52 protein-coding genes, 1 other RNA gene and 2 pseudogenes (1 of these 55 cut by a window edge) are annotated in these 57671 nt (G+C 50.6%); 19 read left to right on the forward strand and 36 right to left on the reverse strand.

The genetic code is table 11. The annotated features are described in order from the left end of the window. Window positions 1-853: the 5' portion of an ion transporter gene (locus tag HAV38_RS18635; protein ID WP_168056876.1), read on the reverse strand. It extends 23 nt beyond the left edge of the window; only the first 853 of its 876 coding nucleotides appear in the window; its start codon is at window positions 851-853; its stop codon lies off the left edge, out of view. A gap of 368 nt (window positions 854-1221) precedes the next feature. On the opposite strand from HAV38_RS18635, the gene HAV38_RS18640 reads away from it, so the two are divergent. Then, entirely contained in the window at window positions 1222-1905 is a 684-nt protein-coding gene (locus HAV38_RS18640) for an MFS transporter (RefSeq protein ID WP_168056877.1), read from the forward strand. A gap of 121 nt (window positions 1906-2026) precedes the next feature. On the opposite strand, the gene ilvC is transcribed toward HAV38_RS18640, so the two are convergent. The 3 genes from ilvC to HAV38_RS18655 all read right to left on the reverse strand — a co-directional run bounded on the left by ilvC (window position 2027) and on the right by HAV38_RS18655 (window position 5421). Further along, window positions 2027-3043 (reverse strand): ketol-acid reductoisomerase, encoded by a 1017-nt coding sequence (gene ilvC, locus HAV38_RS18645; RefSeq protein WP_168056878.1) that lies wholly within the window; start codon window positions 3041-3043, stop codon window positions 2027-2029. A gap of 159 nt (window positions 3044-3202) precedes the next feature. Continuing rightward, window positions 3203-3694, reverse strand: coding sequence for an acetolactate synthase small subunit (ilvN, locus tag HAV38_RS18650; RefSeq protein ID WP_168056879.1), 492 nt, complete (start codon window positions 3692-3694; stop codon window positions 3203-3205). After that, window positions 3694-5421 carry an acetolactate synthase 3 catalytic subunit gene (locus HAV38_RS18655; RefSeq protein ID WP_168056880.1) on the reverse strand — a complete coding sequence of 576 codons (1728 nt, stop codon included), beginning with the start codon at window positions 5419-5421 and terminating at the stop codon, window positions 3694-3696. The genes ilvN and HAV38_RS18655 overlap by 1 nt, the downstream gene beginning before the upstream one ends. A gap of 792 nt (window positions 5422-6213) precedes the next feature. On the opposite strand from HAV38_RS18655, the gene HAV38_RS18660 reads away from it, so the two are divergent. The 4 genes from HAV38_RS18660 (at window position 6214) to HAV38_RS18675 (ending at window position 8699) form a co-directional block, all read left to right on the forward strand. Continuing rightward, complete coding sequence (locus HAV38_RS18660) at window positions 6214-6783, forward strand: RNA polymerase sigma factor (RefSeq protein WP_168056881.1); 570 nt, start codon at window positions 6214-6216, stop codon at window positions 6781-6783. Beyond that, entirely contained in the window at window positions 6780-7184 is a 405-nt protein-coding gene (locus HAV38_RS18665) for a DUF3619 family protein (RefSeq protein WP_168056882.1), read from the forward strand. The genes HAV38_RS18660 and HAV38_RS18665 overlap by 4 nt, the downstream gene beginning before the upstream one ends. A 2-nt stretch (window positions 7185-7186) precedes the next feature. Further along, the gene (locus HAV38_RS18670; RefSeq protein WP_168056883.1) at window positions 7187-8044 is read left to right on the forward strand and encodes a DUF3106 domain-containing protein; all 858 of its coding nucleotides are present in this window, start codon (window positions 7187-7189) and stop codon (window positions 8042-8044) included. 100 nt (window positions 8045-8144) lie between these two features. Continuing rightward, window positions 8145-8699, forward strand: a complete 555-nt coding sequence (locus HAV38_RS18675; RefSeq protein WP_260326502.1) for an RDD family protein — start codon at window positions 8145-8147, stop codon at window positions 8697-8699. A gap of 113 nt (window positions 8700-8812) precedes the next feature. Here HAV38_RS18675 and HAV38_RS18680 read toward each other — a convergent pair. Further along, a pseudogene (locus HAV38_RS18680) lies at window positions 8813-9628 on the reverse strand (ferritin-like domain-containing protein). Window positions 9629-9983: 355 nt separating this feature from the next. Here HAV38_RS18680 and HAV38_RS18685 point away from each other — a divergent pair. The 3 genes from HAV38_RS18685 to HAV38_RS18695 all read left to right on the forward strand — a co-directional run bounded on the left by HAV38_RS18685 (window position 9984) and on the right by HAV38_RS18695 (window position 11745). Next, window positions 9984-10508, forward strand: a complete 525-nt coding sequence (locus HAV38_RS18685; protein ID WP_168056884.1) for a gamma carbonic anhydrase family protein — start codon at window positions 9984-9986, stop codon at window positions 10506-10508. 6 nt (window positions 10509-10514) lie between these two features. Next, window positions 10515-11477: an Hsp33 family molecular chaperone HslO gene (hslO, locus tag HAV38_RS18690; RefSeq protein WP_168056885.1), complete on the forward strand. Its 963-nt coding sequence runs from the start codon at window positions 10515-10517 to the stop codon at window positions 11475-11477. A gap of 70 nt (window positions 11478-11547) precedes the next feature. Further along, window positions 11548-11745, forward strand: coding sequence for a hypothetical protein (locus HAV38_RS18695; RefSeq protein ID WP_168056886.1), 198 nt, complete (start codon window positions 11548-11550; stop codon window positions 11743-11745). A 266-nt stretch (window positions 11746-12011) separates the two neighbouring features. Here the strand turns inward: HAV38_RS18695 and ftsB are convergent. From ftsB to HAV38_RS18715, 4 genes and pseudogenes are all read right to left on the reverse strand, one after another. Then, window positions 12012-12285 (reverse strand): annotated as a pseudogene (gene ftsB, locus HAV38_RS21980) (cell division protein FtsB); the annotation flags it as partial. 231 nt (window positions 12286-12516) lie between these two features. Then, the gene (gene eno, locus HAV38_RS18705) at window positions 12517-13800 is read right to left on the reverse strand and encodes a phosphopyruvate hydratase (protein WP_168056888.1); all 1284 of its coding nucleotides are present in this window, start codon (window positions 13798-13800) and stop codon (window positions 12517-12519) included. A 235-nt stretch (window positions 13801-14035) separates the two neighbouring features. Further along, the gene (gene kdsA / locus HAV38_RS18710; protein WP_168056889.1) at window positions 14036-14890 is read right to left on the reverse strand and encodes a 3-deoxy-8-phosphooctulonate synthase; all 855 of its coding nucleotides are present in this window, start codon (window positions 14888-14890) and stop codon (window positions 14036-14038) included. Window positions 14891-14899: 9 nt separating this feature from the next. Continuing rightward, on the reverse strand, window positions 14900-16558 hold the full coding sequence (locus HAV38_RS18715) for a CTP synthase (protein WP_168056890.1): 1659 nt from the start codon (window positions 16556-16558) through the stop codon (window positions 14900-14902). Between the two features lie 353 nt (window positions 16559-16911). Between HAV38_RS18715 and HAV38_RS18720 the strand changes: the two genes are divergently transcribed. From HAV38_RS18720 to HAV38_RS18745, 6 genes are all read left to right on the forward strand, one after another. Further along, window positions 16912-18327, forward strand: a complete 1416-nt coding sequence (locus HAV38_RS18720; protein ID WP_168056891.1) for an MFS transporter — start codon at window positions 16912-16914, stop codon at window positions 18325-18327. 479 nt (window positions 18328-18806) lie between these two features. Then, the gene (locus tag HAV38_RS18725) at window positions 18807-20210 is read left to right on the forward strand and encodes an efflux transporter outer membrane subunit (RefSeq protein ID WP_168056964.1); all 1404 of its coding nucleotides are present in this window, start codon (window positions 18807-18809) and stop codon (window positions 20208-20210) included. Window positions 20211-20353: 143 nt separating this feature from the next. Then, entirely contained in the window at window positions 20354-21610 is a 1257-nt protein-coding gene (locus HAV38_RS18730; RefSeq protein WP_168056892.1) for an efflux RND transporter periplasmic adaptor subunit, read from the forward strand. Next, complete coding sequence (locus tag HAV38_RS18735; protein ID WP_168056893.1) at window positions 21607-24768, forward strand: efflux RND transporter permease subunit; 3162 nt, start codon at window positions 21607-21609, stop codon at window positions 24766-24768. Before HAV38_RS18730 ends, HAV38_RS18735 begins: the two co-directional genes overlap by 4 nt. Before the next feature lie 170 nt (window positions 24769-24938). Continuing rightward, on the forward strand, window positions 24939-25631 hold the full coding sequence (locus HAV38_RS18740; protein WP_168056894.1) for a heavy metal response regulator transcription factor: 693 nt from the start codon (window positions 24939-24941) through the stop codon (window positions 25629-25631). Beyond that, the gene (locus HAV38_RS18745; RefSeq protein WP_168056895.1) at window positions 25628-27022 is read left to right on the forward strand and encodes a heavy metal sensor histidine kinase; all 1395 of its coding nucleotides are present in this window, start codon (window positions 25628-25630) and stop codon (window positions 27020-27022) included. Before HAV38_RS18740 ends, HAV38_RS18745 begins: the two co-directional genes overlap by 4 nt. 273 nt (window positions 27023-27295) lie before the next feature. Here HAV38_RS18745 and ffs read toward each other — a convergent pair. Then, an RNA gene (gene ffs / locus HAV38_RS18750) (signal recognition particle sRNA small type) lies at window positions 27296-27394 on the reverse strand. 103 nt (window positions 27395-27497) lie between these two features. Next, window positions 27498-28982, reverse strand: a complete 1485-nt coding sequence (ubiD, locus tag HAV38_RS18755; protein WP_168056896.1) for a 4-hydroxy-3-polyprenylbenzoate decarboxylase — start codon at window positions 28980-28982, stop codon at window positions 27498-27500. Between the two features lie 537 nt (window positions 28983-29519). Here ubiD and HAV38_RS18760 point away from each other — a divergent pair. After that, window positions 29520-30608, forward strand: a complete 1089-nt coding sequence (locus HAV38_RS18760) for a lytic transglycosylase domain-containing protein (RefSeq protein ID WP_245182444.1) — start codon at window positions 29520-29522, stop codon at window positions 30606-30608. 369 nt (window positions 30609-30977) lie between these two features. Here the strand turns inward: HAV38_RS18760 and HAV38_RS18765 are convergent, their stop codons facing one another. The 6 genes from HAV38_RS18765 to HAV38_RS18790 all read right to left on the reverse strand — a co-directional run bounded on the left by HAV38_RS18765 (window position 30978) and on the right by HAV38_RS18790 (window position 35417). Beyond that, entirely contained in the window at window positions 30978-31307 is a 330-nt protein-coding gene (locus tag HAV38_RS18765) for a type II toxin-antitoxin system RelE/ParE family toxin (RefSeq protein WP_168056898.1), read from the reverse strand. Then, on the reverse strand, window positions 31307-31543 hold the full coding sequence (locus tag HAV38_RS18770) for a type II toxin-antitoxin system ParD family antitoxin (RefSeq protein WP_168056899.1): 237 nt from the start codon (window positions 31541-31543) through the stop codon (window positions 31307-31309). The genes HAV38_RS18765 and HAV38_RS18770 overlap by 1 nt, the downstream gene beginning before the upstream one ends. A gap of 191 nt (window positions 31544-31734) precedes the next feature. Next, window positions 31735-32475 (reverse strand): ABC transporter ATP-binding protein, encoded by a 741-nt coding sequence (locus HAV38_RS18775; RefSeq protein WP_168056900.1) that lies wholly within the window; start codon window positions 32473-32475, stop codon window positions 31735-31737. Next, window positions 32475-33245: an ABC transporter ATP-binding protein gene (locus HAV38_RS18780; protein WP_168056901.1), complete on the reverse strand. Its 771-nt coding sequence runs from the start codon at window positions 33243-33245 to the stop codon at window positions 32475-32477. Before HAV38_RS18780 ends, HAV38_RS18775 begins: the two co-directional genes overlap by 1 nt. A gap of 9 nt (window positions 33246-33254) precedes the next feature. Continuing rightward, complete coding sequence (locus HAV38_RS18785) at window positions 33255-34469, reverse strand: ABC transporter permease subunit (RefSeq protein ID WP_168056902.1); 1215 nt, start codon at window positions 34467-34469, stop codon at window positions 33255-33257. 18 nt (window positions 34470-34487) lie between these two features. Next, window positions 34488-35417 carry a branched-chain amino acid ABC transporter permease gene (locus tag HAV38_RS18790; RefSeq protein WP_168056903.1) on the reverse strand — a complete coding sequence of 310 codons (930 nt, stop codon included), beginning with the start codon at window positions 35415-35417 and terminating at the stop codon, window positions 34488-34490. 782 nt (window positions 35418-36199) lie between these two features. Between HAV38_RS18790 and HAV38_RS18795 the strand changes: the two genes are divergently transcribed. Then, window positions 36200-36358 (forward strand): hypothetical protein, encoded by a 159-nt coding sequence (locus HAV38_RS18795; RefSeq protein WP_168056904.1) that lies wholly within the window; start codon window positions 36200-36202, stop codon window positions 36356-36358. Here HAV38_RS18795 and ispH read toward each other — a convergent pair. Both ispH and HAV38_RS18805 read right to left on the reverse strand, forming a co-directional pair. After that, window positions 36355-37287, reverse strand: a complete 933-nt coding sequence (gene ispH / locus HAV38_RS18800) for a 4-hydroxy-3-methylbut-2-enyl diphosphate reductase (RefSeq protein WP_168056905.1) — start codon at window positions 37285-37287, stop codon at window positions 36355-36357. The two genes, HAV38_RS18795 and ispH, sit on opposite strands and share 4 nt — an antisense overlap. 64 nt (window positions 37288-37351) lie before the next feature. Beyond that, a complete protein-coding gene (locus HAV38_RS18805) occupies window positions 37352-37807 on the reverse strand; it encodes an FKBP-type peptidyl-prolyl cis-trans isomerase (protein WP_168056906.1) in 456 nt (151 codons plus the stop codon). A gap of 175 nt (window positions 37808-37982) precedes the next feature. Between HAV38_RS18805 and radC the strand changes: the two genes are divergently transcribed. Continuing rightward, entirely contained in the window at window positions 37983-38657 is a 675-nt protein-coding gene (gene radC, locus HAV38_RS18810; protein ID WP_168056907.1) for a RadC family protein, read from the forward strand. On the opposite strand, the gene HAV38_RS22145 is transcribed toward radC, so the two are convergent. After that, on the reverse strand, window positions 38635-38769 hold the full coding sequence (locus HAV38_RS22145) for a hypothetical protein (protein ID WP_260326503.1): 135 nt from the start codon (window positions 38767-38769) through the stop codon (window positions 38635-38637). The two genes, radC and HAV38_RS22145, sit on opposite strands and share 23 nt — an antisense overlap. 157 nt (window positions 38770-38926) lie before the next feature. On the opposite strand from HAV38_RS22145, the gene rpmB reads away from it, so the two are divergent. Beyond that, window positions 38927-39163, forward strand: coding sequence for a 50S ribosomal protein L28 (gene rpmB, locus HAV38_RS18815; protein ID WP_168056908.1), 237 nt, complete (start codon window positions 38927-38929; stop codon window positions 39161-39163). Between the two features lie 22 nt (window positions 39164-39185). Further along, window positions 39186-39353, forward strand: coding sequence for a 50S ribosomal protein L33 (gene rpmG, locus HAV38_RS18820; RefSeq protein WP_009667251.1), 168 nt, complete (start codon window positions 39186-39188; stop codon window positions 39351-39353). Window positions 39354-39545: 192 nt separating this feature from the next. On the opposite strand, the gene HAV38_RS18825 is transcribed toward rpmG, so the two are convergent. The 16 genes from HAV38_RS18825 to HAV38_RS18900 form a co-directional block, all read right to left on the reverse strand. Further along, complete coding sequence (locus HAV38_RS18825) at window positions 39546-41201, reverse strand: trypsin-like serine peptidase (protein ID WP_168056909.1); 1656 nt, start codon at window positions 41199-41201, stop codon at window positions 39546-39548. A 1046-nt stretch (window positions 41202-42247) separates the two neighbouring features. After that, window positions 42248-42730 carry a DUF4019 domain-containing protein gene (locus tag HAV38_RS18830; RefSeq protein WP_168056910.1) on the reverse strand — a complete coding sequence of 161 codons (483 nt, stop codon included), beginning with the start codon at window positions 42728-42730 and terminating at the stop codon, window positions 42248-42250. A 365-nt stretch (window positions 42731-43095) separates the two neighbouring features. Continuing rightward, window positions 43096-44289 carry a DesA family fatty acid desaturase gene (locus tag HAV38_RS18835; protein ID WP_184013485.1) on the reverse strand — a complete coding sequence of 398 codons (1194 nt, stop codon included), beginning with the start codon at window positions 44287-44289 and terminating at the stop codon, window positions 43096-43098. Window positions 44290-44424: 135 nt separating this feature from the next. Next, entirely contained in the window at window positions 44425-45786 is a 1362-nt protein-coding gene (locus HAV38_RS18840; protein ID WP_184013486.1) for a mechanosensitive ion channel family protein, read from the reverse strand. Between the two features lie 12 nt (window positions 45787-45798). Beyond that, complete coding sequence (locus HAV38_RS18845) at window positions 45799-46473, reverse strand: phospholipase D family nuclease (RefSeq protein ID WP_245182445.1); 675 nt, start codon at window positions 46471-46473, stop codon at window positions 45799-45801. A gap of 2 nt (window positions 46474-46475) precedes the next feature. Next, the gene (locus HAV38_RS18850) at window positions 46476-47741 is read right to left on the reverse strand and encodes an RsmB/NOP family class I SAM-dependent RNA methyltransferase (protein WP_168056911.1); all 1266 of its coding nucleotides are present in this window, start codon (window positions 47739-47741) and stop codon (window positions 46476-46478) included. A gap of 200 nt (window positions 47742-47941) precedes the next feature. Continuing rightward, complete coding sequence (purN, locus tag HAV38_RS18855) at window positions 47942-48556, reverse strand: phosphoribosylglycinamide formyltransferase (RefSeq protein WP_168056912.1); 615 nt, start codon at window positions 48554-48556, stop codon at window positions 47942-47944. Window positions 48557-48723: 167 nt separating this feature from the next. After that, window positions 48724-49122: a barstar family protein gene (locus tag HAV38_RS18860; protein ID WP_168056913.1), complete on the reverse strand. Its 399-nt coding sequence runs from the start codon at window positions 49120-49122 to the stop codon at window positions 48724-48726. Between the two features lie 153 nt (window positions 49123-49275). Then, a complete protein-coding gene (locus tag HAV38_RS18865; RefSeq protein WP_245182446.1) occupies window positions 49276-49704 on the reverse strand; it encodes a ribonuclease in 429 nt (142 codons plus the stop codon). Window positions 49705-49986: 282 nt separating this feature from the next. Continuing rightward, window positions 49987-51174, reverse strand: coding sequence for a patatin-like phospholipase family protein (locus tag HAV38_RS18870; RefSeq protein ID WP_168056914.1), 1188 nt, complete (start codon window positions 51172-51174; stop codon window positions 49987-49989). A 239-nt stretch (window positions 51175-51413) separates the two neighbouring features. Then, window positions 51414-53567, reverse strand: a complete 2154-nt coding sequence (locus HAV38_RS18875; protein WP_245182447.1) for a sodium-translocating pyrophosphatase — start codon at window positions 53565-53567, stop codon at window positions 51414-51416. A gap of 279 nt (window positions 53568-53846) precedes the next feature. After that, the gene (gene adk / locus HAV38_RS18880; RefSeq protein ID WP_168056915.1) at window positions 53847-54503 is read right to left on the reverse strand and encodes an adenylate kinase; all 657 of its coding nucleotides are present in this window, start codon (window positions 54501-54503) and stop codon (window positions 53847-53849) included. A 309-nt stretch (window positions 54504-54812) separates the two neighbouring features. After that, window positions 54813-55565 (reverse strand): 3-deoxy-manno-octulosonate cytidylyltransferase, encoded by a 753-nt coding sequence (gene kdsB, locus HAV38_RS18885; RefSeq protein WP_168056916.1) that lies wholly within the window; start codon window positions 55563-55565, stop codon window positions 54813-54815. Window positions 55566-55771: 206 nt separating this feature from the next. Then, the gene (locus HAV38_RS18890) at window positions 55772-55987 is read right to left on the reverse strand and encodes a Trm112 family protein (RefSeq protein ID WP_168056917.1); all 216 of its coding nucleotides are present in this window, start codon (window positions 55985-55987) and stop codon (window positions 55772-55774) included. Beyond that, window positions 55968-57017 (reverse strand): tetraacyldisaccharide 4'-kinase, encoded by a 1050-nt coding sequence (gene lpxK / locus HAV38_RS18895; protein WP_168056918.1) that lies wholly within the window; start codon window positions 57015-57017, stop codon window positions 55968-55970. Before lpxK ends, HAV38_RS18890 begins: the two co-directional genes overlap by 20 nt. A 195-nt stretch (window positions 57018-57212) precedes the next feature. Continuing rightward, window positions 57213-57650: an ExbD/TolR family protein gene (locus HAV38_RS18900; RefSeq protein ID WP_168056919.1), complete on the reverse strand. Its 438-nt coding sequence runs from the start codon at window positions 57648-57650 to the stop codon at window positions 57213-57215. Window positions 57651-57671: the final 21 nt, after the last annotated feature.

Below are 57671 nucleotides of genomic sequence, written 5' to 3' on the forward strand. Positions count from 1 at the left end.
GGTAGGGAGGCAATGCCTCACCACAATGCTTACAGAAAAGCGACTCAGCTTCATGCCCCTCGGTCAGACAATTTATGCAAGTTCGAGTAGTCGGCTTGTGCCGCATCATACTCATCGCCAGCTCCACCCCGACAATCCCGGTGGGTAAAGCGATAATGCCGTAACCGAGCAGCATCGCCATCGACGTGACCAGTTGTCCCATAGGGGTCTTGGGATGTATATCTCCGTAACCGGTAGTCGTCAGCGTCACGATGGCCCAGTACATGCCGACCGGAATGCTGGTGAATCCATGCTCCGGTCCTTCGATAACATACATGATCGTACCCAAAATCACACTCATGATCAGGACAGCGCCGAGAAATACAAATATCTTGTGCCGACTGTTACGCAACGCCTGCAACAAAATCTGTGACTCATCGAAATACCGCGGTAATTTTAAAACGCGAAACACGCGCAGCATGCGGAGTAATCGGACGTCAATCAAAAAGTGGAATTCGGGTAACAAGATGGCGATATAGGTCGGCAATATCGACAGCAGATCAATCACGCCAAACAAACTGGTGGCATACCGGAGCGGTCGCTTCACACAAAGTAACCGGACGATGTATTCGATTGTGAACAGAATGGTAAATAACCATTCCAGGCCATTCAATATCAAGTAATCACGGGCGCGAATCGCGCCAATACTATCCACAATGACAGTCGCAACACTGAGAACGATGACCAGCAACAAGGCAGTATCAAAGCGCCTTCCGGCGACAGTATCGGCTTCAAAAATAATCGTGTAGAGGCGCGCTCTCCAGCATTGATCTGGCTTGCCAAAATATGTTTTTTGTAACGCTGTGTTTTTCATGCTATCTAAAAGAGTAATTTCTTGATAAGAGATGAATCGATATTTGTAATGTGATACCGGACTCTATAGCAAAATGCCCGGCTAAAGCGCCATTCCTAGTTTGGGGTCGCCTCAGAAAATGGAATTTTAAGCACGTTAAGGCTTTGGTTGCATCCCCGCACGCTCTTGGAAAGTAACCTTGCCATCGTTGAGGCGAACGTTGAATAGGCTGGCGGCATCGGCGGCATTTTCTTCGCTAGCATTGACCGCTGCACGATTTCTTGCTGCTGCGGAGGTGTGGGCTTGGGGTGGTCGATTCGGCCTTCACCGCGAGCGGCTAACAAGCTTCTACTGGTGGTCTCGCTTCCTTTTACGAGGCAAGACCATAATTGGTCCGGCTTCCAGTTGTATGTGCTGGGGTATGGATCGAATTTTCCCGATCGAAAAGGTTAAGCCCCTGCTCGGATACTGCGGCGCATAGCGCGTGGATCGATATCCTCCGCACACGTCGCTTTCTCTTGCCTATGCTTGTGAGCGCTTCCTTCCAAATCGTTTTCAGCCCGATCAGCGCACGTCTGCCGTTCCTGCTATCTAACGAATTAAAACTGTCACCTACTTTTACCGGTCTCTATCTTTCTATTGCCAGTGCGGCTATGGCAAGCGGGCTATTTCTCAGCAGTCGCTTGATTTCCAGTGGGTCTAGCCAGAAAACCTTATGGCTTGGATGGACAACGATGTGCACCGGCTTGGTTTGTATGTTGCTCCAACAACTTTTCGGCGTTGCCTGTATTGTTGCTGGTGTCATATTCGTACAATCTGCGCTTGGCTTCATTATCGTACCCTGTACTGGAGATACGTTAAGTTCTTTCCCTTTTCCCAATCGGGGGAAAGCATCTGGCCTGTTCGGCTTTGTTAATGCGATCGTAAGCGGCCTCTCAGTTGCATTTGCTGGCGCCTTCAACATTACCAATGCAGCAGCGGCGATTGCACTTACTGCGACTTCGCTAATTCTGATCGCAGCCCTGTTGATGGCACATCCGAACAAGAAAGGCTGGACATCTCCGCCGCCATAAAATTCCATTCAAGCAATGTAAAAAAAGCTGCGCATAGTGCGCAGCTTTTCGGTTTCACGCTGTGATCGCTTGCAAGCGATTACAGCAATGATGCCTGACTTTCCAATAACTAAATACGGTCTTAGTTCTTAGATTGGTCGACCATTGCGTTCTGCTTGATCCATGGCATCATGCCACGCAGTTTTTCACCCACAACTTCAATTTGGTGTTCTGCGTTCAAACGACGACGGGAGATCAGGGTTGGTGCGCCAGCCTTGTTTTCCAGGATGAAGCTTTTTGCGTATTCGCCGGTTTGGATGTCTTTCAGAATCGCGCGCATTGCATTTTTGGTTTCTGCGTTGACGATCCGCGGGCCCGACACATATTCGCCGTATTCCGCGTTGTTCGAGATCGAGTAGTTCATGTTGGCGATACCGCCTTCATAGATCAGGTCGACGATCAGTTTCAACTCGTGCAGACATTCGAAATACGCCATTTCCGGTGCATAACCGGCTTCCACCAACGTTTCAAAACCGGCCTTGATCAGTTCAACGGCACCACCGCACAACACCGCTTGTTCGCCGAACAAGTCGGTTTCAGTTTCTTCGCGGAAGTTGGTTTCGATGATACCGGCACGGCCGCCACCGTTGGCAGTCGCGTACGACAATGCGACGTCACGGGCATTGCCGGATTTGTCTTGATAGATCGCGATCAGGTGAGGCACGCCGCCGCCTTGCGTGTAGGTTGCGCGCACAGTGTGGCCGGGTGCTTTTGGGGCGATCATGATGACATCCAGATCGGCACGCGGCGTGACTTGACCGTAATGGACATTGAAGCCGTGGGCAAATGCCAGCGTCGCGCCTTGCTTGGCAAATGGTGCAACATTTTCTGCGTAGACCTGGGCGATGTTTTCATCGGGCAGCAAAATCATGATGATGTCGGCAGCTTTAACAGCGTCGTTGACTTCTGCGACTTTCAGGCCAGCGTTGACTGCTTTGTCCCACGATGCGCCACCCTTGCGCAGACCGACCGTGACCTTAACGCCAGAGTCGTTCAGATTTTGCGCGTGCGCATGGCCTTGGGAGCCGTAACCGATGATCGTGACATTTTTACCTTTGATGAGCGAAAGGTCAGCGTCTTTGTCGTAAAAAACTTTCATTTTTATTCCTATTTATAATTTAATTAACAGAGAACCGTTCGGAGAGCCAAATCAGTTCGAATAATAATTCCGTTAGCCTTCAGTTAGCCTACTTGCAGCGGAAGCGTGGTCTTTTACCTTGCTTATCACAACTGCGTTTCAGCCGACCCAAGCTGGTAGTTACACTTTCAGGATACGTTCACCGCGCCCGATGCCAGAAGCACCGGTGCGTACAGTTTCCAGAATCGAAGCCCGGTCGATCGAGTCTATAAAAGCATCCAGTTTGGTTTTGGCGCCTGTCAGTTCGATAGTGTAAGTCTTGTCGGTGACATCGATAATCCGCCCACGGAAGATATCCGCAGTGCGCTTCATCTCTTCGCGCTCCTTACCGACTGCACGTACCTTGATGAGCATTAGTTCACGCTCAATATGGGCACCTTCAGTCAGATCGACTACCTTGACGACTTCAATCAGACGATTCAGATGTTTAGTAATTTGTTCAATTACCTCATCCGAACCTCTTGTCACGATGGTCATCCGTGACAAGGTCGCATCTTCGGTCGGTGCGACCGTCAATGTTTCGATGTTATAGCCACGTGCAGAGAACAGACCGACTACGCGTGAAAGCGCACCGGCTTCGTTTTCTAACAGTACAGAAATAATGTGTTGCATTACAGATCCTCCGAGCCGAGTAGCATTTCAGTCAAGCCCTTACCCGACTTCACCATCGGCCAGACGTTTTCGGTTTGATCAGTAATAAAGTTCATGAATACCAGGCGATCTTTCATGGCGAAGGCTTCTTTTAAAGCGCCGTCAACGTCTGCCGGGTTTTCAATTTTCATGCCCACATGACCGTATGATTCAACCAGTTTGGTGAAGTCCGGCAACGAGTCCATGTACGACTCGGAGTAACGCGAGCCGTAATCGATTTGCTGCCATTGACGCACCATGCCAAGGAAACGGTTGTTAAGTAAAATAATTTTTGGCGTTAAATGGTATTGTTTGCAGGTGGCCAGTTCCTGAATACACATCTGGATTGATCCTTCACCCGTAATACAGGCGACGGTCGAACCAGGATTAGCCATTTGCACGCCCATCGCGTATGGCAAGCCAACGCCCATCGTCCCCAGACCGCCGGAATTGATCCAGCGCCGCGGTTTGTCGAAACGATAATATTGCGCTGCCCACATTTGATGCTGTCCGACATCGGAGGTGATGAAGGCATCGCCGTCCGTAATCTGCCAGACTTTTTCTACTACCGATTGTGGCTTGATGAATTCTGAGGAAGTCTCATATTTAAGGCAATCGCGTGAGCGCCATTCTTGAATTTGCTTCCACCAGGCGGCCAGACCCAGGGCGTTCGGCTTGGTATCAGCGGCGTCGAGTTGCGAGAGCAATTCTTGGAGAACGTCTTTAACATTGCCGACGATAGGAATATCGACTTTGACACGTTTTGAGATTGACGATGGATCGATATCGATATGAATAATTTTGCGCTGATTACTCGCAAAATGCTTGGGATTACCGATCACGCGATCATCGAAACGCGCACCAATCGCAATCAGCACATCGCAATTCTGCATTGCCATGTTGGCTTCATAAGTACCGTGCATACCCGGCATACCGACATATTTGTCGCTGGATGCTTTATAGCCGCCCAATCCCATCAAGGTATTGGTACAAGGGAACCCCAGACGATCAACGAGTCGATTCAACTCCGGCGATGCATGCGCCAGAATTACCCCGCCGCCGGTATAGATCATCGGACGTTCAGCGGCGAGCAATAATTGCAACGCCTTGCGAATCTGTCCAGAGTGACCTTTATCAACCGGCTTGTATGAACGCATCTCAACTTCTTTTGGATACGAAAAGACGTGGCGGTGCATGGTTATATCTTTAGGGATATCAATCAGCACTGGGCCGGGGCGACCCGTGGTAGCGATATAAAATGCTTTTTTTACTGTTTCGGCCAGATCCTTGACATCTTTTACAAGGAAATTGTGCTTAACGCAAGGGCGCGTGATACCGACGGTATCGCACTCCTGAAACGCGTCTTCACCAATCGCATAGGATGGAACCTGACCCGAAATCACGATCATCGGAATCGAGTCCATATATGCGGTTGCCAGACCCGTGACTGCGTTGGTGACACCTGGACCGGACGTAACCAGAGCGACGCCGACTTTATTCGAGCTACGCGAATAGGCATCTGCCGCGTGAATCGCAGCCTGCTCGTGACGTACTAATATATGTTGAAATTTATCTTGCTGGTAAATGGCGTCATATATATACAACACCGAACCGCCGGGATAACCGAAAACGTGTTCGACTCCCTCTTCCGCCAGGCAACGGACTAAAATTTCTGCACCTGTGATGGGTAACTCTGTATCGTGATTCATGCTTCTATGTCCTTTCAAGGTCCATGGGAAATTGATCGGATGCTCTCTCCTGACGATAACGGCGGCTTGCACCACGGATTTTGGCATTCCTTTTTTGTGCATTCACGGCATGTCGTTGCGTACCCGTTGGTACGTTCCAAAATGACGTTTCGTGCGACTCGTTCAGCCAATTACCGGGAAGCGACACATCCATTCTCTCGCGCTTGTGGCACGGGTTAGAGCAAACAGCTTTCAAATATGAAGCGCGTCTTATCGCTCATCAGCATCTTGCGCTGCGTGCGAAAAGACCATGGGTACACTTCAGGATGATGAAGTGGAGTGCTACCATAATGCGTACTTTCAATTTGGTCAAGCCGTTTTCATCGATTTTGGTTGAAAAATGCGCCGAAACAAACAAAATTTTGTTTAAATGCCCCATGAGGGCTGTATTTTTGATAGCATTCGATCAGCTTGAAAACCCCACTTTACAATTCAACCTGAGGCGTGTCCGGTAAATAGGGTTACGCAACAGGGTTAAGCAAATACCCGACTTTCGCAAAATTGTCCCATTCAGGCGGGCTGAAGCGCGCTGTACGCTAAGCACAACGCCGCCGGTCGAATTTTGCGTAAGTTGTAGAATATTCAAAAAATTAGTCTTCGGCATTGATGCTACGCGAACTAACCTTTGCGACTTATCAGTATCCGTAAAATTGATTTGTCCGCAACTGGTTTGCACGCACTATGTAACAAAATTCTGAACAACTTTCAATGGCTGGCAGCGAATGACACTTAGTGTTACGCGCGCCACAATGCATGGCAACCGACAAAGAACTTTCAGATTTTCTCGAAAACGTAGAGCGACGCGCGTTTAAGCAGGCAGTTTACGCTGTTCGCAAGGATGAATCCGCATTGGACATCGTTCAGGACGCGATGATCAAACTTGCCGAAAAATACGGTGATAAACCCTCAGCAGAACTGCCGATGCTGTTTCAACGCATCTTGCAGAACACCATCCTCGACTATTTTCGCCGAGAAAAAGTGCGCAATACCTGGGTTAGTTTATTCTCCAGCATCGGTCACGATAAGGCCAGCGACGAAGATTATGATGTGCTTGAAACGTACGAGTCGGAAGACGGCTCACAAGCAGCAGAATCCAGTTCGTCGCAATTAGAACGCGAACAAATCCTCGAAATTATCGATCTAGAGGTGCAAAAGCTGCCTGGGCGTCAACGAGAAGCCTTCCTGATGCGTTATTGGGAGGACATGGATGTCGCCGAGACTGCCGCCGCAATGGGTTGCTCTGAAGGCAGTGTAAAAACACATTGCTCTCGTGCTACACACACCCTTGCGCAAGCGCTGAGGGTCAAAGGAATAAGTTTATGAGTAGCAGAGAAATTAATTTCGCGTACAAAGTACGCCACGCCCTTAACGAGCGCATTGACAATATGCCGACAGAAACAGTTGACCGGCTGGCTGCCGCACGTCAGATCGCATTGTCGCGCAAGAAAAAGGATGCGCCATTACGCATACTGGCACGGCAAAACGTTGTTGCAGGAACAGCCAACAACCTTTTTCAGAATCCATTTTCATGGCTGACACGGTTGAGCGTTGCGGCACCTATATTGGCTGGAATCGTATTATTTTTTGGTTTGTATCAGTATGAGCAACAACATCGTATTACCGAAATTGCGGCCCTTGACGCCGCCGTATTAGCAGATGAAGTCCCGCCATCCGCTTATCTTGACCGTGGCTTTGATACCTATCTTGCTAAGCATGAAGAATAAGAATGACCCTAATAACAACCTTAAAAAACATTGACCAGCACCCGGCTTCCGGTCACACCTCCGCACCCAGAGGAGCTTTTTTTAAGCGTATTTTTAAATCCCGTGCGGCCCTTGCTGCGCTGGTAACGGTAGCGGCGATGGTCATTGGATCAGTGTCAGTGCTAGTGCGCACTTCGCACGCTGCCGGCACCCCCGGCACCGGTATCACTGCCGCTAGCGCTCCTAACGCCACCAATGGCGCTAATGCCGCTAGTGCCGCTAGTGCCGATGCGACTGCCAAAACCGGTGAGCTGGCGATCAAGCGCACCCCTGCGGCACTTCCCAAAGTCATTAAAGAAAGCGATAGCAAAACAGAATGGGAGAATCTAACCGTAGCACAAAAGCAAACGTTGGCACCGTTAGAGGCTGGCTGGAATAATCAAAAACTGTCCACCAGAAAAAAATGGATCGAGATCAGCAAGCGCTTTGGCAGCTTGAGTCCCGCCGAGCAATCTCGCGTTCAGGATCGGATGCATGACTGGGTGACTCTGACGCCCGCGCAACGCCGTGAGGTGCGAGAGAATTATGCCAGGACCAGAAGGCTCGATACCGAGCAAAGGGCTAAGCGCTGGGCGGAATACCAACATTTGCCCGAGGCAGAAAAGCAGAAGCTGGCGGCAGAAGCAGCTGCAGCGAATAACCGCAAGCGCGTAACCTCTCAGGTGCTGTCAATCCCGACCAAACCAATTTTGGTCAAACCAATCCAACTTACACCAAAGCCAGCAGCACCTGTGCCATCAGCCACGGCGCCAGTGCCGGCCTTGCCGGCAGCACCCGCTCCGCCGTCGGCTCCCACACCTCCGCTTGATTCAGGTTATTAAAAGAACGGGGTCTCGGCACGCATATGCTGCTAAGACATAAACGCTGACGTATAGTGGATAATGCGGGTTTTGGTAACCAACCCTGTAAAGAAAATGCATCTTGAATTCGTCTAAATCAGCTGTCACGCCTGTTCCCACTTCCGCTCTCACGCCATCGCTAAAGCGGCGCTTCGGCAGCATGCTGTATGAGGCGATGCTGCTATTTGGCATTCTATTCATCGCGGGCCTGATCTTCTCCACGTTACTGCAGCAACGTAACGCCATGTACCTGCGACATGCGCAGCAAGTATGGCTGTTCGTCGTGATGACAGCCTATTTTGTCTGGTGCTGGAGCCACGGAGGTCAGACGCTCGCGATGAAAACCTGGCGACTTCGGTTGATCAATAAAGATGGCAGCGCAATAAGAACGAAAAATGCAGTGGTACGCTATTTACTTGCGTGGTTTTGGTTTCTGCCGGGTCTGGCTCTGGCTTGGGCTCTAGGCGCACAAGCCTGGATGCTGGCGATCATTCCGGCGCTAAACGTCATTTTGTGGGCGCTCACCGCCTATCTTGATCCTGAGCGTCAGTTTTTACACGACCGACTGGCAGGCACAAAACTGGTAGACATGGCAGAGATTGAGAAACCGGAAGGAAAAAGGCGCTGGTACCATTGATTTTGCAGCGCTTTTGAGTGGCTGCCTTTGCGTCTGTGCGTTGCCTGTTTTCTCTGGGTTGCTCTACGTTAGGACGTTACTAGTTCGATATTAAAGCGCTGCTTATGTGTTATTTATGTGTTATTTATGCCTTGCAGCACCAGCAATTCCTCTTCTGAAAATCCCGCGGCACGACGCGCCGGCAGATTAAATGGACCACGTAGCACCGGCGCGCTGTATTTCACCACAAGCATGGCAAAAGTAGCGATCGGCACCAATCCACGGTCGTCGCAAATCCAGTTATACCAATGGTTTCCAATCGCTACATGACCGACCTCCTCCCGCAAAATAATATCGAGAATGCCGGCAGCGGCCATATCTCCGGCTTGCGCAATTTTTGCGCGCACGGCAGGCGTGGCATCTAATCCCCGCGCTTCAAGAGTGCGCGGTACCAATGCCATCCGCGCTAACACGTCGTCCTTGGTTTTATCCGCCATTTCCCACATGCTGTCGTGGGCAGCAAAGTCGCCATAGGCGTATCCCAAATTTTGTAAGTGGCGCGACAACATATCAAAATGCTGGGCCTCCTAAGTGGCTACGCTCAGCCAGTCGGTGTAATACTGCTCAGGCATGTCCGCAAACCGGCAAATTGCGTCAAGTGCCAGATTGATTGCGTTAAATTCGATGTGCGCAAGTGCATGAATAAGCGCAGCGCGACCTTCTTCGGTGCGCATTGACCGGTGCTTTAATGTCTTGGGCAAGACCAACTCAGGCCGTAATGGACGTCCCGGAATAGCAGTCGCGTCCAGTGCGTTCATCAGTGGCACAGCAGGATTGACCACAAGCATGCCACCTTTAAAGGCGGAAGCGATTTTAGCAACCCTTAACACTTTGGCGGCAGGATCACGTTCCAACAGCGCGTGCAACGCCGCGGCCCGCGTCTCCCACATTTCCTCAGTCGTTACCTTATTGACCTTCTCAGGAACAAGCTCAGCTACCCCCTCATGTTTGGCGACAATAAAATCAGGATTAGGCGAACTCTTCATGCAGGCAGCAGTAAAATAGTAAACTTGGGTTAAATGGTTCTACTGTGTCACGTAGAATCTGGCTTCGGGGTGCATTCTAATACGGCGGCGTCGCATTATCATAAAAACTAGGTTTAAAATGGGCTGGATTACCGTCAGCATGCAGCGTAACGCGAACCGGGAGCAAGAACAGGTAGATAACTTAAGTAGAAAATAACTAAAAATTTGGTTATCAGTTGTACAACCAGCTATAGACTAAACCCACATATTACGGAGTATTATGAGTATCTACCAACTTGGGGAACATACTCCCCAGATCGACCCTTCAGCCTATATCACAGAAAGCGCGACGATTATCGGAAAGGTCAATATTCAAGCCGACGCTAGCGTATGGTTTGGTGCTACCCTTCGCGGCGATAACGACCTGATAACGATTGGTCGCGGCAGCAATGTTCAGGAAAACTCTGTTTTGCATACTGATAATGGTTTTCCGCTGACAATTGGCGAAAACGTCACCGTCGGTCATCAAGTCATGTTACACGGATGTACCATCGGCGATGGGTCCTTGATTGGCATTCAAGCCGTGGTATTAAATGGCGCCCGGATTGGCAAAAACAGTCTGGTTGGCGCTGGCGCCCTAGTTACTGAAGGTAAAGAATTTCCTGACAATGCATTGATCATCGGCTCCCCTGCTAAAGTTGCAAGGATATTAAGCGAGGAAGAAATTTTAAAAATCGCGCGCGGCGGGCAACATTACGCCAAACGCGGGCAAGAATACAAAACGCAACTTAAGAAAATCGGCTAAACAATAATGACCGAAAAAGATATAAAGGACGTGATGGAAATCAACAGCGACAATCTCCAGAAATTCATGATCGAAAACGCTTCGGTACGCGGCGAACTAGTCGAGCTTTCTGATACATGGAAACAGGTTTTGGCACTCCGCGAGTATCCACCCGCAGTCGTTACTTTGCTCGGTGAAATGATGGCGGCTGCCGCTCTTCTGAGTGCCAATCTGAAGTTCAATGGTGTGATTGTGATGCAAATCCACGGCGATGGTCCAATCCGGCTGCTCGTCGTTGAATGCGATGGAAAGTTGCAAATGCGCGCCACCGCTAAACTAGTGCCCGACGCAGTGGTTGAAGACACTGCCACGCTGGCTGAACTGCTCAACGTGAATGGTCACGGTCGCTTTGCGATCACGCTTGATCCCCAGGATAAAATGCCGGGACAACAACCCTATCAGGGCATCGTGCCGCTTGATGGTGACAACGTGGCAGAGGTTATCGAAAACTACATGTTGCGCTCCGAGCAACTTGATACCAAATTGTGGCTTGCTGCTGACGGCAACATATCACGTGGCCTGTTACTGCAAAAGTTACCGAACCACGGCGGCGTTGGTATCACTGAGGAAGACCCACTCGAAAGCTGGAACAGGGTCGCCATGTTAGGCGCTACATTACGCCCTGCCGAAATGTTGTCGACCGATATTCAAACACTGCTGCGCCGCTTGTTTTGGGAAGAAACGGTACGCGTTTTTGAGCCGCAACATCCGCGCTTTGTCTGTAATTGCTCGCGCGAGAAAGTCGGAAATATGCTGCAAATGCTGGGGCAAAAAGAGGTGGACGAAGCGATTGAAGAATTAGGCAAGGTGTCGGTTGACTGTGACTTCTGTGGTCAAAATTATGCGTTCGATCAAGTTGACTGTGCACACCTTTTCACGACAAGCGCACGGGCAGAAACATTGTTGGGCACCGGCGATATTAAGCATTGACTATAAGTAGGCGCTGTAGGCCTGAACTGGGCCTGACTGTAGACACAGTCGGCTAATATTAATATAGGCAATGACTAAAAGCACAGCATCGAAAATGCGGGTGAAGATCGACGCAGACCAAATGCTGTTCAGTCCGACCCCGCTAGGTAGTATAAAAATGATCAGCTTAATCGATGGTCGATGGTCGATGGTCAATGGTCAATGGTCAATGGTCAATGGTCAATGGTCAATGGTCAATGGTCAATGGTCAATGGTCAATGGTCAATGATTAATAATCCATGATCAATGATCATTGATCAACAAGGGGCCGCGCTATACGGTCCCATATCAAATGTCAATCGCGCACTTCTGGGTAAGCAGTACGGGTCGGTTTAGCCCTTGCCTCTTTGATATTAAGTTTGGCAGGCTTACCATTCTTAAGCACGACCGAAGAAGATTTCTCTTTTGGCTCGATTAGTGGATTGCTCGGAATGGCCGCACCGACCTTATCGGACAACTGCTGCGCTTCTCGTAGCGTAGACAAGTTTTCAGTATTATTGGGATTCAAAATCTGCACAAAAATTTCGTCTTGCTTAATCATGCCCAACTCAGTACGTGCGCGCTCTTCCACCGCCCCCGTACCTTCTTTAAGATCATGCACTTCAGAACCCAGCTTAGCATTACGGGCTTTAAGGTCGTCGATCTTTTCATGCGCAAGCACAACCTGCTGCCCCATGTCTGCAACCAGCAGCCAGCCACCTTTTCCAAGCCATAGAGGATACTGGATCAAAACCAGCAATATCGTCAGACAAATAGCGATAAGACGCATCAACAATCCATATTCAATTACTGCAAATTCGGTCAGCGATCGCAATAACGCGCTGACAGGTTTTGCACGAAGAACCTTCCACGATCCTACTCCGCAGACGTGATTTGGTGCTTGTGGCGCTCAAAACCTACGTGGTCACGCGACCCTTTTGGTTTCTCCCGCCATTTATGACCATCTGACGCCCGCTCGTTGCAGACCGCAAACCGATCCTAATCAGTATTTGTAATACATTTACTTCAAATTATAAAAAGCCGAGCGGCCCGGATAACTGGCGATGTCTCCCAAATCTTCTTCGATGCGCAACAGCTGGTTGTACTTGGCCATCCGATCAGAGCGCGACATAGAGCCGGTCTTGATCTGAAGCGCGTTGGTACCAACTGCGATATCCGCTATGGTTGAATCTTCTGTCTCGCCAGAGCGATGGGAAATCACGGCAGTGTAGCCCGCGCGTTTTGCCATCTCAATCGCTGCAAACGTTTCTGTCAACGTACCGATTTGGTTAATCTTGATCAGGATCGAGTTAGCGATGTTTTTCTCGATACCTTCACGCAAGATCTTGGTATTGGTCACGAACAGATCATCGCCGACAAGCTGGATCTTTTTACCAAGGGTCTCAGTCAACAATTTCCAGCCGTCCCAATCGTCTTCGGCCATGCCGTCTTCGATACTGATAATAGGATATTTGTCGCACCACGATGCCAGCAAACCCGTGAACTGAGCACTTGTCAGGCTCATATCTTCACCGGCCAACACGTATTTTCCGTCTCTGTAGAATTCACTTGCAGCGCAATCCAGCGCCAACGCGATTTGTGTGCCGGGTTCATAACCGGCTGCCTCAATTGCCTGGATAATCAGTTTAAGCGCATCTTCATGGCTGGCAACTGATGGCGCAAATCCGCCTTCATCGCCGACCGAAGTTGTCAAACCTTTTTCTTGCAGGATTTTCTTCAGGGCGTGAAATACTTCTGCACCGTAGCGAATTGCCTCGCGGAAACTTGGCGCGCCGACCGGGATAATCATGAACTCCTGAATGTCCAGATTATTGTCCGCGTGCGCACCGCCATTGATAACGTTCATCATCGGCACCGGCATCTGCATCGCTCCGCTACCGCCGAAATAACGATAAAGGGGGAGACCGGCCTCTTCCGCCGCGGCCTTGGCAACTGCCATTGAAACCGCTAACATAGCGTTGGCACCTAAACGACCCTTGTTTTCAGTGCCATCAAGATCGATCAATGTACGATCAAGGAACGCTTGCTCATTGGCGTCTAAACCCATGATCGCTTCAGAAATCTCGGTATTAATATGTTCGCAGGCTGTCAAAACACCTTTACCACCGTAACGTTTTTTGTCACCGTCACGCAATTCAATTGCCTCGCGCGAACCGGTTGAAGCACCGGATGGGACGGATGCGCGACCCATCACGCCGGATTCCAGCAGGACATCGCATTCGACAGTCGGGTTGCCGCGTGAATCAATAATTTCGCGGCCAATGATGTCAACAATTGCACTCATGTATTTCTCTCTTCGTAGGATGACGTCTTCATTAATGCTCGACCTGAGGTCTTGATTAATGTCTCGATGAATGTCTCGATAAATGGCTACAGGGCGCTCGGGTGAAGTAGCACGATCGATCAGCGCTTTCAGTCACTCATCACTTTACCGATTTCCCGAGTCGTCGCGTAGCCGATAATGTAGCCCCACGTAACATGCGCGCTATGATTACTAAATGATAGCGCGCATATCAGGTTTAAGCGAAATGGGTTTCTAAAAAACCATTCCTTTTTACAACGCGGTCTAGCTCGATCATTGTTGCCAGCAACTCTTTCATCCGCGACAATGGCACGGCGTTAGGGCCGTCCGACATCGCCATTGCTGGATTAGGGTGCGTTTCCATAAATACACCCGATATGCCAACGGCGATCGCGGCACGCGCTAATACTGGGACAAACTCGCGTTGACCACCTGAAGTACTACCTTGCCCACCCGGCAACTGTACTGAGTGGGTGGCGTCAAATACAACGGGGCATCCAGTCTCGCGCATGATCGCCAGCGAGCGCATGTCCGAGACCAGATTGTTGTAACCAAACGACGCGCCACGCTCACAGGCCATAAAATTATCTTCTGGCAAACCCGCCTCGCGCGCTGCTGCACGGGCTTTATCAATCACGTTGGTCATATCGTGCGGGGCCAAAAACTGACCTTTTTTGATATTAACCGGTTTGCCGGACTGGGCACACGCGCTAATAAAATCGGTTTGACGACATAAAAACGCTGGCGTCTGCAATACGTCTACGACAGAAGCGACCGGTTTAATTTCATCAATCTCGTGAATATCTGTAAGCACCGGCACACCGATTTGTTTCTTTACGTCGGCCAGAATTTCCAGGCCTTTTTCCATGCCGAGGCCGCGGAACGAAGTGCCGGAAGAACGGTTGGCCTTGTCGAATGACGACTTGTAAATAAAGTTGATGCCCAGCGCACTGGTGATTTCTTTTAACTGACCAGCAGTGTCGAGCGCCATCTGACGAGACTCAATCACACAAGGACCAGCGATCAAAAAAAACGGATGATCCAGACCAATATCGAAGCCGCAGAGTTTCATGTTCTTTCCTTATGCCTTAGGATTTTTTGCAAGAGCTTGTTGATGTGCTAATGCAGCCGAAATGAACGAGATAAACAATGGATGTCCATCCCGTGGCGTGGACTTGAACTCTGGATGATATTGCACGCCGACGTACCACGGGTGTGCATGCTCTCCGGTCCGTGGCAACTCCATCACTTCGCACAAATCTTCGTTAGGTGTACGCGCCGACACCACCAAACCGGCGGCTTCAATGCGATCCAGATAATGATTGTTTGCCTCATAGCGGTGGCGATGACGCTCGGTAACGGTGGAACCGTAGATTTCAGAGGCTAGCGTATCCGGTTTAATCTCGCAAGTCTGCGCGCCCAGACGCATGGTGCCGCCCAAATCGGAATTCACGTCCCGGGTTTCGACTTTGCCGTCATGATTTTGCCATTCGTTGATAAGCGCAACCACGGGTTGTTCGGTTTGTTCATCGAACTCAGTGGAATTTGCCAACGGCAAACCGGCTACATTACGCGCATATTCAAGCAACGCGACCTGCATACCCAGACAGATGCCAAGGTAAGGTATTTTATTTTCACGCGCAAAACGGGCAGCCAGAATCTTGCCTTCAACGCCACGTTTACCAAATCCGCCAGGAACCAGAATAGCATCGTACTTTATCAGCGAACCGGCACCATTGGCTTCGATTTCTTCTGAGTCCAGATATGCGATATTGACGCGGGATTCTGTATGAATACCGGCGTGACGCAATGCTTCAGTCAATGATTTATATGACTCAGTCAAGTCGACGTATTTGCCGACCATGCCGATGGTCAGTTCATGCTTAGGATTTTCAAGGGCGCTGACAAGGTTGGTCCACATTGTCAAATCGGCTGGCTTTGGCGACAAACCAAGTTTTTCGCAGATGATCGCGTCCAAACCTTGGTCGTGCAGCATCTGTGGGATCTTGTAGATGGTATCTACGTCCCACACTGAAATCACGGCAGCGCTTTCAACATTAGAAAACAGTGAAATTTTGGCGCGTTCTTCGTCAGGTATCGGACGATCCGCACGACACAATAGCGCGTCTGGCAAGATGCCTATTTCACGCAATTTTTGTACGCTGTGCTGGGTTGGCTTGGTTTTAAGTTCGCCTGCCGATGGCAGGTATGGCACCAGTGTTAAATGTACAAAAGCCGCAGCCTTACGCCCAGCACGCAAACTCAGTTGACGGGATGCTTCAAGAAACGGCAATGATTCAATATCTCCAACGGTTCCGCCGATTTCTACCAGAGCGACGTCAAATCCTTGTGCGCCACGGTAAATGTAATCCTGAATTTCGTTGGTGATATGTGGAATCACCTGCACAGTTTTGCCGAGGTATTCACCACGACGCTCTTTACGTATTACGGCTTCGTATACTTGACCGGTTGTAAAGTTATTGACTTTTTTCATGCGCGTTGTAATAAAACGCTCATAGTGGCCGAGATCGAGGTCAGTTTCCGCGCCATCGTCGGTGACAAATACTTCACCGTGCTGAAGCGGACTCATGGTACCTGGATCAACGTTGATATACGGATCAAGCTTAATGAGGGTGACTTTTAGGCCGCGCGATTCAAGGATCGCGGCGAGGGAAGCGGCGGCAATCCCTTTACCTAGGGAAGACACGACGCCGCCAGTAACAAATACAAACTTGGTCATTGCGGAAGGTGCCGAACGGCACATGCGGGAAATTCGAATTATACCTCAATCGGGGGCAACTTTTATTGAAAAAAGTGCAGGAATGTTGGCATTAGTGGCGTTTCCACCTTGACCATACCTTGACCATATATCACAAACCGGAATTCTCCTAAGTAAAAATAAACAAGAGAATCGACAACGCCGTTGCCGAAACCGATTAAAGCAGTGATCGGCAAGAAACGGTGACACATGTGATAATTCGGCACTGCCGCACAACCATTCATCGCTATCAACCTGGACATCTCCGTGTTTTTATTTTTAGTGCAGCGCCATCAGGACCAAGGCCGTTCGATCAATCGTCAGTGCTATTCAGTATGAGCAGACTTTTTACCGATCTGGAAGGCGACGACGGTATTTCAGGTGCTCAAAGACGTGTAGCTATCATCGTTATGGTAATGGGCACCGGCATGACGGTGCTCGATGGTTCGATCGTCAATGTCGCTCTCCCCATCATCGCACGTGATTTACACGTCATTCCCTCCGCAGCGGTGTGGATTGCCAATGCCTATATTTTGGCTGGTGCAATGACCATGGTCGCCTTTGCCTCGCTGGGCGACGTGATTGGATTTCGGCGCCTGTACATGGGCGGCATTATGTTATTTACGCTCAGCTCGCTGGGGTGCGCATTGTCCCAGTCATCGGAGTCGCTCAACATAATGCGCTTCATTCAGGGGATAGGTGCAGCAGCGGCCATGAGCATCGGGCCTGCGCTGTATCGGAATATCTTCCCAACGCGCTTGCTCGGATCGGCACTAGGTATCAATGCGATGGTCGTAGCATCCTCATTAGCGGCAGGCCCGGCTATCGGCGGTGCGATGCTATCGGTCTTGAACTGGCCGTGGCTATTTGCCGTCAACGTTCCAATCGGCATTGTCACCTTGGTCCTCGCGCGGCGCGTGTTACCGTCCGATCGCGGTCGCGGTGGGAAATTTGACATCGCCGGTGCGCTTTTATCGGCAGTGGCGCTGGCCACGATTGTGCTGGCAGTTGATGGATTGTCGCGGCATGACAGTGCAGGCAACGAAGTCGCTCTGCTGGCGGTAGCGATTGTCGCAGTGGTACTGTTTATCTATCGGCAAAAGCGTGCTGCCGCACCGCTATTACCGCTTGACATATTTTCTTCCATCCGTTTCTCGATGGCAGTCGCCACCTCACTTTGCTCATTTGTCGGGCAAGGTATCGCGTTCATAGCGCTGCCGTTTCTGTTTCAGGGCGCTTATGGATTTAGCCCCTTGATGTCGGCTGCGCTGTTTACCCCATGGCCTGTGGCGATTGTGATCGTCGCCCCCATCGCAGGCCGAATGGCGGATCGCTATCCTGCGGCCCTGCTGTCAACTTACGGTTTAGCCTTATATACCGTAGGCTTAGTTTTACTTGCTTGCCTTGGCACACACCCATCGATTATCGACATTTTATGGCGGGCCTTCATCTGCGGTCTGGGCTTCGGTTTTTTCCAAAGTCCAAACAACCGCGAAATGATGAGCAACGCACCAAGGTCACGCAGCGGCACCGCCTCCGGAATACTGGCAATCGCCCGCACCTTTGGGCAATCGCTGGGCGCGGCAATGGTCGCTATCGCGCTGACTGCGGCTAGCAGTCGCTTTGGTACGGGAGCGGAAAATACCGCTTTAATCGATGCCAGCGCGGTACATTTGTCGTTATGGATCGCCGCCACGGCAACCCTGCTGGCGACTACGATTAGTGCTTTGCGTATTCGGCATGGCAAATAAATAAATAAAGACTTGGTAGTCCGGACATGACCCAATCCTAAACTTTAGCGGTGGAGCATTGCATTACTAACTCTATGCAATTAGCCTGCATCCACACAAGTGCTTTGGCGTATCTGCGCAAAAGCGATTTACCCCCTCCCCTTTTAGCTGCCGCATCGATTTGATACCAAACTGACAAATTTGTCATATTCATGACAGCCTGTCGTTCCTCGCTCCCCCTTACATTAGCGGTGTAAGCATGCCGTCCGGTAGCCACGCGCATTGCCGCACGGCATTTTTTCCAATAGCTAAACCGCTCAGTGCAGCCCATGATCTCGACCAAATTTATTCCTCATCATCGCGCATGCTTTGCGTCCCCAATCAATGCTTCGATCTCCTTGATCGGACCGCGTACTGCGCCGACTACAACCATATTCCTTAATGGGTGCAAGCGCGCGCTTTCTCCTACGGGTCTCGCGACCGGATTGGCTGCGATTGCCATGCTGCTGGGCGGATGCGCCGCCGGACCGGATTATGTGCGTCCGCCATTGGATACCCCGAGCGCGTATAAAGAAAACATCGCATGGAAAACGGCGACGCCGCAGCAGATTGATCCCCACCATAGCTGGTGGGAAATTTATGGCGACAGCACACTTAATACGCTTATGACCGAGGCCAATCGGGCCAACCAGAATATTAGTCAGGCCGAGGCGCAATATCGGCAGTCACGCGCTGTCGCTGATCTTGCGCGGGCAGGTTTTTGGCCGACCGCAAGTGTCGGTGTCGGCGTTGGTCGTGCCCGCATTGTTTCTAGTGGCATACCAGCCCTCGGCAATAACTACTCGGCCTCGCTCAATGCCAGTTGGGAGCCGGACCTCTGGGGCGGCGTTCGTCGTGTGGTGGAATCGGGCGAGGCTGGTACGCAGGCTAGCGCAGCTGATCTTGCTGCGGCACGACTCAGCATCCAGACTACGCTGGCGCAAGACTATTTGCAGCTGCGCACTACCGATCAGCTGAAGGATCTGTATGCGCGTACTGATGCCACGTTTGCACGCTCGCTTGCACTGATCCAACACCAGTATGACGCAGGTGTGGCGTTACGCTCGGACGTTGCGCAAGCCGAGACCCAACTAAGAACGGCGCAGGCACAGGCGATCGATCTGGATGCACAGCGTAATCAACTCGAACACGCGATCGCCATTTTGCTCGGCAAGGCACCGGCTGAATTTACGCTGACGGCCGTGCCGTCCGCATCCATGTCGCCGCTGGTAGCACCTTTACCGCTGATCCCGCCAGGCCTGCCATCGGACTTACTGGAACGGCGTCCTGATATCGCGGCCGCAGAACGCCGCGCTGCGCTGGCGAACGCCAACATCGGTGTTGCCAGAGCGGCCTACTTCCCGGCCCTGATGCTGGGTGCAGGCGGCGCGTTCAATTCGGCCAGTCTTGCGCAATGGTTTAATACCCCGGGCCGCGTATGGTCGCTTGGCGCTTCATTGGCGCAAACTATTTTTGATGGCGGATTGCGGCGTGCGCGCAGCGCTCAGGCTATTGCAGCGTACGACATCGCGGTCGCACAATACAAACAGACGGTATTGAGTGGCTTTCAGGATGTTGAGGATAATCTTTCGACCTTGCATGTTCTTGATCAGGAAGGGTCGGTGCAGGATCAGGCCGTCGTCGCCTCAGAGCTGTCGGCGCGACTTGCATTGCTGCAATATCGCGCTGGAACGACCACCTTCCTGAGTGTCGCAACCGCACAAACACTGGCGTTATCAAATGCCCGCACCGCAGTACAAATACGCGGTCGTCAACTGGTGGCTAGCGTGGGGCTGATAAAAGCTATCGGCGGTGGCTGGGATGCCAGCGCGCTAAAAAAAGAGCCACTAAAAAAGAGCCGCTAATACAAGGTGCGCAAAATCATGATGCAAGTGGCGAGGCCGCGATCAAACCAGTCAAGTCGGCTACTCCGGCGGCAAATACGGACGCAGCGCAAGCCTTGCACGCCCAACCCAGTAATAACACCAATTAATTTATGAGTGACCCTATGTCGACACCATTTTTCAAGCGCCGCTCAACGCATATCATTGGCACCGTACTCATCCTCCTGGTTGCTGTCGGAGCCTGGAAAGGAAAGCACAAGGCAAGCACCGCCGCCGTCACCCAAACTCCGCCAATTGAGGCCTCCGTTGCATTGGTGAAACAACAGGATGTTCCGATCTATCTGACCGGCGTTGGGACAGTAACAGCCAATGCCAATGTCACCGTGAGAACCCGGATCGACGGCCAGCTCGATAAGGTAGCATTTATCGAAGGACAGGACGTTAAAGCGGGACAGTTACTTGCGCAGATTGACGCGCGCGCATTGCAAGCGCAACTAGAGCAGGCACAAGCCCAAAAATCCAAAGATCAGGCGCAATTGAGCAATGCCAGACTGGATCTGCAGCGTTACACCGTATTACGCGAACAAGATGCGGCAACCCAGCAAACGCTCGACACGCAAAAAGCGCTAGTTGGTCAACTGGGCGCTGCGTTAAAAACCGATGATGCGCAAATCAGCTACGCTAAAGTGCAACTGGGCTACACCACGATTAATGCGCCGATCAGCGGTCGGGTTGGTGCGCGCCTGATAGATGCAGGCAATATAGTGCACGCCGCAGACGCCACTGGCCTGGTCGTGATTAACCAGATTGACCCGATCACCACGGTGTTTACATTGCCGGAGGATAACTTTCAGATCATCAACAAGTCGTTACAGGGAAGTCATCCGCCGCTCAAGGTTGCGGCTTTTGACCGAAATAATAATCAGCCCCTTTCCAGTGGGCATCTGACGCTGTTGAACAATCAAATCGACACTACTTCAGGCACCGTGCAATTAAAGGCGACGTTTGAAAACCCGACCCATGTGTTATGGCCGGGGCAATACGTTAATGTACGTCTCTACCTTGCTGATCTGTCGCAGGCACTTACCGTTCCAGCGGCGGCAGTCCAGCGCGGTCAGGACGGTACTTACGTGTATGTCGTCGGTGCCGACAATAGCGTTAAACCCCAAGCCGTGCACGTGGTCCAGATTCAGGATGGTACCGCCGTCATCGACAAAGGCGTCGTCGCCGGCGAAAAAGTAGTCACCGATGGGCAATATAAGCTTAAACCTGGTGACAAGATTGTGGAAACCGATCCATCTACAGCGGCTACGGCAAAGCCTGCCGCGCCCGCAACCACCCCTGCTACTGCCGCTTCCACCGCTACTACCCCTACTACCCCTACTCCAACTACTCCAACTACTAAGGGAGCAGCGAATTGAGTATCTCCGCTGCCTTTATCAAGCGCCCCATCGGCACCACTCTGCTGGCTATCGCCATCATGCTGGTTGGCGTTGCGGTGTGGCCCTTGCTGCCGGTCGCTCCGTTGCCGCAGGTCGACTTCCCGACGATTCAAGTGTCCGCCAGTCTGCCCGGTGCCAATCCGGAGACCATGGCATCGAATGTAGCGCAACCGCTGGAACGCCAGTTTTCGTTGATCGCAGGATTGTCGCAGATGACCTCAACCAGTGCGCTTGGCTCATCCCAAATCACATTGCAATTTGATTTAAATCGCAATATTGACGCCGCCGCGCTTGACGTTCAGGCCGCGATTAATGCTTCCAGCGGCCAACTCCCGGCTAACTTGCCGAACCCGCCGACGTTCCGCAAAATCAACCCGGCGGACTCACCAATTCTGGTGATGGCGGTGCAATCTTCAACGTTACCGCTAATCGAAGTGAACGACTTCGCCGATAATATTCTCGCGCAGCAAATTTCGCAGATTACGGGCGTCGGTCTGGTTAATATTGGCGGTGCTCAAAAGCCCGCCATCCGGATTCAGGTTGACCCCACCAAACTGTCGGCACTGGGGATGAACCTGGAAGACATACGCGGTGTTATTGCCAGCACTACCGTAAATCAACCCAAGGGAACAATTGATGGTGACAGACAAAGTTTTACGGTCTACACCAATGATCAATTATTAAAAGCGAAACCATGGAACGACATGGTACTGGCATATAAAAATGGTGCGCCCATTCGCGTTAGCGATATTGGCATCGCCATTGACGCACCCGAAAACATGAAAGTGGCAGGATGGGCCTTCGCCGGTGCCGCCGCACCTGCCGATAGTACCGTCATCAATGGCCGCTCAATCGTACTGGCGATCACCAAGCAACCGGGTGCTAATGTCATTGAAACCGTCAACCGCATCAAGGCTGCGTTACCGCGTCTGCAGGCTGCCATCCCGCCGTCGGTGCGTGTGAATACGCTGATTGATCGCACGCAGACCATCCGTGCCTCGGTATTGGATGTTGAACTGACGCTGATGCTGACGATTGCTTTGGTGGTGATGGTAATTTTTATGTTCTTGCGGAATATTCCCGCAACCTTAATCCCCAGCGTCACTGTACCGCTGGCGCTGATGGGCACCGCCGCCGTGATGTATCTGGTCGGCTTCAGTCTGGATAATTTATCGCTGATGGCACTTACCATTGCAGTGGGATTTGTCGTGGATGACGCGATTGTGATGCTGGAGAACATTTACCGCTACGTCGAAGAAGGCATGACGCCGATGGAGGCTGCCTATAAAGGCGCGGCCGAAATCAGCTTTACTATTATCTCAATATCGGTATCACTGGTTGCGGTGTTTATTCCGCTGCTGCTGATGGGCGGCATTGTTGGTCGCCTGTTCCGCGAATTTGCGGTAACCGTCACGTTGACCATCGTTATATCGGTCATCATTTCGCTCACGTTGACGCCGATGTTGTGCTCACGATTTTTGCGTAATCACCACGACGAAAAGCACGGGCGACTCGCGTTGATGTTTGAACGTGGATTCGATGCCATGCTGAATAGCTACAAGCGCGGTTTGCACGTTGTTATGCGTCATCAATTCGTCACGCTGTGTGTCTTTATTTGCACCTTGATCGCTACCGTGGTGCTGTTCATGATCATACCAAAAGGTTTTTTTCCGCAGCAAGACACCGGCTTCATTTTTGGCTTTGCCGAATCCGCTCAGGATGCATCGTTTGCCTCCATGAATACCAGAATGCTAAAACTGGCCGATGTCATTCGCAAAGATCCCGACGTCACCGGTTTCGGTATGAGCGGCGGGCAGGCGACCTTTAATACTGGCAATTTCTTTATCAGCCTGAAACCAAAAGACGAGGGCCGCTCAGCCAGCGCCGACGAGATCATCACGCGCTTGCGACCGCAACTGGCGCAAGTTCAGGGCGTTAATTTGTTCCTGCAAGCAGGACAGGATATTAATGTTGGAGGACGATTATCGCGTACGCAGTATCAATACACGATCACTGATTCTTCGCTCTCGGAACTGGATGTATGGGCACCCCGACTGTTAGCACGTTTCCGTCAGTTACCGACATTGACGGACGTCGCCTCCGATCAACAAAATGCAGCGGCGACCGCGACGTTGACCATCGATCGCGCCCGCGCATCGAGCTTCGGCATTTCACCCGCGCTGATCGACGCCACCATTTATGACGCCATTGGTCAGCGTCAGGTTGCGCAATATTTTACGCAAGTCAACAGCTATCACGTTGTACTGGAAGTGACCCCATCACTTCAGACCGATCCAGCATTGTTTGACAAGCTTTATATGACCTCGCCATTGACAGGTCGGCAGGTACCGCTATCGAGCTTCATTAAGGTCGATACCACCAAGACTGGCTATCTGTCGATCAGCCATCAAAGTCAGTTCCCGGCGGTAACGATCTCGTTCAATCTGGCACCGGGCGCGTCGCTGGGTGATGCTGTCACAGCGATTCAGAAAGCGCAGGAGGAAATGGGCGTTCCGCATACCTTGACCGGTGCATTTCAGGGCGCGGCAAAAGCGTTCGGCGACTCGTTGTCATCGCAACCGTATTTGATCGCTGCGGCGCTGGTGACCGTGTATATTGTGCTCGGCTTGCTATATGAGAGTTACATCCATCCGTTAACTATTTTATCTACGCTGCCCTCCGCCGGGGTCGGCGCGCTGTTGATCCTGATGCTGGGAGGCTATGATCTGAGTGTGATTGCGCTGATCGGCATCATATTATTGATCGGAATTGTGAAGAAGAATGGCATCATGATGGTGGACTTTGCGCTCACTGCCGAGCGCGACAAAGGCATGTCACCCGAAGATGCCATTTTTCAAGCGTGCCTGCTGCGTTTCCGCCCGATCATGATGACGACAATGTGCGCATTATTAAGCGGCTTGCCCCTGATGCTGGGTCATGGCGCAGGTTCCGAACTGCGCCGCCCTTTGGGCTACGCGATGGTCGGCGGTTTGATTTTGTCGCAGATACTGACACTATTTACCACGCCGGTTATCTATCTCTACCTGGATCGGGCGCACTTTTGGTATGAGCACCGTAAAGCGGGGCGTAAAGCACGTAAGGCCGCAGCAAAAAGCGCAACGCCTGTACTTGAGTAAATTCGTTGCCAGGCGTTACTGGATAGCTGCAGCAGGTAGCGCGATTAGTAACTTTTGGAGGAAAATGAAAATGTTGTCAACCACGGTGGGCCTGTTGAAGCTGCGCATCGCCGAATATTCTGTACTGCTTTATTAATAAGATAATTGATGTACCGGAGACTGGTTCAAGTATGAAAATCCTCATAGTCGAAGATGAGTTGAAAACCGCTGATTACCTCTACAAAGGACTGACTGAACAAGGCTGCACCGTTGACCTTGCGCATAACGGTATCGACGGCCAGCATCTGGCATTACAACATGATTACGATGTCATCGTACTGGATGTAATGCTGCCCGGGATTGATGGATTCTCGGTATTGCGCGCGCTTCGTACAGTGAAGCATACACCAGTCATCATGCTGACCGCGCGCGATCACGTGGAGGATCGCATCAAGGGTTTGCATGACGGTGCGGATGACTATCTGATCAAACCATTTTCGTTTCTTGAGCTTTTGGCGCGTCTGCAAGCGTTGGCGCGCCGTGGTAGAACGCAGGAACCGATTCAGTTGCGCATCGGTGACTTGCATATTGATTTGCTTAGTCGGAAGGCTTATCGGGGCGAAGGCGGTACGCGGATTGACTTGACGGCTAAAGAGTTTTCATTGCTGGTTGTGCTGGCGCGGCGGCAAGGAGATATTCTGTCTAAGACTGCGATTGCGGAACTGGTCTGGGACATGAATTTTGACAGCAATACCAATGTCGTCGAAGTGGCCATAAAGCGCCTTCGGAGTAAACTGGATATGCCGTTCAGCCCAAAATTGCTCCACACCATCCGCGGGATGGGTTATGTGCTGGAGTTGAGGAAGGATGAAAAGACCGAATGAAGCGCTCTATTACAGTTCGTCTGGTGACGATGTTTGCCGCTGCCGCATTACTAACTTTTTCGCTCATCGGAGCCTCTCTCTACAGCGTCGTTAGCAGCGAATTACAACGACATCAGCAGGAAGAATTACACACGATATTCCAGGACATGCAGTACATGATCGACCATAACGGCACCGTTGAGCGCTGGCCGAGGGTGCAGGCAAAGCTAGACACCCTGACGCCCACCGATGGCAGTCGCCGATACTGGATTTTAAGCGACGATACCCGTTTTCAGTTTGGTAAAGGGCTTGCTGAAATCGATAGTCTGCAACGCGACCGCGATGGGCTGGGCACGATGCAACTCCGCAAGCGTGAGTACCCGCTATTGACGATGACTAAAACCATCAGCGCCTTTGAGCAACGACCGCCAGTTCGCCTGATTGTGGGCATTGATTCAGAGCCGTATTATCACACCCTGCATGCCTTTGTGATCGCACTGATTAGTTTGTCCCTCGCTGGCGTTGCGCTGGTAATGCTACTGGGATACTGGATCGCGAAAGTCAGTTTGCGACCACTAAAACAACTCTCCAATGAGGCGCAAATCCTGAGTCCTAAAGCGCTCTCTCAGCGCTTGCAAGTGGCCCGTCTGCCGGACGAACTATCTGATCTCGCAACGACTTTTAACGGCGCATTAGACCGCATTGAAAACGCTTACACCCAACTGGAAGGTTTCAATGCCGACGTCGCGCACGAGTTGCGCACCCCGTTAGCCAACTTAATTGGCGAGACGCAGGTAGCGCTATCGCGCGAGCGCAGTGCTGTGGAATTTCAAGAAGTCTTGCAATCAAATCTGGAGGACCTGGAGCGCGTCCGATCCATCATTAACGACATGCTTTTTCTGGCACGCGCCGATCAGGGAACGCACGCGACCGGCTTGATTGTCGCCTCGATTGCGCTGCAAGTCAGCAAGACGGTGGAGTTTTTTGAGTTCATTCTGGATGACTCTGATATGCGCGTTAGCATTGTTGGCGATGTCACTGTCGAAGCGCCAATCGAAACCGCATTGTTCCGACGCGCGATGAGCAATCTGTTACAAAATGCGATTCAGCACTCAAGCGCAGACGCGCAAATTATCATCAATATAACGCAAGAAACCGACCAGATTAAAGTCGCCGTTTCGAACCCCGGCGATCCGATTCATGACAGCCATTTAAACCGCTTATTTGACCGTTTCTACCGGGTCGATGCAGCCCGACATGATCGGGGCGAACAGCATGGTTTTGGACTGGGCCTGGCGATTGTAAGAGCGGTCGCTAATATGCATGGCGGAAGCGTGTTTTCTAGCTCCGTGGATGGCATGACCACGATCGGATTTAGCGTACGCACGGCGGCTGCTACTATTTTGCTCTAAACGGTGAATGTAACGCTCAGGCCATTGCAGGAGCAAAATCCATTGCGATGCTTGATGCGTGTAACACTTTTGTACCGAACATTTGTATCGGTAGGATAGTCGTTAGCGCTATTTTATTTTTGGAAAGGTCAGAGTATGCCGGCAGCGCTTATGGCTACCGCGGTAACGCAATTTTAAGAATCAGGCAAACCTGAAATTTCCATTAGATGCGTTCGAATGAATGCGCAATAACGATGTGCAAAAAAAGACGGGGAAGGTAGATATTAAAAATAAAGAGGCGAGCCTTGTCTGCGGCACTTGCGGGAAATAGCTGTGGCTGCTTCGTTCCCGACCTGACCAGATTCACCATGCCACAATGCGCAGGGGCCCGCCAAGCCGAATTGTACCGCATCATCGCGAATTGGTCTCTTTTTTTCGCGGTGGTGCGGTCAATTTCCTAAAAAATTAACGGATTGCAACCAATCGCCGAACCATCTTATAAACCCAACTCCTGCCAAATTTGATCAACACGGGCCTTCACTTCTTTTGTCATCGAGATTGTTGTACCCCATTCCCGTGTCGTTTCGCCTGGCCACTTATTGGTAGCATCAATTCCCATCTTGCTTCCCAAGCCGCTTACTGGCGACGCAAAATCCAGATAATCGATCGGCGTGTTGTCGACCAATGTAGTATCACGCAGCGGGTCAACCCGGGTCGTGATGGCCCAGATGACTTCGTTCCAGTCACGGATATTAACGTCCTCATCCACTACGACGATAAACTTGGTATACATAAATTGTCGTAAAAAACTCCAGACCCCAAACATCACCCGCTTCGCATGACCGGCGTAGGCTTTTTTGATCTGCACTACTGCCATACGATAGCTGCAACCCTCGGGCGGCAAATAGAAATCAATAATCTCTGAGAACTGCTTTTGTAACAAGGGGATGAACACCTCATTGAGCGCCACGCCGAGTACTGCTGGCTCATCCGGCGGTTTGCCCGTATAAGTCGAGTGATAAATCGGCGACGGACGCATGGTGATACGATCAATCGTAAATACCGGGAAGTAATCCTGCTCGTTGTAATAACCGGTATGGTCGCCAAACGGTCCTTCCAGAGCCATCTCATACCCTGAGGGGTGATTGGGATCCGGATTGATATGACCTTCGAGCACGATTTCAGCAGATGCAGGCACCCTTAATTCGCTGCCGATTGCCTTCACCAACTCCGTCCGACTACCACGCAATAATCCGGCGAACTGGTATTCCGACAAATTATCCGGCACCGGTGTCACCGCGCCCAATATCGTAGCGGGATCTGCGCCTAGCGCAACCGCGACCGGGTAAGGTTTGCCGCCGGTCGCAATTGCGTGCTCGCGGAAATCCAGTGCGCCGCCACGATGCGCCAGCCAGCGCATGATAACTTTATTGCGCGAGAGTACCTGTTGTCGATAGATGCCCAGATTCTGGCGTTTCTTATGCGGACCTTTGGTGATCACCAGGCCCCATGTAATGAGTGGTGCGACGTCCCCCGGCCAGCAATGCTGGATTGGCAACTTCGCCAAGTCTACATCGCTTCCCTCCCATACAATCTCCTGGCACGGTGCGGAGCGTCGCTCTTTCGGTGCCATATCCCACAGCGATTTTACCAGCGATCCTAACCCCAGCAAGTCCTTGAAATCCTTTGGTGGTTCAGGTTCCTTTAAGCGTGCTAACACGTGACCGATGCGACGCAACTCGCTTACATTCTCGACCCCCATCCCCAATGCAACGCGCCGTGGGGTGCCGAATAAATTACCCAGCACTGGAATGGAATGCCCGACCGGATTTTCAAATAGTAATGCGGGGCCGGAAGTGCGAAGCGTCCGGTCGCATATTTCGGTCATTTCTAGCACCGGAGAAACGGGCGCGGCAACGCGCTTGAGTTCACCAATGCGCTCTAACTTGTCAATAAAATCACGTAAATCTGTATATTTCATGTATTTTGATTGTTTCTATTTGTGAAGCCTACAATTTAAGCACTTAAGCCAAGCATCTGATTTTATTGACTTTTATCCGTTTCAACCCCACTTCATTAGATTTAAAAGTAATAGAATTAGACTTTAATAGTGTTGACTTGATATAAACCGCCCCATACAATGCGCGGCAAGTCTAGCTGAAGTCAGGACTGGCGAACATGCCATTTTGGACTATTTTTAAAGCTTTTAACTCATACGGGATCGGGGTCCCAAATGTCATTTTAACGAATGATATTTTAAGGATTGTTTCAAAAGGCGTCAGCCTTTCCCCGAAAAATTGTTTGCAACTGGTCGGCACATTTAACCGAATGTGACTATTCCTAACCGCCAGTCGACTGCAAACAAGACGACGTTTCGCGCCATATAGTTGTAGGAGCCTGTTTTAGGCTCTAGGAAGCGCCAAGCGATATTGATACGTTGCAATGCAGGATTAAGCCGCTGTTTGGCTAGTGCCCCTTTTAGGCCTCTGCATGCACGGAACGATACAGGAGGTTCAATTTGTTAGCACGCTCAATAAAAGTAGGAACTACCAGGGTCAGAGTCGGCCCTCATCAGACACCGTTAGACGCACTGAAACAAATTGGTAGCCAGTCTGCCAGTCTGACGTCAAATGCATATACCACTGCACGTACTACCGTAAGTAATATTGTTGGCAACACCAGCATCGCAGGAATGGCAGTAATAATAATTTCTCTTCTTTCCGTTACCGGCATCACGGCGTTAGTCGCAAAGCCAGAGCTAACCAAAGAACTTAATGGGATGGCCGAACTTGCGATATTTGCGCCGGACACCACAGCACTATCTCCGTCAGCTTTAGCTAAAGCTGAGCAGACCGATCTGGCGGGTATGGAAGCCCGCACCAATAACAACCTGTCTGCTATCGCGGAAACTCTGGCACATCATGCACCAAGGCCTATACAAACGGCCGTTGTAACTAAGCGGATCGTAAAAGCTTCAGACGCACATCAACAACTGTGGGTTACCAACTGGCTATCAAAGCGTTATCGCGTAGCAAGTGATGTTACCAATCTGTTTGTTAGTACTGCCTTCAAAGCTGCTAAAGAAACCAAACTTGATCCACTGCTCATCCTTGCTGTCATGGCGATTGAGTCTGGTTTGAATCCTTTTGCCGAAAGCCCGGTCGGTGCACAGGGCCTGATGCAGGTCATGTCAAAAGTTCATCAAGAAAAATTTGAGGACTTTGGCGGCCTCAAAGCAGCCCTTAATCCAACCGCCAATATCAAGGTCGGTTCGCTCATCCTGAAGGATTACGTGAGCCAGGGTGGATCCGTCGAAGCTGGTCTGAAGCGTTATGTAGGCGCGGCGGCCTTTGCTACCGATGGCGGATATGGAAACCGTGTACTTGCCGAGTATCGTCGTCTTCAGGATGTTGCTACGGGTAAGAACGTGTCGTCCAACGGTGGTATGGCGCCTTCATTTGCGCCTAAACAACGTGTAATTCCTTTAGCTACCAAGGCACCGAGCATCACACCTGACACCGACACGTTACCAGCCGAAGCAGCGGCAGACGTCAAAGCGTTCAAGCAACGGCAAGCGGATGCGGCCGAGCAACTGGCAACTATTTGATCTGCAACGGTGGTGAGTCGTTGGTAGTGTGCTAACTTCACCGTGGCTCGATCCGCTATCGTACATAGGAAATGGTAATAACCCTTTGATATGCGTAAAGGTAGCGGAGATTTCAGTTAGCGTTCCACACCCTGCCCTCACTCCGTCACCAATGCCTGCTAAGCAATTCGCGGGCATTGGCTTAGCTTGGCAGATTTTTGGTGTCTCGGGTTACTTTCTGGTGTGTTGCTTGCGGTCGATCATTCAGATATCGCATGCTGCACAGGCGCTGGTTGGCGCTGACAATACCAAAAAACATAACTACACTCGACGATGTCCACCCCGCATCGAATCCAATGGATTATGCCAAGGCCGGCCTTCAGCGCTTCATTAATGACCTTCTCCCAGCAGCCATGCAGGAATATCTCTCTGGGCATGCAGAACACGCCAGACGTCTATATGGCCGTCTCTCTCGATATAGAACAGCAAATAGGGGAATCGCTTGCATGCCCAAGACCGCAAGCCCGGCAGATCGAGTTCATGCGCATACCGAGGCGAGCCACCATCGGGATGGCGTTGAATATGCACGATAGCCTCCTCAAAAGCATCTAGAAACGCCAACGCTAAACGATGCTCGCTCTGATCAACATAAAACGCGATTGCTTTTTGGATATCCTGATCAGCGAGCAGGCGGCGTATGACGGGCTTATTACCCGGCATTAAGGCGCTTGGGATTTAATCATCCGGCGCAGGCCGTCGAAATAAGCGGCATCAAATTGACCAAGGGGCTCAGAGCGCGCCCCATCCAGTAGTAACCGTCGCAAAGACTTGCCATTTTGATCCTTGCGTATCAGTTCACGTATATATTCGCTGGATGTGCCATAACCGCCCTGTGACACCTCAGTATCAACAAAAGCCTTCAGCGCCTCGGGTAAAGAAATATTCATCGTAGTCATTGATGAATACTAATAGACTTGGCAAAATTTGGCAAGATAACGATTTATGCTCAGGCATGACCCTATTAACGGGCAGTAGTAGGAAGTTATTAAAAAACGGATCACCAATTGCAGCGTAAAAAAGGAGCCCTAGGCTCCTTTTTTACTAGCCTAACATTCAAAACTGACCATCAGCTCCGAGAAGCGCTGACCTAGCCCTCACCCAGATACGCCGCCTGAACCTTAGGATCGTTCAACATATCCTTAGCATTGCCGCTCATGGTCACCAAACCAGAATCCATAACGTAGCCGCGATGTGCAGCCTCCAACGCCAGCTTCGCATTCTGCTCAACCAGCAGAATAGTGATACCTTGCGCCGACACGTTGCGGATGACTTCAAAAATCTTCTCGACCATGATTGGGGATAATCCCATGGAAGGCTCGTCGAGTAACAGCAACGTCGGATGACTCATTAACGCCCGTGCCATTGCCAGCATCTGTTGCTCGCCACCGGACAAGGTGCCGGCCATCTGCGCCGAACGCTCTTTCAAGCGCGGAAATACACTGAACCATTTATCGATATCCGCAGCAATGGCTGCCTTATCGTCGCGGATATAAGCGCCCATCAGCAGATTTTCATGAATGCTCATGCGTGTAAATACACCGCGGCCTTCAGGGACCATGGCCAGGTTTTTCTTCACTAGGTCAAACGAGTGATTTCCCTTGATCGCCGATCCCAGATAATGCAGTGAACCTTCGACCTTACAATTTGGCAGCGTACCGGTAATTGCCTTAAGTGTCGTCGTTTTACCGGCACCATTAGCGCCGATCAACGTGACTAGCTCACCTTTATTGACCTCAAGATCAATGCCTTTGACAGCTTTGATACCGCCGTATGCGACTTTCAGGCCTTCAACGCGCAGGATATTGCCAGCCTTTGTATTGTCAACCATTAGTGACCACCTCCTAAGTAAGCTTCAATCACGGCCGGGTTCTTCTGGATATCCGCCGGCAAGCCTTCAGCAATCGGCTTACCGTAATCCAGTACTGTCATGCGGTCGCATAGCCCCATCATCAATTTGACGTCGTGTTCGATCAGCAAAATGGTTTTTCCTTCGTTCTTGATTTTAACCAGCAACTCACGCAAGCCGAGTTTTTCGGTCGCATTCATACCGGCGGCGGGTTCGTCCAACGCCAGCAGTTGTGGCTCGGTCGCTAAGGCACGCGCTATCTCAAGGCGACGCTGATCGCCATACGACAGATGACGCGAAGTGCGATCCGCAAAGCGGGATATGCCAACAAAATCCAGCAACGCCATTGAACGCGCGCGGATACCTGCCTCCTCGCGTTTAGCCGCAGGATGCCGGAATACTGCCCCAAAGACGCCTTGATGGCTACGGACGTGGCAACCGACCATGACGTTTTCGAGCGCGGTCATTTCGCCGAACAAACGGATGTTTTGAAACGTGCGCGCAATCCCTGCCTTCGCCACTTCGTGCGGCGCAGAGGGAGAATACGGCTTACCGGATAACTCAAACGATCCGGTGTCAGGCTGATACAACCCGGTGATCACATTAAATAAAGTCGTCTTGCCCGCACCGTTAGGACCGATCAGGCCGTAAATCTGGCCTTTCGCAATCTTGATGCTAACTTCAGATAAAGCTTGCAGGCCGCCAAAGCGCTTATTAACGCCGGAGATATTGAGAATAATTTGTTCGCTCATGATATCTCCTTAAGCGGCCACGACGTCGACTGACTTCGCAGGTGAATCGACATCGGAATCAGGCCGGTCTTCATGCTTAGGCGCAGGCCACAAACCGGATGGACGTGTCAACATGATCACGACCATTGCCAGACCGTATAACAATTGGCGCAACACTTCTGCGTCAATCAAGACCTTACCAAAAATAGCCATCTGCACCGGTTCTACCGTATGCCGCAGCACTTCCGGCAACGCCGATAACAAAACTGCACCCAGCACCACGCCCGGAATATGCCCCATGCCGCCCAACACCACCATCGCCAATACCGCGATTGACTCTGTCAACGAGAACGACTCGGGCGATACAAAACCTTGAAACGAGGCAAACATCGCCCCGGCAACACCGGCAAACGAAGCACCCATTGCAAACGCCAGCAATTTGACGTTACGGGTATTAATACCCATCGCCTTGGCAGCAATTTCATCTTCGCGAATAGCCACCCACGCACGTCCAAGCCGCGAGTGTTGCAGCCGCACCGTAATAAAAATAATCGCTACGCACAAAAATAAGAATAGAAAGTAATAGGCGTTGACCGAAGGCATACCGAACCCGCCAAAATAAACCGTCGCATTCGACCCACGTGCGCCGGCAAGCGACACACCAAAAATATGAATCGGGTCAATCAGGTTAATCCCTTGCGGACCGTTGGTAATATTTACCGGTGCATTCAGATTGTTCATAAAAATTCGGATGATTTCACCAAAGCCGAGCGTGACGATCGCCAAATAGTCACCGCGCAACTTTAAGGTCGGCGCACCGAGGATCGCACCAAATAAACCGGCCAGCGCAGCGCCCAGTGGAACAATCACCCACAGCGATAAATGGATACCATGCTGGACGATTTCTGGTCCACAAACCATTACAAGAAAATTTCCCACCGCAGGGTAAGTATTGACGAACGATTCCAGTACCGACGCAAATTGCGGCGATGCGAGAAGGCCGGTCATGTAAGCGCCAATCGCATAAAACGCGATGTAACCTAAATCGAGCAGACCGGCAAAACCGACCACGATGTTCAGTCCTAGCGCCAGCATGATGTACAGCAGCGCAAAGTCCATAATCCGGACCCATGAATTACCGTACATGGCGGCGACAAATGGGAATGCCACCAGAAAAATCGCCAGGATGGCCAGACTGCCATAAGCTTTCGCTGGATTTTTTTGCGTATCGAAATAATTAGCCATAATGTTCTCCAGTCCCGGTTAAGCGCGGTCGGCCACACGTTCGCCCATGATGCCGGACGGACGAAGGGTCAGTACGATGATCAGTACGATGAACGCAAAGATATCCTGATAGTTACTACCCAGGAAATTGCCGGTCAGGTCGCCGATATAACCGGCACCCAGACTTTCAATCAGGCCGAGCAAAATGCCGCCTAACATCGCGCCATAAATATTACCAATCCCGCCCAGCACCGCAGCCGAGAACGCCTTCAGACCGGGCACGAAACCCATCGCAAATTGCGCGGAGGAGTAATTTGCACCCCACATCACGCCAGCGACTGCCGCTAACGCTGCACCAATAGCAAAGGTCATCACAATCACTCGATTGGAATCGACGCCCATCAAACCGGCGACACGAGGATTCTCCGCGGTGGCGCGCATGGCGCGACCCATTTTGGTTTTTTCTACTAGCAACACCAGACCGACCATCGCCAGTGTCGCTAATATCAACAACATAATCTGCGTCGGAGAAATCAGTGCGCCCAGAATGTGCACTGGATCAGACGGCATCACCTGCGGCATAGCTAAAGGACTGCGGCCCCAGATCATCATCGCAAAAGTTTGCAGCAGGATTGAGACGCCAATCGCGGTGATCAGCGGTGCCAGACGCGGTGCATTACGCAAGGGCCGATAGGCGACGCGTTCGATCACTAGATTGACGATGACGCAGACCGGTATGGCACCTGCAATGGCAATCATTAATTTGACGATGCCCGGTAAATCGGGCGCATAAGCCTGAACCAGTTTGAGGATCGAAAGACCCACCATCGCACCGATCATTAAAATATCGCCGTGTGCGAAATTGATCAGGTTCAACACGCCATACACCATCGTGTATCCCAGCGCGATCAAAGCGTACATGCTTCCTAGCACGAGGCCATTGATAATTTGTTGGACAAAGGTATCCATGATTTCCTATTCTTAATGTGATTCGATTCAACTTAGCCTGCACGCACCATCTGACCCGGTAAGGAGCCCCTGCGGTGCTGCTCATCGTTAGCAAAAATCATTCCAGATAAAAAAACGGCACCCTACAAAAACCGGTGTGCCATACCTATATTTAGATTGATTAGCTAAAGTAAGCAGAAAGAAAATTTTGTATGGTCGGATTGTCGGAAAGAGTAAAAATACACATAATAGTTGTCTCCTGATTCATTTTTTTAATAAGCTTTTTTCTTGCGTCGCTTTTTTATGCACTTTCCCGGATTGGTGCATTGCTGCGATTAGCACCATAACAGGGCGATTATAACGAGGAGTGCTGTACTTCACTAAAAGTTTATTTGATCAGAAATATGCCGAGTTGGCACCCGGGTAGTATGTGCCGAATCAACCCCTTTTAATCACTTTTTGTGTCAGATCAACGCCCTCTTTTGCGACTTACCTGATCTTCGGATATAAGCAAAAATCTGCGCAAAATGGGCGGATTATAACCATATACGAAGCATCTGAAACCTCAGTACTTTCCACATTTCCATATGGCAAGCAACACGGCAACCTGATTCCGGAAGTCTTAATTAGACGCCGCCATCATAACGAGGAAAGGCAAAAACTATCTATGGAAAAGTGCCATCTAATCTGAATTTTATATTGTCGCGTCTTCTAAAAATTGCGGCACGAAACAAAGTGCGAAAAAAAACCTCTTGAGCGAATCAGGAGGTTTATAGGTAGATGATGCAGCGCATCAAAGAAAAATGAGAAACCAAATTACGGTGTTCAATCAAAATAGTCTTTTGATCGAGACCGCACTGATGAAAGCGGTCTTTAAAATAAAGTCCGATGCCGTGGGTGCCGTGGGTGCCGTTATGCCTTCGGCGATACCGCCACAGCAGAGATTACGGCAGGAATTTTAGGTACGCGCTAATCCCTTAGGCATAGGGAACATCACATTCTCCTCAACGCCGTCCAGTGTACGCACGCTCTTAGCGCCTAGATCTTTTAGGCGATCAATCACTGCCTGCACCAATATTTCCGGTGCCGATGCGCCAGCCGTTAAACCAATACGTGGCCGATCCTTCAGCCAGGCGGGGTCGATCTGAAATGCGTTATCGACCATGTATGCCGCCGTCCCCATTTTTTCCGCTACCTCTCTCAGGCGATTGGAGTTTGAGCTGTTAGGACTTCCCACCACAATCACAACATCCACCTGGGGGGCCATGAATTTCACCGCCTGCTGGCGGTTGGTCGTGGCATAGCAAATATCTCCCTTTTTAGGCTCGGTAATATTGGGATATTTACGTTTCAGGGCCGCAATGACGTCGGCGGTATCGTCTACCGATAAAGTGGTCTGGGAAACATAGGACAACATTTCCGGATCCGTCACGCGAAGTTTTTCGACATCGCTGACGGTTTCAACCAAGTGCATACCTTGCTCGGTTTGCCCCATAGTACCTTCCACTTCAGGATGGCCATCATGTCCGATCATGATGATTTCTCGCCCCTCCTTGCGCATCTTTGCGACTTCGATGTGTACTTTGGTCACTAGCGGACAAGTTGCATCAAACACTTTCAGACCACGCAGCCGGGCCTCTGCCTGAACAGCCTTAGACACGCCGTGCGCGGAAAATATGACAGTATTGCCAGCTGGTACATCCGCCAGTTCCTCAATGAAGACTGCGCCTTTTTCCCGCAGGTCCGCGACCACATACGCGTTATGCACAATTTCATGACGTACATAAATCGGGGCACCAAATTGAATAAGCGCACGCTCCACAATTTCAATCGCCCGATCAACGCCGGCGCAAAAACCACGTGGTTGCGCCAATAAAATCTCTTTATCCATAGTAGACCCGTGAAGACTTACAACTTTAACAATCATGCGACATTTACTTAACTGTGTCGCGACATTACAAAATTCCGATGATTTTTACTTCAAACTGTACCTGCTGGCCAGCCAATGGATGATTGAAATCAAATAATGCGCTTTGCTCATCGATTTCGCGCAGTACACCCGCGAACTGGCCACCACCTGGCGCGGCAAAATCTACCAGATCACCAATGCGATATTCGTGTCCCAACTGCGAATTTTGCTTAAGCGTAGCCCGGGAAATCCGTTGTACCAGATCCGGATTACGTGGACCGAAGGCTTGCTCAGGGGACAACTCAAACGTTTTGTGCGTTCCCTCGACCAGACCCAGCAAACAACTCTCCAGGAACGGTGCGAGTTGACCCATCCCAAATTGCAAGGTCGCGGGGGAAGCATTGAAAGTGCTGACAATATCGTCACCGGCCTGCGAGGCCAGACGATAGTGCAAAGTCAGAAAGGACGCTTCGGTGACAACTGGTATGGATAAATTAGTCATGAATGAGGAGAGTAGAAGCAACAAAAACGTTAGAACCCGTATTGTAAGGCAGGTTAAAGAAAAGGTCTGCGGTACTAACGTCCTGGCATCGCTTTCACCTCAACCAGGGCACCGATTTTGTGCACCTTTTTTTATAACCTTATTTTAAATCGCAACCACAACATGAAAACACACTATGGCAATTACTGACTGGCCGCTTGAACAGCGACCACGCGAACGTCTCATCCGACTTGGACCGGCAGCGCTTTCCGACGCTGAACTATTAGCTGTTTTTTTGCGTGCCGGCGTGGCAGGTAAAAGCGCCGTTGACTTGGGCCGCGACATGACCAGCCACTTCGGATCGCTGCATCGCCTGTTTTCCGCCTCGCTAAGCGATTTTTCCGCTATTAATGGCCTTGGGCCTGCTAAATTTGCACAGCTGCAAGCTGTATTGGAACTGGCAAGACGCGCACTTTCCGAAGAACTGCGCGAGGAAGGCAGCTTCAACTCGCCGGGGGCGGTAAAGCAATATTTGCAGTTATTAATCTCCAACAAACCATATGAATCATTTGTAATGCTTTTTCTGGATGTCAAAAATCGCCTTATCGCGTGTGACGAATTATTCAGAGGTACTTTGACCCACACCAGCGTATATCCGCGCGAAGTGGTCAAAGCTGCCCTCGCCCACAATGCCGCTAGCGTCATTCTGGCCCATAATCACCCGTCAGGCGACCCGGAACCCAGCGCGGCCGACCATCAATTAACAAAAGTATTAAAACAAGCACTGGAATTGGTGGATATTCGTATTCTGGATCATTTTGTCGTAGCAGGTACGCGCGTTTATTCCTTCAGCGAACATGGTGACTTATAGAGCCTGCGCCCAACTCATCAATGGCGTGGTGTTCTGCTTGACCGCCCATGCCGTCCACCTGCAATAGCGGACCCTCGCGACCCACCAGCCAATCTGGTTGACGGAACCTCATGCGCAAATCTAAAAAACTTTGATCATCACATCGACAGCAAATTGTTAAATCTAAAAAATTATAAAGACACACTTGTTTTCGCCAAGTTGTTGATAAACCTCAGTTTTTTAGATATACTTTGTTTCTTCCAATTTCGGAAATCGTCAAGGGGTAAAACATGGCACGTGTCTGCCAAGTCACTGGGAAGAAGCCGATGGTCGGCAACAACGTTTCCCATGCAAATAACAAAACAAAACGTCGCTTTTTGCCGAACTTGCAAAATCGTCGCATTTTTGTTGAGTCAGAAAACCGCTGGGTCTCCCTGCGCCTTTCTAACGCCGGTCTGCGCGTTATTGACAAACTCGGCATTGATGTCGTTTTAGTCGATATGCGTGCTCGTGGCGAAAAAGTCTAACTAGCAGAATAAAGGAACCATCATGGCGAAATCAGGCCGCGACAAAATCAAGTTAGAATCGACTGCAGGTACAGGTCACTTCTACACGACTACCAAAAACAAGCGTACTACACCGGAAAAAATGTCGATCATGAAGTTTGATCCAAAAGTCCGTAAGCACGTTGAATACAAAGAGACAAAGATCAAGTAATTGATCCGGTCTTACAAAAAGCCCCATAAGATTATATCTTGCGGGGCTTTTTTATTAGGCTTATCCATTCAGGACGCGGCGTAGGTTGGCATGCACCCATTGGGAGCGGCGCGGACAGACAATCCAAATTGCTGCGTCGCGTCGCCGATCGCCATCTGCAATCGAAAGCTTAACAATGGCACCTACGGAATATTATTCACCGATAACATTTTTCGCTTCGACTGGATGACCGTTCGGATGCGTATTAGCAATCTTAATAAGTAAACCATGCGCCAGATGCCCGTCAGACGCGGCGAACACTTTTAATGGAATCCAGGAAGTTGTCGCGATATCCGCTGCCAAAAGCAGATTATCGGACTCTTTATAGGAAACATTAATTTTAGTTCCTGACGAGGAAGCGCAGGACTGCGTCAGATTACCAATGCCGCAAGACGATTCAACCGCCAAACGATAGGTTACCGGCACGATGTCTCCGGATACCACATCCTTACCTTCTACAACCATGGTTGAGTAGCCGTTGTTAGCGTTACCATAATGCACCACTAGCTGATCTTCAAATGATTCGAACGTAACGTCATTATTAAAACTTTTGGCTGAAACTGCTACGGTTGCAGAGGGAATACTGACCATCGCACTAAGCACATCGCCAATTCCCGGCACATTTACGTTTGTATCGGCAGGAATAAAAGATTTAACTTTATCCCATAAATACCATGACGACACGCCGACATTGGAATCCGACGACGACCCCCAAACCAATGCCATAACTTCGTTACTATCTTGCGATAGCGCAGGAGAACCAGAGGTTCCTGGTTGAACATCGCAGTTAAATCTGGTTCCCTTATGGTCCGGATCATGAAAATACAGAACCTTGCATGCTTCGCCCGACTTAGTGGCGGCGATTTTTTGCGGCATAATACCGCCATTTCCATGCTGCGGAATATACAAAGTATCACCGATGCTGTTTCTTTTTTCACTGATGCGAAGTCCACCAAATAGCGCTTTTACTTTTGCGTTTTTATAGTCAAATTGATCAAGCGCGTATAAAGAATAATCATCTTTCCAATCGGAAAGACCCGCGGTGATGATATGTCCTGGCTTGATTTTGACGATATTGTTGGTGCTGTTATCTGCCGAACAAATATCTGCGCGGTAATTAAACCAAATCTCCCCGTTCGCTAACGCGTCATTTGTCCCCGCGACATGGTTATTGGTCATCATAAAATTTTTGTTGCCGACCGCCCAGGTCGTTCCGTATCCACCAATCGCCGCGAAGGCGGTAGCCTGACTGCGTTGATAGAAGCCGTTATCCCGTGACTTATAGCAAATAGAAGGGATACGTTCATCCTGTCCGTCAATAATCCCTTTTGACTGGTCTTTTTTTCGCGTTTCATAATGATCTAGATAAACGATATCATTGTCCGTTGGCGTGACGCCGTGTGGGAAAACAACTTTGACTAACGCAGTCTCTCCGGAGATTGACGTGGGCGAGAATATTTGCGCACCATGGCGAGCATCGGTCCGTAAAAAATCGCGCCAGCCATACAGATACACCTCCGTGCGCGAGGGATCGGATATCTCAATATAAGCCCCTTTAGGAAGAACAATTTTGGAAAAATATAATTTCGTCATGGCGCTGCCAACCACCTTAATTTCAAGGGCAGTCGTTCTCTGACGATGATCCGTCAGGATATTTTTTCCATAGGATAGTTTGGTCGGCTTTACATCCTGGATAGGTACGCCAATGTTATCGCGCACTGGTTCCGCTTGGGATTCTGAAGCAGTAAATGCCAAACTGAGTAACATCAAGGGAACAATGCCTATGTGTTTAATGATTAATTTATTCATAAAGTATTATTGTAAAAAATGTGTCATCGTAAATAGCCCGATTTTCGGTCGCGACGGGAGCGCAACCGGGAGCGTCTTTACCGTAAAAGGAACCCGGATATGGGGCGGCGCGCATCGATTGCTGCGTCGGGTCATCGACGGCCTGAAAGTGCGTTATTCAGAGTAAGCGAGCAGAGCAAAAATAAATACGGGAAAAGTCCACGAAAAACGCGAGAAAAAATCCCGCGTTGACGTAGACATTTCTGCAAACCGGACGAAAATTATTTCGTACCGTCGAGCTAGATCCGATTCAAAAACGGACAGCTTTATCCAACTAAAGCGCACTCGTCGCAACTGACGGGAATTTTTTATTGCGAACGTCTCGCCGCAACACCGGTTGCAGCTTATCGTTTTAAGTTATTTTGAAACCGTGGCGCATCGTGACCACCAGGCGGCCGAAGTGCACCAACGGCGGTACCGAAATGGCCTTGAGATCACGGCGACGACGCACACCGCTGGACACAGTGTCCAACATCCGCGAGATGCAGCAAGGTCGAAAAAAAGTAGTGTGGAGGAGAACGAGATGTTGGATGGTATCCGACCCAATCAGCGGGATAACGGCATGACTACCAAATCGGAGGAGACCATTTTTGTATTTTTCAATGGATTGGACATGTCCTGAAGGCCGCAGCGAAGGTAAAAAAAGCGCGGTGATCCGTACTTTTAATGACGAATAGCCGCGTCTCGGAGGCTGTAAATAATTCTGTGTAACTGCCCGACTTTAAATAAACGGTTTTAGCTGTTCTCGCGCTGTAATGCAAAACGCCCGATGGTTTGCATCAGGCGTCAATCGCAGGAGTATCCAAACCAGCGCCATCACGCGGGCCGGAAGGATTAAAACCTGAAACCTGTTTTTAACTAAACAGCTTTTTGTGCCGCCCTATGATGCGCCTGACGTCACGTAGTCACCAACGTGCATTATCAGACTTGTTACGGGACCCGCTCCACCTCCTAAATACTGCGTTGTGCGGTATTGAGGATTAGCTGGCAGGAAAAAGTAATATTGATTATTTTACGGGCGCCGTTGCTATGCCGTTCGCCGCTCCCACTGGAATTTTGTGCACCACATACCCCACAGGCACCCAACGACCGGAGGTAAGCACCAAAGACACTGCTTCACCGGCCTGAGTTTTACTAAAACGCGATGAGAACACTACATTCACGTACTCGCCCTTCGGCAATTTATCTGGCTGACCAACCCGCACCACCTCTGCCCACTCCCGTCCATTTAAGGTCCCAAGATCGTTACGCAAGTTGGTCACATACTTGGCCCAGTCCTCTTTGTTGATACTTTTTTGCATTACCGGTCCACTCGCGGCCCACATGCGTTCGGACTGATTAGCATCCGCCAGCGTCGCCCATTGCGATGCTGCCGCGACTGCTGCATCCAGCGCGGTCGACTGCGCGTTAGCGTTTTCAACAAAAAAAAGCACACCCGCAGCCAGCACTACCGACTTAAAAAACTGTTTGGATGTCTGTGATTTATTCATATTATTCTCTAAAAAAATGGAAGTCGCATTGACTAAGGCCATTAACGTTCAACATTCAACATTCAATACTTCACTGCCATCTAAGCCACCCGCGCCGACTTCGTGCAACCTTCACATGCTCCCGCTATCAAATCGAAAGGCACTAAATAGCGCTTACACTCCCTCTTTTGGCATGTAGTTAACATTTCGGTTCCCTCAAAAAAACAAAAAGCCAGCCTGCGCTAAAAAATATGCGCGCATTGGGAACCAGCTGAAGAGTTAGCTGGATCAGGTGTTTTTGGCGTAACCGAAGAGACGAAAAAAAACGGCCGGAGAAGGCCGTTTTAATACTACTTATTTTAATACCAATGAATGCCAAACAAAGATCAGGAATAACTACGCAAACGTAGAGAGAACTCTTCCAACGCTTTAATCTTGGACGCTTCAGCGCGGGCGCACCAATCTTGCAACTGGTGCAATAACTGATCACGCGTAAAATGCGAGCGCTCCCAAATCGCCCCTAACTCAACACGCATCTCGTGCATCGTTTGGAGTGCCTTGCTATGCAAGAATAATTCGGTCAGTTGCTGTTTCTGCGGCGCCTCAAGCTTGGTTGGCTCCCGCTGCAATAATTTTTTCACTGATTTAAGAAATCCGGATTCCAGTGCTGCTTTACCGGCCAGATGGGCGCGCTCTTCATGCCATGTGCTTTTTAGCGACTTGGCATACTTGGCCATAACATCGTACCTGTTGGCGATAACTGATTGCAACGTATCCAGATCGGGCACCAGCTTCGCGTGATTAAATTTAGGTGCAGGCGCAATTTTCTTCACCTTGGCAAGACCCACCATCTCCAGCATGCGGATGTACATCCAGCCAATATCAAACTCATACCACTTGGAAGACAGCTTTGCCGAAGTGCCAAAAGTGTGATGATTGTTATGCAGTTCTTCACCGCCAATGAGAATACCAAAAGGAATTATGTTGGTAGCGGCATCGTTACACTCATAGTTACGATAGCCCCAATAGTGACCAATACCATTAATAATGCCTGCGGCGGTAATAGGAATCCAGAGCATTTGCACAGCCCACACTGTCAGACCGATAACGCCGAACAATGCCAGGTTTATGAATAACATCAGAACGATACCTAACGCACTGTGCTTGGTGTAAAGATTACGCTCGATCCAGTCGTCCGGCGTGCCATGACCGTACTTTTCCATGGTTGCAGGGACTTTTGACTCGGCACGATACAGCTCAGCGCCCTCGAGCAGAACTTTTTTGATTCCACGGGTCACCGGACTATGCGGGTCCTCTTCGGTCTCGCATTTTGCATGGTGCTTACGATGAATCGCTGCCCATTCCTTCGTGACCATCCCGGTGCTTAGCCACAGCCAGAAGCGAAAGAAATGGCTAGGAATGGCATGCAGATCAAGCGCACGATGGGCCTGACAGCGATGCAAATAAATAGTAACGCCAGCGATGGTGATATGCGTAACAACGAGCGTGAAAATTACAACCTGCCACGCTGTAGCGCCAGTCAGACCATTCGAAAGAAAATTAATAATTGCATTCAACACTAAGTGCCCTCCAGAGATAATGACAGCGCCGAAGAAATATATAGCGCTTTTTTGTATGCTTTTAGAAAATTATTTCGGTAGCAGCTTGCTAGTTACCAGTTACTTAACCGAAATTAACTCGGTATTGTACTACCTTTACAGGACGTTTTTAGAATTCGGCAGAATTCCCTGAATATCTATTTGCGCCGCTTGTTGCGAATCTGCACCGGGACTATCCTCAGCCACGATCCGCAAATCGGTACGCGTCTGGGCTACTTTGATGTTGTTCACTTGAAGCGCGCGCCAGATCGCCCGGTTCACATCAGACAGCACATTTAGCCTTCCGTTCTCGGGATCGAGAATCCAGAAGCCGACTTCGAGCTCTAAACCGCTAGCACCGATCTTTAACAGAATGGCTTGTGGCAGTATATCATGCGTTACACGTTCGACAACACTTACAGCCTCTTCCAAGGTAGTCAGTACCTGTTCGATATTGTCCTGATACACCACTGTGAGCTGCGTAGATAGCCGCAAAATACGGTTATTCAACGAGTAATTTTGAACCGCATTGGACATGAAAACATCGTTTGGCACAATCGATTCAATGCCGTCCAGCCCTTCAAGCACAGTGAAGCGGCTATTAATCTGCGTCACTTTGCCATAATAAACGCCTACGCCGACCATGTCGCCGATAGACAAACTACGTTCGAGTAAAATCACAAAGCCGGAAACGTAACTACTCGCTATTTTTTGCAAGCCTAAACCTAGTGCTACCCCAAGCGCACCACCAAATACCGACAGAACCGTCAAGTCGATACCTACCAGTGACAAACTTAGTAGCACCGCCACCAATACCAGCAAAGCCCGCCCCATCCGTGCGACAACGGTCCGCAGTGATGAATGCATGGTATTTAACTTCATCAGGCGCTGTTCAAGAGTCGCGCCGGCCCACAAAGCGATGATGAGCGTGACCAAAACAGACATTAACGCCTGAAAAATAGACAAGAGAGAGACCTGATGGCGTCCAATCGGCAAGATCGTACTTGCGAGATAGTCCACCAAATCCGGCCATAAGCCGGTGACGTAAAGCAGCACGCCGCCCCAAATCAAAGCACCGAATATCTTCTCGGAAAACAATAAAAATGTGCTTACACCGTGATCGCCTACGAATACCCGACGCAAAACGTAAAAAACGAACCGCATTAAACCAAGAGAAGCCAGCAGGGGAATGGCGAGGCGCAAGAGACTGATCGGTTGATGCCATTTCGCGGCAACCAACTTGGCTAGTACCAAAAAAAATAGCGCTAATAGCGGCGTCAACACTTGGGAAAAGCTACGTAGTCCGATCTGCACAGCGGGCGGGGTCAGACCATCAACGGCAAAAATACCGCGTAACGTGCGCGCGCAAAGCCAGCCCAGCCCGGAACAGAGGAGAATAATTCCGATCTGCGTTAATAAGCCGGGAGTCGCCAGATTGCGTACCAGGCTATCGGTCAAGTCGGCGATAAAATCGAACATTTAGGTGTCGAATTATGGTTTGTAAGGTGTGGCGTCGCGCCAGTGGCGTTGCCAATTAAGGGCGTAGCGCTGGGCAAGTACTGGATTATGCCTAACGATGAGGACATTCTCAGCGTTTTTATGCTGCGCGCTCCAGGTAAAATTGAAGCTTCCTGTGATGAGCGAGGCATCGACCGATTCGGCGTCAATCACGACGACCTTGTTATGCGCGCTGCGATATTTGGTTTCCATCCAAACAGGGATATCGGCCGCTACCAGTTCGGCCACTCTCGACGGATCATTCTTTTTAAGCTGATCCTGATCGACCAGCACCCGCACATCGATGCCGCGTTGTCTGGCGGCAATCAGTGCAGAAGCGATGGGCCGACTGGTCAACAAATAAGCTTGCACCAACACTTGCTTACGCGCTCCGGCAATCGACTGCGTGATCAAACCCTCAATATCATCCCAGGGTGAGAACGCCGCTTGCAACGTACCAATCGCAAGTTCTGGAGGCGTGGCTGTATCAAAAGCGTTTACCTGCGCGGACGCTGCTATCGCGGTGATCACGACAACGCTGGCAACGCGCCTGCGCAGAGGACTGCGCAAGGAACATTTACGCTGCGTGCCCGGCTGCAAACCCTTTAGCTTTAACGCCGTCAGTAGCAGGTCCATCAACTTAACGCCCGTCCGCTTCATACCCGTCAAATTCACTCCGAGCTTGGTTTACGGACAAAAACCGCCGCAAAAAAGCCATCAGTATGATGAAGATGCGGCGTTAGTTTCAGATAATCGTCCATTTCAAGCGCGATTTTCTGTTCTGCCAGCACGTCTTTCATTGGGACTAACGAAAAATCTTCGTGCGTCGCAAGGAAATGCGTCGCAATCGCTTCGTTTTCTTCGTCCAGCAAACTGCAGGTGCCGTAGACCAGACGGCCCCCGGTTTTGACCAGACGTGCGGCACTCGACAAAATAGCCGTTTGTTTGGCGTTCATTTCAATGATGGCTTCCGGTGTCTGACGCCATTTCACATCAGGATTGCGGCGCAACGTGCCCAAACCGCTACACGGGGCATCGACCAGAACGCGATCAATTTTGCCTGCAAGACGCTTGACCTTGGCATCGTTCTCATGCGCGATCAGTACCGGGTGAATATTCGACAAACCGCTGCGGGCCATCCGGGGTTTTAGTTTAGCGAGACGCTTTTCGGAGACATCAAATGCGTATAGACGACCGGTGTTGCGCATGGTGGCACCTAATGCCAGCGTTTTGCCGCCAGCGCCAGCACAGAAATCGACTACCATTTCACCGCGCTTTGCGCCGACGATTTGCGCCAGCAACTGACTACCTTCGTCCTGTACTTCAATCGCACCACTTTTAAACAAAGGCAGGTTTTGAACCGATGGCTTTTTTATAATACGCAAACCGAGCGGGGCGTAGGGGGTCGGCTCACATAAGATAGGTGCCTCGGCCAACGTAGCGATCACCTCTTCACGGGCCGCCTTGAGGGAATTCACGCGCAAGTCCAGCGGCGCAGGCGTGTTCAACGCATCTGCGAGCTGCAGAGTATTTTCTTCACCATCGCGCGCGACCAGTTTTTCGTAAAGCCAGGCCGGCAGATTTGCCCGCATTTGAGCGGGCAACAGACGACGATCGATTTCGGCAACCCGCGCCAGCCATTCTGTTTCGTCTTCTGATAAACCACCCAACGAATCGGCACCAACGGCATCGGCCAGTCCGAGCAACGTCATCCGGCGCATTGTCGGGCCGTTACCTGATTCTGCGAAGCTGGTATATACCAGCTTGTTACGCAACAGACCGTAGACAGCCTCGGCGATCACGCCACGCTCGCGCGAACCAAGCTTTGGATGGTCGCGGAAATAACGCGACAAAGTGACATCGGCAGGACCGGTAAATCGTAAAACTTCGCGCAATACTTCTTCGGTAAGACCGATGATCGCTGGTGGCAATCTCATGTTAAATCTTTCATAATAACTAATTATTTATTTGAAGCGCTGCGCTTCCACAATGCGTTCAATAACTGTGTGAACGTTTATTCGGGTATTTTTGATACATTTTACGCCAGCAATTACTCACGGGCATGACTGGAAAGGCCGATATATTGTGCGTCCTACCCGGTTGCATTCCTGGCAACTGCTCGGCAATTATTCTGCAACTACGTGACGAAGTCGCTTTTATAGACGCGGCCATCTTTGATCTTCAAGCGCCCCTCCACAAACCAGCGCACAGCGCGGGGATACATTTGATGTTCTATCGCTAATACCCGATTCTTCAAGGACTCAACGGTGTCGTCATCCAGCACCGTCACAAACTCTTGCGCGATAATAGGCCCATGGTCAAGGTCTGCGGTCACGAAATGCACGGTCGCGCCATGTACTTTAACACCCATTGTCAAGGCCTGAAGATGCGTCTCCAGCCCAACAAAAGATGGCAGCAGCGAGGGATGAATGTTCAGCATACGGCCTGCGTAGTGCTGGACAAACGGCGCGGTCAATATCCGCATGAAACCCGCAAGCACCACTACATCGGGAGAAAATCTATCTATTTCCAGTTGCAGCGCAGCGTCAAACTGCCCGCGATCCCGAAAATCTTTGTTAGATATCACTACGGTGGGAATATCACATGCGATAGCAAAAGATAATCCGCCAGCATCCGCACGATTGCTAATAACGGCAACAACTTTAGCGGGCCATCGCTCAGTGTGGGCGGCCCGAACGATGGCCTCCATGTTGCTACCACGTCCAGAAATAAGGATAACGATGCTTCTCATGGCGCGCATTGTACCCGCTACGGGGTAGCTTTGGGCACTTCAAGCGATAATTGAGATACGATTGAGGCCCGGTACCGCGGGCAAAATCAGTCTAAAAGACAGCTAATTCGGGAAATATCGATGCGACATCAGCCGTATTCATCGGCCCTCTCCCACGTCCAGAAACGTTATTGAAACGAGTAGAACACTCTGAAAGCGACCTTTTTCTCCGCCCAGTAATCTGCGCTATCGCGAAACACATCGAGCAAAATTTCTCGTGCTTCTTTATCAAATTTCTGGGTATTGGGGAGTTGTTCAATAACAACGATAAAGCCAGGTTGGGGGCCAGCCTTATAGGCTAGCTCAGTAAGGCAGTCGGCTAAAGCGTCGAAGTTTTTACCGAAATGCTTGGGAAAATAAAAGGCTTGGGCAATTTTGGATAACACTTGCTGCTTCGTCATCGCTTCTGCGCAATACGCATACAGAAAATGTTGTCCGAGACGCACGGCCTCTGCCTGCAATTCGGGCACCCGAAAAGCACGGATGGATTGCACTACATTTGGCGGCACGGTTTTAAACAAACTCATTTTTCCCTCAAAAAAGATACTGCTGGTTTTGATTTCTACATTTACAACTGTACTAAGCTTTGTGCCGGGTAAAATTTATTCAGCCACTGAATCATTACCAATTCAATTACTCAGTAGCTTGATTACCCGCCAACTCTGTTTTGGTATGAATGACTACTCGCGGATTCGTCTAAACGAGGCGTAATGGTTGTCGGTATAAAAATATTCAGCGGAAGTATTTTCCCCGCCTTCAATGATGCGGCGTGCGCCACGACCCCGAGATTTGGGGGTTTTGACAGTAAATTCGTGATAGTAGCCACGCCTCTGTTTAGGTAAAAGACCTTCATAATTTTTAAATACGACGCCATCCTTAGCATAAGGATACGGTCCGCCCTGCTTGATCAGGACTAGCATTTGCTGGGCCTCACGCGGAAGTTGCGATAGGGCAATTGTATCGACTAGCGATGCATCGCGGGCGAAAATAAAAGATGAAAGCAACAATCCTAGCGTGAGTAATCCCCACTTGCGGAGTAAAACCAGAGGGCGCCGTCCTCGCCCGGCAGAAAATAAATAAGCCCAAAGCATCGTTGATTGTTTAATCATATTTTTGTGAGGAGGGGTACGCCTGATTCAAGATTAACGGGTTGTAGAAAGCGAATCAACTGAATCTAACCTCTCTTTTTCGAGCCTTTCGTTTCGGTTGCCTGCATTGTTCACAATCTTTATAAAGCCCACGCAAGCGCAAACGCTCTCAGTTCAAATATGCGACAGTCATTTAACTAACCCTACAACAATAAAAACCGTTTGTGAACTGCTAACAATAGCGGTCGGCGCTAAGCCCCCACGGGTAGGCTTAAGTTAAGCTTTTTTCGTAAACGCGACCCATTATTGGCTGTTAGACATTTGATCGGCGAAAAAATTCAACACGTCATCGCGTCTTGCATAGGTGTCGTTTTGTCCCATTTGGATTAACTCGCTTGTATACGAGGACTCGAATAATAAATAGGACGCAAGCGCCGCACCCCGGAGTTCTGTTGCGCCGATACCGCCGAGTAGGGCGCGGATTGATTTCGGAAGGCTGCCGATGTGGCGAATCGCGATGTCGTCGATTTGTTTTGACGGTGAAATAATCAGCATCTCAATCGGCTTTAATGGGGTTAACTCGCGCTGCGCGTCATTCAAAAAGGATAGGGTGTGATTGATGCGCTCCAATCGCTCTATATCCACGGCGAGGCCATCGAGAAAAATACTCGACAGCGCATGGCCGGCAATTTGCGCCAGCGTTGGATAATGTGGGAGCAACGGCACGGTTGACGGTGGTTGCATCAAGCGCCCTGCTCCTACTACTAACACCTTGCTTGCGCCAAGATGAATTGCAGGAGATATCGGTGCCAGTTGTCGCATCGAGCCATCACCAAAATATTCGCGCTGGCCCTCGCAATAAATGGGTATGGACGGAAATATAAAAGGGATGGCTGCCGACGCCAATAAATGTTCCACCCCAATTTGGTCCCTGACTGCGCGGCGCTGGCTGCGGGTCCAGGATTTAATTTCGTGCGCACTCTGGTAAAAGGTCGTGTGCAATCCTGTGCTGTAAGAAGATGCGGTGACCGCGAGCGCTTTCAAACTGCCGTTAGTCAACGCAGCGTCCAGTCGCCGCATATCCAGAGATCGATGCAACAATGAAACCAATGGCGTGTTATTGAGCAATGAACTCGGCGGATCGGCATGCCATTGACGCAGCAACCATCCAAAAGACAGCAACGACAGCCACCGTGCACCGGATCGCAGCACGCTCAATGAATCAGCTCGGTACACGTGTTCGACGCTAAAATTTTGCCACACTTGCATCAGGTTTTTTACGCCTTCAGCAAAATTCTCTGCGCTACATGCCAGTGCCGTAGCGTTGATCGCACCAGCGGAAGTACCGCAAATAATATCGAAGGGATTACGTTGCGGCGCCCATCCCTGCTCACGCAAGATCGTAGATACCGCATCCAGAACGCCCGCCTGATAAGCGGCACGCGCACCGCCTCCGGTTAAGATAAGGCCTACATTTTTTCTCATCATCATGACAGGAAGCTTAACAGGGCCAGCGGTGAATTAGGCATGGCTCTGCAAAAACAAGAAACTTCTTAATTTGTTGGGCGGGACCAGGACCGTGGCGATAGCGTATCCCGATGAAAAGCCATAGCCCAGTCAGAGACAATATTTTCACGCGCTCCTGTTCGGCGCGTGTCCTGAGGCGTCCCACCTGCGTGCGCAATCGCGTCATTCATAACGCGACCACGCCGCAAATCGCTATATTTTACTTACCGTGCCTTACCGGCGGCATCGCCAGCGTTGCCCGTTGGCGCAACCAGTACAGGCGTGGCAGCTGCCACTGCGATCACTTTGGTCGGCGCGACCCCGCTATTTAGCAGGCCTGATCCGCCCATCGGCAAAATCGGCACCAGCAGCAAAGCGACGATGTTTATAATTTTGATCAGCGGATTAATCGCTGGCCCGGCCGTGTCTTTATAAGGATCACCCACCGTATCGCCTGTGACTGCGGCCTTGTGTGCCTCGGATCCTTTGCCACCGTGGTTGCCATCTTCAATGTATTTCTTGGCGTTGTCCCATGCACCGCCCCCGGTAGTCATCGAAATCGCCACGAACAAGCCGGTAACGATGGTCCCCATCAGCAAACCACCGAGTGCTGCTGGCCCCAATACCAATCCCACTAAAATCGGCACGACGACTGGTAGCAGCGAAGGCACGATCATTTCCCTGATCGCAGAGGAGGTCAGCATATCGACGGCCTTGTCATACTCTGGCTTGCCGGTGCCGTCCATGATGCCTTTAATGTCGCGGAACTGTCGGCGGACTTCAACCACGACTGCGCCCGCAGCACGACCTACCGCTTCCATCGCCATCGCACCGAATAAGTAGGGGATCAGGCCGCCAATAAACAGGCCGACGATCACCAGCGGATTGGACAATTCAAACGCCGTAGTGTTGCCGACCGAATCAAGCGCATGGGTATAATCAGCGAACAGCACTAATGCTGCCAATCCTGCCGAACCTATCGCATAACCTTTAGTAACCGCCTTGGTCGTGTTGCCGACGGCATCCAGTGGGTCGGTAATGGCGCGCACAGAATCCGGCAAGCCTGACATTTCTGCGATACCGCCCGCATTATCCGTGATCGGGCCGTATGCATCGAGCGCCACGATAATGCCGGCCATAGACAGCATTGCAGTCGCGGCAATCGCAATGCCATACAGTCCCGCCAGCCAGTACGCCGCCAGAATCGCGAGGCAAACGGCTAACACGGGATAAGCTGTGGACTTCATCGAGACGCCAAGCCCGGCAATGATATTAGTACCGTGGCCGGTCGTCGATGCTTCGGCAATATGGCGCACGGGTTTGAAATCGGTGCCGGTATAGTACTCGGTGATGTAGACCATCAGACCGGTCAGCACAATCCCGATTAACGCCGATCCCATCATTGGCAATACCATTGGCGGCGGCAATAATAACCACGTGACTATCGCAAAGCCAATCAGACTAAGGATTGCGGCCCACCAGAGTCCTGTATACAAGGCGGACATGATCTTCTTACCGGGCTTGGCCTTGACCATTGAACAGCCTACAATTGACGCCAGTATCGAGACACTACCAAGCATCAGCGGATACAGAACGGCTTGCAGTTCAAACCCTTTGATCAGCAACGATCCGAGCAGCATGGTGGCAATCAGGGTGACGACGTAAGTCTCGAATAAATCAGCCGCCATACCCGCGCAGTCGCCGACGTTATCTCCGACATTATCTGCAATCACAGCAGGATTGCGAGGATCATCCTCAGGAATACCCGCCTCCACTTTACCGACCAGATCGGCACCGACGTCCGCGCCCTTGGTAAAAATTCCGCCACCGAGTCGGGCAAAAATAGAGATCAGCGAGGCACCAAATGCCAGGCCGATAAGCGGTTTCAGCACATCATGCAACGACATGTCCGGATGGCTAAAAAATGAGATCAGCAATATGTAAAAAATCGTCACGCCTAGCAGTCCAAGTCCCACCACCAGCATGCCGGTAATCGCACCTCCACGGAACGCCACATCAAGCGCCTGATTCAGTCCTTTGGTCGCCGCTTGCGCGGTACGCACATTGGCGCGTACAGAAACGTTCATGCCAATAAAACCGCAAGCGCCCGACAATAGCGCACCGACCAGAAAGCCTAGCGCAGTTACCAGTCCCAAGCCGGGAATAATGGCGATAACAATAAAGAGCACGACGCCAACGACGGCAATCGTGCGGTACTGGCGGGCCAGAAATGCGGCCGCGCCTTGCTGGATGGCGGCGGCGATTTCCTGCATGCGGGGATTGCCAGGATCCTGTTTTAAAATCCAGCTACGCGAAACCATTCCATATATCACCGCAATAATGCCGCAAGCGATCGCAAACCATAAGCCAGATGCCATGTCGACTCCTCCAATTTTTATAGACAACTATCACGAAGTAAAACAACCACACTGCGTAAATAGTAGTTTCGCCACTTTAACGCGATCAAACACGCCTTAACGAAACCCTTAAATTTACAATCGTGTGTACTGAAAAACTTTGTTGCCCTTTTATTTTCAGAAGTCGGCCTGGGCTGGCGCGTCCAAAATTAAATGTTCTAGATTGCCATGCTAACCATATGTGAACTGCTTTACAATCTTTAACCATAAAAAAAGCGGACATGGCGTCCGCTTGTTTTATTACGCTTCCAATGCCTTGAAGGCACTATCGCGGATTTGTTCGACTGGGCCTACGCCGACGATTTTGCGATATTGTGGTGCACCCGGATTACCTGATTTAGCCCATTCACCGTAATATTTTACGAGAACCTCGGTCTGCTCGTGGTAGACAAAAAGTCGTTTTTGAACGGTTTCTATTTTGTCGTCATCACGAATAATCAATTCTTCACCAGTGACATCGTCAATACCCTCAACTTTAGGCGGATTGAATTTGACATGGTAAGTGCGGCCCGATGGCTGATGCACGCGGCGCCCGCTCATCCGCTCAACGATTGCTGCGTCAGGGACGTCGATTTCCAGCACGTAATCAATGACAACGCCGGCTTCTTTCATTGCATCAGCTTGCGGAACTGTGCGCGGAAAACCATCAAACAGGTAACCGTTGCCGCAGTCAGCTTCCTTTAGGCGGTCTTTGACCAGACCGATAATGATATCGTCAGATACCAGCCCGCCAGCATCCATGACCTTTTTAGCTTCGATACCGAGTGGCGTTCCTGCCTTAACAGCTGCCCTCAGCATGTCGCCGGTAGAAATCTGCGGAATGTTAAAACGTTCTTTTATAAAGGTGGCTTGCGTGCCTTTACCGGCACCGGGCGCTCCTAAAAGGATGAGGCGCATAATATTTATTCCTAAGGTAGTTTGAAAATTTTTTGATGACGCTCATTTCTGCAATGCGATGCTAAATTTCTTAGTCTCACTCTACAATCACAGCGACGTCATTTTGTATACGTTGTTATACCACGCAAACTTTGCATGAAACTTACCACACAATGTTAACAAATAGCCCTTTAATGGTGTGACTAGATGTTTTTGGTCGCGCTCCGGCCTACTTTTACCGACTTGTATCGGTTTTTGTCCGGAAATAATCGCATCGCGGCGATGCTTTGCTCACTCCTCAGCTGACTAACCGTCGACAAAACCAGCACTTCAGACAGTAAAAAATTGCCGCACGCGCTCCAGGTCCTCGGGCGTATCGACACCGGCGGCTGGTGCGGAATGCGTGATATGCACCGCGATCGGATACCCATGCCATAGCACGCGTAGTTGCTCCAGTGCTTCAATTTGCTCTAACGGCGATACCGCCAGCGTCGGATAGATCTGTAAAAAGTCATAGCTGTAGGCATATAGTCCGATATGCCGCAACGGACCGTAATCAGCGGGCAGGACTTCGCGCGACAGTGTGAATCCATCGCGATGCCATGGAATCGATGCGCGAGAAAAATACAGCGCCCGGCCTGACTTGCCAACCACAACCTTGACGACGTTCGGATTAAAGACATCAGCGATGCTATCGATCGGGTGCGCCGCTGTCGCCATTGGCACGCCTTCAATAATTTGCGCCGCGGTCGCAGCGATCAGATCAGGATCGATTAATGGTTCGTCGCCTTGCACATTGACAACGACGGCATTGGCGGCTAGCCCTAACGTGGCAGCCACCTCTGCAATCCGGTCAGTCCCCGATGGATGGTCAGAGCGGGTCAAATGCACGGCGATGCCAAATTTCTTGCAGGCAACCATAATATCGGCGTGGTCTGTCGCGACGATAACTTGCGCGGCGCCGGATAGCGCCGCGCGCTCCGCAACACGTACGATCATCGGCTTACCGCCAAGATCGGCTAACGGCTTGTTGGGCAATCGGGTGGATGCCAGTCGCGCGGGAATAATGACAGTAAAGGACATTGACGATCTTTATAAAGCGATCAAAAGGCCATCAAAACAGGACGGCAAGTTGACGAGTGGCGAACTAATACCAAAACCAGGCATTGACAGTTGCTTACGGTGACAATCTAATCGATCACGATAGTTGACTGATCATGACTAAATAGCCCATCACTAATAATCACTAATAGCTAGATACCCATAGCGGAATACCCATAGCTAAACAGTCAAACGGGTGGTAACGCTGCATCGATGGGCGTTATCGCAAGATCCGGCGTAGCCTGCAATTCCCTCGCCTGATCCGCCCACATGATGGGGATACCGTCACGTATCGGATAAGCCAGCCGGTCAGCGTTACAAATCAGCTCCAGCGCTTTTTTGTCATGCTGCAATGGCCCTTTACAGATGGGGCATACTAGAATATCAAGCAGTTGGGTGTCCACGAAGTTTCTCCACAATTTGTTGCGCCAGCGCGACGTCAATATTCGCTGTCACAGGTACGACCCAAATACGCGGATCGTTTTTGATGATTTTAATCTGACTACATTTTACTGCATCCTTTTCGGTGATCAGAATGATCTCCGCATTCAAAGCAGCAAAAGGATTCATAGAAAAATCATAATGGTCCGGCAACGATAAAGACTGAAAAACTAAACCCATGCCGGAAAGCATGTTGAAAAATCGTTGTGGATTGCCGATCCCCGCTGCGGCGACAATCCGCGGCGCAGGCAACGTCGTCTGAAACCCAGTCAGTGGCACGCTCTGCAGACGATCACCGAGTCGTTCAGCCACGTTGCCCACCAATTCCATCCGCATCGCCGAAGGGGGCATGGACCGTGGTAAAGCCGCAGTTGGGTCCAGATTAACAACCGTAAAGTCGCGCCCCCGCGTGGTCGGTTCACGTAATGGACCCGCAGGCAAGAGCCAACCGTTGCCGTTGCCGCGGCTATCGAACAGCACGATTTCGATCTGTCGCTGTAACCGGTAATGCTGCAAACCATCATCCGACAAAATAAGATTAACCTCTGGATGGGACGCTAGCAAAGCTTTTCCTGCCGCTACACGGTCACGGCCCACAACCACAGGACATTGGGTACGTAACGCGATCAACAAAGGCTCATCCCCGACTTCCGCAGCGGCTGAGTCGGCCGCCACCAGCCGCGTCCCAAGGTGTGGATTGACGCCATACCCACGCGAAATTACGCCCGGCCTGTAACCCGCCAATCGCAGCGCCTGCACCAGCCAAATCGTTAACGGGGTCTTGCCCGTACCGCCTACAAAGATGTTTCCCACCACTATTATTGGAACAGGCAAACGCGTACTGGTCCGCCAGCCGTGAAAATAAAGACTGCGGCGTATCGCTGACAGCAGCCCAAACAGCAAAGACAAAGGCCACAGGGCACAGGCAAGCCAGCCGCGGTTCTGCCACGCCTTGGTCAAGGTTGCTTCAGTGCTGGAAATCTTACGTGCCAAACTAAAAACCTATCAATTAATGAATTAAAAAAACAGCGGAATTAAAAAAACAGCGCGACAATCAGCTAAGCAACGTCATCAAAACATCGATAAAGGCGGAACTCTGCGTCTGCGAGGTTAGGTAGCTCGTCTGCCAAATTCAATCACAGATTGCATGATCGCCGCGAATTATACGTTGCACAGCGTGTGGGTTTGTTACTTTTTGCTACTCGCCTGCGCCGCAAAAGTGACCTTTTCGAAACCAGCCAGGCGCGCAGCCTCTAGTACCGTTATCACCGTTTGATGGGGCGACAACGCATCCGCGTTGATCACGATTACCGGGGTTTCCCTGGTTTTATTCGGATCGCCCTGAGCGGCGCTACGCAAATCTTGCGCCAGATCCTCAGCGTCCTTCGCCGAGACCTGTAGTTTATTTACCGCATACTGGCCTTGCGCAGTCACTGCAACGTTAATAAGAAATGGCTCGGCCACAGACTTGGCCGCGTCAGTGGTCGGCAGAGTAATCTTTAAGGTAGTCAAGTTACTGTAGGTGGTTGTAACCATTAAAAAAATGACGATCACCAATAAAACGTCAATGAACGGAATTAAATTAATTTCAAGTTCCTCGCGCACGCCGCCTTTGCGAAAATTCATATTCGATCCTTTTTTTTTACG

Source organism: Glaciimonas immobilis (assembly GCF_011947285.1).
GTDB classification, from domain to species: Bacteria; Pseudomonadota; Gammaproteobacteria; order Burkholderiales; family Burkholderiaceae_D; genus Glaciimonas; species Glaciimonas immobilis.

Bases quoted from the DNA above. Each gene is read 5' to 3' on its own strand.
- ilvC (WP_168056878.1), bottom strand. From the start codon at position 3,043: ATGAAAGTTTTTTACGACAAAGACGCTGACCTTTCGCTCATCAAAGGT.
- ilvN (WP_168056879.1), bottom strand. From the start codon at position 3,694: ATGCAACACATTATTTCTGTACTGTTAGAAAACGAAGCCGGTGCGCTT.
- HAV38_RS18655 (WP_168056880.1), bottom strand. From the start codon at position 5,421: ATGAATCACGATACAGAGTTACCCATCACAGGTGCAGAAATTTTAGTC.
- HAV38_RS18660 (WP_168056881.1), top strand. From the start codon at position 6,214: ATGGCAACCGACAAAGAACTTTCAGATTTTCTCGAAAACGTAGAGCGA.
- HAV38_RS18665 (WP_168056882.1), top strand. From the start codon at position 6,780: ATGAGTAGCAGAGAAATTAATTTCGCGTACAAAGTACGCCACGCCCTT.
- HAV38_RS18670 (WP_168056883.1), top strand. From the start codon at position 7,187: ATGACCCTAATAACAACCTTAAAAAACATTGACCAGCACCCGGCTTCC.
- HAV38_RS18685 (WP_168056884.1), top strand. From the start codon at position 9,984: ATGAGTATCTACCAACTTGGGGAACATACTCCCCAGATCGACCCTTCA.
- hslO (WP_168056885.1), top strand. From the start codon at position 10,515: ATGACCGAAAAAGATATAAAGGACGTGATGGAAATCAACAGCGACAAT.
- HAV38_RS18695 (WP_168056886.1), top strand. From the start codon at position 11,548: ATGACTAAAAGCACAGCATCGAAAATGCGGGTGAAGATCGACGCAGAC.
- eno (WP_168056888.1), bottom strand. From the start codon at position 13,800: ATGAGTGCAATTGTTGACATCATTGGCCGCGAAATTATTGATTCACGC.
- kdsA (WP_168056889.1), bottom strand. From the start codon at position 14,890: ATGAAACTCTGCGGCTTCGATATTGGTCTGGATCATCCGTTTTTTTTG.
- HAV38_RS18715 (WP_168056890.1), bottom strand. From the start codon at position 16,558: ATGACCAAGTTTGTATTTGTTACTGGCGGCGTCGTGTCTTCCCTAGGT.
- HAV38_RS18720 (WP_168056891.1), top strand. From the start codon at position 16,912: ATGAGCAGACTTTTTACCGATCTGGAAGGCGACGACGGTATTTCAGGT.
- HAV38_RS18725 (WP_168056964.1), top strand. From the start codon at position 18,807: ATGCTGCTGGGCGGATGCGCCGCCGGACCGGATTATGTGCGTCCGCCA.
- HAV38_RS18730 (WP_168056892.1), top strand. From the start codon at position 20,354: ATGTCGACACCATTTTTCAAGCGCCGCTCAACGCATATCATTGGCACC.
- HAV38_RS18740 (WP_168056894.1), top strand. From the start codon at position 24,939: ATGAAAATCCTCATAGTCGAAGATGAGTTGAAAACCGCTGATTACCTC.
- HAV38_RS18745 (WP_168056895.1), top strand. From the start codon at position 25,628: ATGAAGCGCTCTATTACAGTTCGTCTGGTGACGATGTTTGCCGCTGCC.
- ubiD (WP_168056896.1), bottom strand. From the start codon at position 28,982: ATGAAATATACAGATTTACGTGATTTTATTGACAAGTTAGAGCGCATT.
- HAV38_RS18765 (WP_168056898.1), bottom strand. From the start codon at position 31,307: ATGCCGGGTAATAAGCCCGTCATACGCCGCCTGCTCGCTGATCAGGAT.
- HAV38_RS18770 (WP_168056899.1), bottom strand. From the start codon at position 31,543: ATGACTACGATGAATATTTCTTTACCCGAGGCGCTGAAGGCTTTTGTT.
- HAV38_RS18775 (WP_168056900.1), bottom strand. From the start codon at position 32,475: ATGGTTGACAATACAAAGGCTGGCAATATCCTGCGCGTTGAAGGCCTG.
- HAV38_RS18780 (WP_168056901.1), bottom strand. From the start codon at position 33,245: ATGAGCGAACAAATTATTCTCAATATCTCCGGCGTTAATAAGCGCTTT.
- HAV38_RS18785 (WP_168056902.1), bottom strand. From the start codon at position 34,469: ATGGCTAATTATTTCGATACGCAAAAAAATCCAGCGAAAGCTTATGGC.
- HAV38_RS18790 (WP_168056903.1), bottom strand. From the start codon at position 35,417: ATGGATACCTTTGTCCAACAAATTATCAATGGCCTCGTGCTAGGAAGC.
- HAV38_RS18795 (WP_168056904.1), top strand. From the start codon at position 36,200: ATGAGAAACCAAATTACGGTGTTCAATCAAAATAGTCTTTTGATCGAG.
- ispH (WP_168056905.1), bottom strand. From the start codon at position 37,287: ATGGATAAAGAGATTTTATTGGCGCAACCACGTGGTTTTTGCGCCGGC.
- HAV38_RS18805 (WP_168056906.1), bottom strand. From the start codon at position 37,807: ATGACTAATTTATCCATACCAGTTGTCACCGAAGCGTCCTTTCTGACT.
- radC (WP_168056907.1), top strand. From the start codon at position 37,983: ATGGCAATTACTGACTGGCCGCTTGAACAGCGACCACGCGAACGTCTC.
- HAV38_RS22145 (WP_260326503.1), bottom strand. From the start codon at position 38,769: ATGAGGTTCCGTCAACCAGATTGGCTGGTGGGTCGCGAGGGTCCGCTA.
- rpmB (WP_168056908.1), top strand. From the start codon at position 38,927: ATGGCACGTGTCTGCCAAGTCACTGGGAAGAAGCCGATGGTCGGCAAC.
- rpmG (WP_009667251.1), top strand. From the start codon at position 39,186: ATGGCGAAATCAGGCCGCGACAAAATCAAGTTAGAATCGACTGCAGGT.
- HAV38_RS18825 (WP_168056909.1), bottom strand. From the start codon at position 41,201: ATGAATAAATTAATCATTAAACACATAGGCATTGTTCCCTTGATGTTA.
- HAV38_RS18830 (WP_168056910.1), bottom strand. From the start codon at position 42,730: ATGAATAAATCACAGACATCCAAACAGTTTTTTAAGTCGGTAGTGCTG.
- HAV38_RS18840 (WP_184013486.1), bottom strand. From the start codon at position 45,786: ATGTTCGATTTTATCGCCGACTTGACCGATAGCCTGGTACGCAATCTG.
- HAV38_RS18850 (WP_168056911.1), bottom strand. From the start codon at position 47,741: ATGAGATTGCCACCAGCGATCATCGGTCTTACCGAAGAAGTATTGCGC.
- purN (WP_168056912.1), bottom strand. From the start codon at position 48,556: ATGAGAAGCATCGTTATCCTTATTTCTGGACGTGGTAGCAACATGGAG.
- HAV38_RS18860 (WP_168056913.1), bottom strand. From the start codon at position 49,122: ATGAGTTTGTTTAAAACCGTGCCGCCAAATGTAGTGCAATCCATCCGT.
- HAV38_RS18865 (WP_245182446.1), bottom strand. From the start codon at position 49,704: ATGATTAAACAATCAACGATGCTTTGGGCTTATTTATTTTCTGCCGGG.
- HAV38_RS18870 (WP_168056914.1), bottom strand. From the start codon at position 51,174: ATGATGATGAGAAAAAATGTAGGCCTTATCTTAACCGGAGGCGGTGCG.
- HAV38_RS18875 (WP_245182447.1), bottom strand. From the start codon at position 53,567: ATGGCATCTGGCTTATGGTTTGCGATCGCTTGCGGCATTATTGCGGTG.
- adk (WP_168056915.1), bottom strand. From the start codon at position 54,503: ATGCGCCTCATCCTTTTAGGAGCGCCCGGTGCCGGTAAAGGCACGCAA.
- kdsB (WP_168056916.1), bottom strand. From the start codon at position 55,565: ATGTCCTTTACTGTCATTATTCCCGCGCGACTGGCATCCACCCGATTG.
- HAV38_RS18900 (WP_168056919.1), bottom strand. From the start codon at position 57,650: ATGAATTTTCGCAAAGGCGGCGTGCGCGAGGAACTTGAAATTAATTTA.